The 49,024-nt window shown below is 28.3% G+C and carries 44 protein-coding genes; 38 read left to right on the top strand and 6 right to left on the bottom strand.

The genetic code is table 11. The features are described 5' to 3' along the window. The first annotated feature begins 254 nt into the window (after positions 1-254). The 9 genes from BN350_RS11120 to BN350_RS11080 all read left to right on the top strand — a co-directional run bounded on the left by BN350_RS11120 (position 255) and on the right by BN350_RS11080 (position 11,648). The gene (locus BN350_RS11120) at positions 255-1,367 is read left to right on the top strand and encodes a transglutaminase domain-containing protein (RefSeq protein WP_028043655.1); all 1,113 of its coding nucleotides are present in this window, start codon (positions 255-257) and stop codon (positions 1,365-1,367) included. A gap of 170 nt (positions 1,368-1,537) precedes the next feature. Next, positions 1,538-1,969 carry a division/cell wall cluster transcriptional repressor MraZ gene (gene mraZ, locus BN350_RS11115; RefSeq protein WP_028043654.1) on the top strand — a complete coding sequence of 144 codons (432 nt, stop codon included), beginning with the start codon at positions 1,538-1,540 and terminating at the stop codon, positions 1,967-1,969. 11 nt (positions 1,970-1,980) lie between these two features. Further along, on the top strand, positions 1,981-2,928 hold the full coding sequence (gene rsmH / locus BN350_RS11110; RefSeq protein ID WP_028043653.1) for a 16S rRNA (cytosine(1402)-N(4))-methyltransferase RsmH: 948 nt from the start codon (positions 1,981-1,983) through the stop codon (positions 2,926-2,928). Beyond that, the gene (locus BN350_RS11105) at positions 2,915-3,217 is read left to right on the top strand and encodes a hypothetical protein (protein WP_028043652.1); all 303 of its coding nucleotides are present in this window, start codon (positions 2,915-2,917) and stop codon (positions 3,215-3,217) included. The genes rsmH and BN350_RS11105 overlap by 14 nt, the downstream gene beginning before the upstream one ends. A 5-nt stretch (positions 3,218-3,222) precedes the next feature. Then, positions 3,223-5,376, top strand: a complete 2,154-nt coding sequence (locus tag BN350_RS11100) for a penicillin-binding protein (protein ID WP_231385270.1) — start codon at positions 3,223-3,225, stop codon at positions 5,374-5,376. 63 nt (positions 5,377-5,439) lie between these two features. Next, positions 5,440-7,359, top strand: coding sequence for a penicillin-binding transpeptidase domain-containing protein (locus tag BN350_RS11095; protein ID WP_028043650.1), 1,920 nt, complete (start codon positions 5,440-5,442; stop codon positions 7,357-7,359). A gap of 93 nt (positions 7,360-7,452) precedes the next feature. Continuing rightward, positions 7,453-10,662: a DEAD/DEAH box helicase gene (locus BN350_RS11090; RefSeq protein ID WP_028043649.1), complete on the top strand. Its 3,210-nt coding sequence runs from the start codon at positions 7,453-7,455 to the stop codon at positions 10,660-10,662. 194 nt (positions 10,663-10,856) lie between these two features. Further along, the gene (locus tag BN350_RS11085) at positions 10,857-11,360 is read left to right on the top strand and encodes a LytTR family DNA-binding domain-containing protein (protein ID WP_028043648.1); all 504 of its coding nucleotides are present in this window, start codon (positions 10,857-10,859) and stop codon (positions 11,358-11,360) included. Between the two features lie 78 nt (positions 11,361-11,438). After that, positions 11,439-11,648: a helix-turn-helix domain-containing protein gene (locus BN350_RS11080; protein WP_028043647.1), complete on the top strand. Its 210-nt coding sequence runs from the start codon at positions 11,439-11,441 to the stop codon at positions 11,646-11,648. A 284-nt stretch (positions 11,649-11,932) separates the two neighbouring features. On the opposite strand, the gene BN350_RS11075 is transcribed toward BN350_RS11080, so the two are convergent. The 4 genes from BN350_RS11075 to BN350_RS11060 are packed head-to-tail and all read right to left on the bottom strand — an operon-like array spanning position 11,933 to position 15,129. Next, the gene (locus BN350_RS11075) at positions 11,933-12,931 is read right to left on the bottom strand and encodes a hypothetical protein (RefSeq protein ID WP_147573579.1); all 999 of its coding nucleotides are present in this window, start codon (positions 12,929-12,931) and stop codon (positions 11,933-11,935) included. Between the two features lies 1 nt (position 12,932). Continuing rightward, positions 12,933-13,646: a CpsD/CapB family tyrosine-protein kinase gene (locus BN350_RS11070; protein WP_028043645.1), complete on the bottom strand. Its 714-nt coding sequence runs from the start codon at positions 13,644-13,646 to the stop codon at positions 12,933-12,935. A gap of 3 nt (positions 13,647-13,649) precedes the next feature. Then, on the bottom strand, positions 13,650-14,432 hold the full coding sequence (locus tag BN350_RS11065; protein WP_028043644.1) for a CpsB/CapC family capsule biosynthesis tyrosine phosphatase: 783 nt from the start codon (positions 14,430-14,432) through the stop codon (positions 13,650-13,652). 4 nt (positions 14,433-14,436) lie between these two features. Then, complete coding sequence (locus BN350_RS11060; RefSeq protein ID WP_028043643.1) at positions 14,437-15,129, bottom strand: YveK family protein; 693 nt, start codon at positions 15,127-15,129, stop codon at positions 14,437-14,439. Between the two features lie 249 nt (positions 15,130-15,378). Between BN350_RS11060 and BN350_RS19100 the strand changes: the two genes are divergently transcribed. The 25 genes from BN350_RS19100 (at position 15,379) to BN350_RS10920 (ending at position 43,029) form a co-directional block, all read left to right on the top strand. Further along, positions 15,379-17,289 (top strand): polysaccharide biosynthesis protein, encoded by a 1,911-nt coding sequence (locus BN350_RS19100; RefSeq protein WP_044600290.1) that lies wholly within the window; start codon positions 15,379-15,381, stop codon positions 17,287-17,289. 130 nt (positions 17,290-17,419) lie between these two features. Continuing rightward, positions 17,420-17,944 carry an antiterminator LoaP gene (loaP, locus tag BN350_RS11045; RefSeq protein ID WP_044600273.1) on the top strand — a complete coding sequence of 175 codons (525 nt, stop codon included), beginning with the start codon at positions 17,420-17,422 and terminating at the stop codon, positions 17,942-17,944. A gap of 76 nt (positions 17,945-18,020) precedes the next feature. Then, positions 18,021-19,160: an aminotransferase class V-fold PLP-dependent enzyme gene (locus BN350_RS11040; protein WP_044600272.1), complete on the top strand. Its 1,140-nt coding sequence runs from the start codon at positions 18,021-18,023 to the stop codon at positions 19,158-19,160. Then, positions 19,153-19,746, top strand: coding sequence for a sugar transferase (locus BN350_RS11035; RefSeq protein WP_028043640.1), 594 nt, complete (start codon positions 19,153-19,155; stop codon positions 19,744-19,746). Before BN350_RS11040 ends, BN350_RS11035 begins: the two co-directional genes overlap by 8 nt. Before the next feature lie 12 nt (positions 19,747-19,758). Then, positions 19,759-20,343, top strand: a complete 585-nt coding sequence (locus BN350_RS19095) for a GNAT family N-acetyltransferase (RefSeq protein ID WP_049945564.1) — start codon at positions 19,759-19,761, stop codon at positions 20,341-20,343. Further along, positions 20,340-21,749, top strand: coding sequence for a pyridoxal-phosphate dependent enzyme (locus tag BN350_RS11020; RefSeq protein WP_081652898.1), 1,410 nt, complete (start codon positions 20,340-20,342; stop codon positions 21,747-21,749). Before BN350_RS19095 ends, BN350_RS11020 begins: the two co-directional genes overlap by 4 nt. 1 nt (position 21,750) lies before the next feature. Further along, positions 21,751-22,716: an ATP-grasp domain-containing protein gene (locus BN350_RS11015; RefSeq protein ID WP_028043639.1), complete on the top strand. Its 966-nt coding sequence runs from the start codon at positions 21,751-21,753 to the stop codon at positions 22,714-22,716. 3 nt (positions 22,717-22,719) lie between these two features. Beyond that, the gene (locus BN350_RS11010) at positions 22,720-24,027 is read left to right on the top strand and encodes a phenylacetate--CoA ligase family protein (RefSeq protein ID WP_028043638.1); all 1,308 of its coding nucleotides are present in this window, start codon (positions 22,720-22,722) and stop codon (positions 24,025-24,027) included. After that, complete coding sequence (locus BN350_RS11005; protein ID WP_028043637.1) at positions 24,027-25,505, top strand: DUF362 domain-containing protein; 1,479 nt, start codon at positions 24,027-24,029, stop codon at positions 25,503-25,505. Before BN350_RS11010 ends, BN350_RS11005 begins: the two co-directional genes overlap by 1 nt. Then, positions 25,502-26,587, top strand: a complete 1,086-nt coding sequence (locus BN350_RS11000; RefSeq protein WP_028043636.1) for a glycosyltransferase family 4 protein — start codon at positions 25,502-25,504, stop codon at positions 26,585-26,587. The genes BN350_RS11005 and BN350_RS11000 overlap by 4 nt, the downstream gene beginning before the upstream one ends. Continuing rightward, positions 26,584-27,525: a glycosyltransferase family 2 protein gene (locus tag BN350_RS10995; protein ID WP_028043635.1), complete on the top strand. Its 942-nt coding sequence runs from the start codon at positions 26,584-26,586 to the stop codon at positions 27,523-27,525. The genes BN350_RS11000 and BN350_RS10995 overlap by 4 nt, the downstream gene beginning before the upstream one ends. A 165-nt stretch (positions 27,526-27,690) precedes the next feature. Further along, positions 27,691-28,806 (top strand): glycosyltransferase family 4 protein, encoded by a 1,116-nt coding sequence (locus tag BN350_RS10990; protein ID WP_049945563.1) that lies wholly within the window; start codon positions 27,691-27,693, stop codon positions 28,804-28,806. 139 nt (positions 28,807-28,945) lie between these two features. Further along, complete coding sequence (locus BN350_RS10985; protein WP_028043633.1) at positions 28,946-29,488, top strand: hypothetical protein; 543 nt, start codon at positions 28,946-28,948, stop codon at positions 29,486-29,488. 35 nt (positions 29,489-29,523) lie between these two features. Next, positions 29,524-30,066: an O-antigen ligase family protein gene (locus BN350_RS10980; RefSeq protein ID WP_028043632.1), complete on the top strand. Its 543-nt coding sequence runs from the start codon at positions 29,524-29,526 to the stop codon at positions 30,064-30,066. A 38-nt stretch (positions 30,067-30,104) separates the two neighbouring features. Beyond that, positions 30,105-31,271, top strand: a complete 1,167-nt coding sequence (locus BN350_RS10975) for a nucleotide sugar dehydrogenase (RefSeq protein ID WP_028043631.1) — start codon at positions 30,105-30,107, stop codon at positions 31,269-31,271. Between the two features lie 185 nt (positions 31,272-31,456). Beyond that, on the top strand, positions 31,457-32,548 hold the full coding sequence (gene wecB, locus BN350_RS10970; protein ID WP_028043630.1) for a non-hydrolyzing UDP-N-acetylglucosamine 2-epimerase: 1,092 nt from the start codon (positions 31,457-31,459) through the stop codon (positions 32,546-32,548). 4 nt (positions 32,549-32,552) lie between these two features. Beyond that, a complete protein-coding gene (locus BN350_RS19085; protein WP_044600271.1) occupies positions 32,553-34,016 on the top strand; it encodes an oligosaccharide flippase family protein in 1,464 nt (487 codons plus the stop codon). A gap of 796 nt (positions 34,017-34,812) precedes the next feature. After that, on the top strand, positions 34,813-35,007 hold the full coding sequence (locus BN350_RS10955) for a hypothetical protein (protein WP_028043628.1): 195 nt from the start codon (positions 34,813-34,815) through the stop codon (positions 35,005-35,007). A 162-nt stretch (positions 35,008-35,169) separates the two neighbouring features. Then, complete coding sequence (locus BN350_RS10945; protein WP_028043627.1) at positions 35,170-35,508, top strand: hypothetical protein; 339 nt, start codon at positions 35,170-35,172, stop codon at positions 35,506-35,508. A 21-nt stretch (positions 35,509-35,529) separates the two neighbouring features. Then, positions 35,530-37,845 (top strand): hypothetical protein, encoded by a 2,316-nt coding sequence (locus BN350_RS10940; RefSeq protein ID WP_028043626.1) that lies wholly within the window; start codon positions 35,530-35,532, stop codon positions 37,843-37,845. A gap of 86 nt (positions 37,846-37,931) precedes the next feature. Continuing rightward, entirely contained in the window at positions 37,932-39,356 is a 1,425-nt protein-coding gene (locus tag BN350_RS10935; RefSeq protein ID WP_028043625.1) for an LCP family protein, read from the top strand. Between the two features lie 108 nt (positions 39,357-39,464). Beyond that, a complete protein-coding gene (locus BN350_RS19080; RefSeq protein ID WP_049945562.1) occupies positions 39,465-39,998 on the top strand; it encodes a VanZ family protein in 534 nt (177 codons plus the stop codon). 142 nt (positions 39,999-40,140) lie between these two features. Then, positions 40,141-40,728, top strand: a complete 588-nt coding sequence (locus BN350_RS21365) for an AAA family ATPase (RefSeq protein WP_261797185.1) — start codon at positions 40,141-40,143, stop codon at positions 40,726-40,728. Positions 40,729-40,772: 44 nt separating this feature from the next. Further along, positions 40,773-41,786, top strand: a complete 1,014-nt coding sequence (locus tag BN350_RS21685; RefSeq protein WP_261797184.1) for an ATP-binding protein — start codon at positions 40,773-40,775, stop codon at positions 41,784-41,786. 85 nt (positions 41,787-41,871) lie between these two features. Beyond that, complete coding sequence (locus BN350_RS10920; protein ID WP_028043624.1) at positions 41,872-43,029, top strand: MerR family transcriptional regulator; 1,158 nt, start codon at positions 41,872-41,874, stop codon at positions 43,027-43,029. Between the two features lie 151 nt (positions 43,030-43,180). On the opposite strand, the gene BN350_RS21680 is transcribed toward BN350_RS10920, so the two are convergent. Next, entirely contained in the window at positions 43,181-43,315 is a 135-nt protein-coding gene (locus BN350_RS21680; RefSeq protein ID WP_261797183.1) for a hypothetical protein, read from the bottom strand. Next, positions 43,279-43,809 (bottom strand): accessory gene regulator B family protein, encoded by a 531-nt coding sequence (locus tag BN350_RS21855; protein WP_044600270.1) that lies wholly within the window; start codon positions 43,807-43,809, stop codon positions 43,279-43,281. Before BN350_RS21855 ends, BN350_RS21680 begins: the two co-directional genes overlap by 37 nt. Positions 43,810-43,950: 141 nt before the next feature. Between BN350_RS21855 and BN350_RS10905 the strand changes: the two genes are divergently transcribed. The 4 genes from BN350_RS10905 to BN350_RS19060 all read left to right on the top strand — a co-directional run. Continuing rightward, positions 43,951-45,222 carry a sensor histidine kinase gene (locus BN350_RS10905; protein ID WP_028043623.1) on the top strand — a complete coding sequence of 424 codons (1,272 nt, stop codon included), beginning with the start codon at positions 43,951-43,953 and terminating at the stop codon, positions 45,220-45,222. 13 nt (positions 45,223-45,235) lie between these two features. Beyond that, the gene (locus tag BN350_RS20650) at positions 45,236-45,385 is read left to right on the top strand and encodes a hypothetical protein (RefSeq protein WP_155849103.1); all 150 of its coding nucleotides are present in this window, start codon (positions 45,236-45,238) and stop codon (positions 45,383-45,385) included. 103 nt (positions 45,386-45,488) lie between these two features. Beyond that, positions 45,489-46,094 (top strand): cytidine/deoxycytidylate deaminase family protein, encoded by a 606-nt coding sequence (locus BN350_RS19065; RefSeq protein WP_049945561.1) that lies wholly within the window; start codon positions 45,489-45,491, stop codon positions 46,092-46,094. Positions 46,095-46,365: 271 nt separating this feature from the next. Beyond that, on the top strand, positions 46,366-49,024 hold a 2,659-nt coding region (locus BN350_RS19060), incomplete at its 3' end, for a bacterial Ig-like domain-containing protein (protein ID WP_044600269.1).

The raw sequence follows: 49,024 nt of genomic DNA, 5'->3' as shown, positions 1-49,024 counted from the left end.
GGGTATAAGAAATATCAGCTTGTGAGTATATATTCATCATCATTTTTATTTTTTATAAGATTTGATTGATAAATATGTAAATAATCGGCAATCATCTGTACTTTATCTATTTGTGGATATTTTTGCACTTACCCAATCAGAAACATTGCTTGAGGTAATATGTAAGTCATTAATTATATCTGATTGTGATTTTAATAAAAAATCTTTATTTTTAAGGTATGGTTTGTTATGATATAGAAAAGTGAGGGGAAAGCATGATAAAGAAATTCCTATTAATCATTATTGTCTTTTTTTTAATTGTTTTTTTTGGTTACCGATTTTTAGAGTCCCAGAGTGATAAAGTTGATAGTCAGGAAATTTTAGAAATTTATCAACAAGATAATCATTCACAATATTTCTATTCAAAATTAAATGAAAAAGATCAAGAAACTTATCGTAGAATTTATTATACATTTGTTAATTTTAGCAGATCGATACCATTAGAAGAAAGCAACTCTGATAAAGTATCAAATATCTTTCAAAATGTCTTAGATGACCACCCAGAGATATATTATATTAATTCTGAATTTCAATATACAGATACACACAAATTTATATTTATACCTAAATTTGATCTTACACAAGAACAAGTTGAGAAAACAAATCAGGCTATCCAGCAGAAAACAAGTGGAATTATTCATGAAGCAACACAACAAAAGGATGATATTCAAAAAGCCAAACTTTTATATGATTATATTATCAAAAATGTAGAATATAAAGAACAAGTGGGTGATGATCAGAAGATACCGAGTGCTTTACTTGATCAAAAGAGTGTTTGTGCTGGGTATGCCAGAGCTTATCAATATCTTTTGCATCAAGTGAATATATCATGTGCTTATATAACGGGAGATTCGAAAATTGAAACTGAAAACAGGCCTGGATATGATGGACATGCATGGAATATGGTAAAGATAAATGGTGATTACTATTATTGTGATACAACTTGGGGTGATACAGTCGATGACGATATGGAACATACATGTTATGCTTATTTTTTAATGGATAGTGAAGATATGTTAAAATGTTATCAGCCTGATAGTGCTTATGAAAAGACAAGTGAGTTAGGAAATCCATATTTTCGTAGTGTTGATGGATATATGGGGAGATATGATGAAAATGTTCTGTCTCGAGCTATTCAGCAGGGTTTAAAGAATAAAACACGTATTGCAGAGATTAAATGCGAGAATCAGGCTGTTTATGAAAGGGTTAAGAGAAATTTAAAGTCAGATTATCTTGGATATCGCTTATTAACAAAAAATAAATGCTGGAGTGATCATTCGTTTTATTACTGTATGGATGAATTGAAAGTAATAGAATTATATTATTAAATGGAAAAAATTGAAAAAATATTGAATAGTAGCAGATATCTGCTACTTTTTTTGTACAAAAAATAAAAAAATGAAGTGTGATTTCTCTATACAAGGTGGATGAAATGTTATATAATAGTGGCATGAAGTGTTAAAGAATGTATAGAAATGTTATAAAGTGGGTGATAAAAATGTTCTTTGGTGAATTTAGACACAATATAGATGCAAAAGGACGTTTAAGCATTCCTGCAAAGATGAGAAGTCAATGTGGAGAAAGCGTTTTTGTCACACGTGGAAATGATGGCTGCCTTGCTTTATACACACAAGAAGGCTGGGAAAGTTATTATCAGGAATTGCAGTCTTTACCACAGAAAAAGAAAAGAACACGTGTTTTTATACGTTTGGTGACTTCACGAGCAAGTGAATGTGACTTTGATAAACTTGGGCGCATTAATATTCCTCTTGTTTTAAGACAAGAAGGCCAATTAGAAAAAGAGTGTGTTATTGTTGGAGTTGGAGATCATGTAGAGATATGGAATAGTCAGGCATGGGATGAATTCTATTTAGATAACAAAGATAATTTTGATGATATTGCTGAAGATTTAGATGATTTTGAACTGTAAAGGAGAAAAATATGTTTCATCATATAAGTGTTTTATTAGAAGAAACAATAAATGGTTTAAATATTAAAGAAGATGGTATTTATGTGGATTGTACACTTGGTGGTGGTGGACATAGTCAGGAAATATTGAAAAGATTGACAACTGGACATCTTTATTGTTTTGATCAGGATCAAGTGGCAATCGCAGCAGCAAGAGAACGATTGAGTCAAATTTCAGATCATTTTACAATCATTTATTCAAACTTTCGTTATTTGAAGAGTGAACTTGCTAAGTTAGGAATTCATCATGTTGATGGTATTGTCTTTGATTTGGGTGTGTCTTCACCTCAATTTGATGATGGTGAACGTGGATTTAGTTATAATTATGATGCTAAACTTGATATGCGAATGGATCAGGGACAATCTTTTTCAGCTTATGATTTAGTCAATACATATGACTATAATGATATTGTGAGAATCTTATATAAATATGCAGATGAAAAATTTGCGAAACAGATTGCTCGTGCTATTGAAAGACATCGAACTATAAAACCAATTGAGACAACTTTTGAATTGGTTGATATCATTAAAGAAGCTATTCCTGCACCGGCGAGAAGAAAAGGTGGGCATCCTGCTAAAAGAACATTTCAGGCACTAAGGATTGCTGTGAATGATGAGTTGAATGTATTTGAAAAGGCTTTGGATGATGCTTTGGATATATTGAATGTACATGGACGAATTGCAGTTATTACATTTCATTCACTAGAAGATAAAATTTGTAAGTATACTTTTCAAGAAGTGACAAAGCAACCAGACTTACCAATGGGAATGCCCATTGTTCCAGAGTATTTAAAACCAAAATTTGAAAAAGTTACACGTAAACCAATTATTGCTAGTGAAGATGAATTGGCATCAAATCATCGCTCACATTCAGCAAAATTAAGAATTGTAGAAAGGATATATGAGGATGAAGAAAAGTAAGAAAAAAGAAACAAGATTTGTTAGATTTTCAAGACGTTTATTAATATTTAGTTTTTTTATATTTGTTTTAGGTATTGTTGCATTAAATTCTTATGAATCAACATTAAATATTAATTGTCAAAATCTTGAAAAAGAAATAGCAACAATTGAATCAGACATAGATGGATTAGATATCAAACAATTAGAACTTGCTGCTTTGCCTCGTATTGAATCCATTGCAGAGAAAAAGGGATATACATATAAACCAAATGCATCAACTGCTGCAGTTAAAGGAGTTACAAGAGAATAATGGCTATGAAAAAGAAAAATAATAACCAGAGTGCAAAGATTGTGATTTGTATCATGATGGTTATTGTTGTTTCATTAGTTGTTAATGTTGTTTACTTGGGAGTAACTGGAAAACATCTCGTTAGTGGTAACGATATGAGAACATATGCCGATAAACGTGGTGGTCGACAAAAAGTTGAAACACTTTATGCAAAACGAGGAACAATTTATTCGAGTGATAATGAAGTGATAGCAAGTGATGTCAAAAAATATAAACTATATGCTATTTTATCTAATACACGTCTCACGATTGATAAACAACCTGCTTATGTTGTTGATAAGGCAGATACTGCTAAAAAATTAGCTCCAATTATTGGGATGGATGAAGATCAATTATTAGAACGTCTGAGTAAAGACACATATCAGGTGGAATTTGGAAGTTATGGAAACAATTTGTCATCTTTGGTTAAAGATAAAATTGATGCATTAAAATTACCTGGACTAGAGTTTACAGAACTTACAACTAGGAATTATCGTTATGGTGATTTTGCATCTTATGAGATAGGATATGCTCAAGCATTAACTGAAGAAATTAATGGAAAAACAACAAATGCTATTGTTGGTCAAATGGGTATTGAAAAAGTATTTGATGAAGAATTGAGTGGAACAAATGGTCAAAAAATTTATTTGGCTGATAATAATAATTATATTCTTCCAAATGGAGTCATTAGTGAAACAGCACCAGTATCCGGAAATGATATTTATTTAACAATCGATACTGATATTCAAACAGAATTAGATTTACAAATGAAAAAATTTACTGACGCCCAAGTTTCAGATAAAGCCACTTGTGTTGTTATGGAAGCAAAAACAGGGCGTATCTTAGGAGTCAGTAATTATCCATCTTTTGATCCTAATAAAAGAGATATAGATAATTATGTTGATCTCTTTTTGAATGAACCTGTGGAAGCTGGTTCAGTTTATAAGGCATTTGTTTATGCCAATGCATTAACAGATGAACGATTGAATTTGAATGCGACATATCCTTCAGGACAGTATCATTATAAGGTTAATGGGAAAACTGTAGCAACTCTTAATGACCATAATAGTGGTAAAGGATGGGGAACTATTTCTTATGAAAAAGGGTTCTATTATTCAAGTAATACTGCTATCTGTAATATGATTACAAAAATTTCCAATAAAGAAACGTTAAAACAGGATTATGAAGATTTAGGTTTTTATCAAGAAAGTGAAATTGATGGTTTAAGTAGTGCTGCTGGTTTTGCTGGATATAAGCGCTCAGGAAATCGTGATCTTGAATTTCTAACAACAGGATATGGGCAAGGATCAACAGTTACAGCTTTACAGCTTATCCGTGGTTACAGTGCATTTGCAAATGATGGAAAGACTGTTGAACCATATTTTGTTGATAAAATTGTTAACAGTGAAACGAAACAAACCATTTATGAAGCAAAATCACAATATTCTAAACAGATTTATTCATCAAAAGCTGTGAAACAGATGTTAGATTTATTAAGTGGCGTTATTAATATTAAAGGCAGTACAGGGTATTCTTTCCATATGGATGATATCCGATTAATAGGTAAGACAGGAACAGGGCAGGTAGCCAAGGATGGTAAATACCGCAGTGATGGTTATTATACACATAGTTTTGTAGGTTTAGCTCCTTATGATGATCCAGAAATTGTTATTGCATACTGGTATCAGGGAAAAGTCAGTGGAAATGCGAATTCTTCTGAATTGATTAAATCCGTTGTTCGTGCATCGTTGAATAAGTTGAATGAACAGTCTGTAAAAGAAGTAGAAACTTCAACTTATATCTTAGATTCATATACAAATCAAAGTGTTGATTTTGTGAAAAAATCGTTAACTCAAAATCAGTTAACACCTTTAGTCATTGGTGATGGTGATACTGTTTTAGATCAGTATCCTAAATCTAAAACAGAAGTTTCTTCTAAATCACGTGTATTTCTTCAAACAAATGGAACAAATATCACAATGCCATCAATGGATGGATGGTCACGTAAAGAAGCAGAAGCCTTTGCATCTATGACAAATATTCAAATTGAATTTGATGGTATAGGGACGATTTATAAACAAAGTGTAGCGAAAGGAACAAAATTAAAGACAGGACAGACTGTAAAAGTGAATGCAAAATAGGACCTCATTGAGGTTCTTTTCATATTTTAGAGATATTTATCATAGTATAAAGTGGTGATATAAATGATCTTTACGAAGATGGCTAAAAAAATTAAATGGGTGAATATTGTCATGACTTTGATTGTTGCAGCAATTGTTGTGAGATTAGCTTATAGTCAATTTTATGCATATCAAGAATTATCTTTAAAAGCAACAGAATCATGGCAACGAGGTTTTCCGATCGAAGCAGCGAGGGGTAAAATATATGATAGTCGACAAAAAGTATTGGTTGACAATTTGACAACATCTTCATTAATCATTGTACCGAGCCAAGTGAAGGATGCAGTAGATACTGCATATAAGCTTTCACAGATATTAGGCTGTACACAAGAGAAAATATTAGAGAAGGTAAAGAAAAAGGTTTCAGTGGAAAGAATACAGCCAGAAGGAAGGCAATTGACTGAAGATAAAGCATATCAAATAGATAGATTAAAATTGCCTGGTGTGTATTTGGTGCAGGACACATTGCGTTATTATCCTCATAAGAACTATTTGGCTCAAACTTTAGGATTTGTTGGTATTGATAATCAGGGGTTAATAGGACTTGAATTAAAATATGATGAATATTTATCTGGTGTCAATGGTAGCATCAATTATTATATGAATGCTAAGAGTCAAAATTTGAATATTTACCCAGCTGATTATATTTATCCAACGAATGGAATGGATATTGAGTTAACGATAGATACACGTGTTCAGGATGTTGTGGAGCGAGAATTAAATAATGCTTATAATACTTATGATCCTGATTCTATTCTTTGTTTAGCAATGGACCCACGCAATGGAAAAGTTTTGGCTATGTGTTCTAAACCAGATTATGATCCTAATGATTATAAAAATGCGGATAGTGAAATTTATAATCGTAATTTACCTATTTGGAAATCGTATGAGCCAGGTTCAACTTTTAAAATTTTAACTTTTAGTAGTGCTTTGAATGAAAATCTGTTTGATATGGATAAGGATACTTATTATGATAAAGGGTATGAGATTGTAAAAGGAGCAAGAATTAAATCATGGAAGAAAGGTGGACATGGACTTCAAACATTTCGTGAAGTTTTACAAAACTCATCTAACCCTGGATTTGTAGAAATTGGTAGACGTTTAGGAAAAGAAAAACTATATCAGTATGTTAAAGATTTTGGATTAACTGAAAAAACGGGTATTGATTTAACAGGGGAGTCATCAGGGATTATGTTTTCTTATGAAAACTTTAATGAAGTTGAACAGGCAACCGTTGCTTTTGGACAAGGAATTTCTATTACACCCATTCAGTTAGTAAGAGCAGTTTGTGCATGTGTGAATGGTGGGACATTGTATAAACCATATATTGTTAATAAAATCTATAATGCGAAGACGCATGAAATTGTTGTTGAAAATCAGCCTCAGAAGATTCGCCAGGTTATACGTAGTGAAACATCAGAAAAAGTGAGAGATGCTTTAGAAGGCGTTGTTACTGATGGAGGAGGGAAAAATGCATATATTGATGGTTATCGTATAGGTGGAAAGACTGGAACAGCTCAGCGTGCTATTAATGGAACTTATGCTGGAAATGGATATATTTTATCCTTTTTAGGAGTAGCACCTATTGATAATCCGCAAATTGTTTTGTATATTGCGATGGATAATCCTAAAAAATGTGTACAATATGGTGGAACAACGGCTGCTCCTATAGCAAGAAAGATACTTATGGATGTCTTACCAGCCCTAAATATTAAAAAAGTCTCAGAACAAAGAGAAAAAGCTTATGTCTGGACGGATGTAAAAACTTACGAAGTTGAAAACTATATAGGGATGACGAAAAAAGAAGTCAAGAATGATCAATATGGTTTTGAATTTTTAGGTAGTGGTGATTATGTCATAGACCAATTGCCTCGTGTAGGTGATACAATAGAAGATGGACAAAAAGTGAAGATTATGCTAGGAGATAAAAATAGTATTCGTTAGATGATAAGGGATAAATTCCCTTATCTTTTGTTTTTATCTCAACATACAAGAACTTTTATGATATAATAAAGAAATTGATGGGAGGGAACATGAATGCATATACAAGACCGTGAAATAAGGAGAATTGTAAGTGATGAGAAAGAATATCGATTGGGGAGATTTATTGATATACGAACTCATTTAGAAAGAATGACAATATCATTGGATGAAAGTAGTGGTTGTTATCGTATTAATGCACGACTGACAGAGAACAATAATAGAATGATTGTATCTATAAAAATATCTCAAGATGGTGAAATACTTCAAGCAACATGTTCGTGCCTATTACGTGCATACTGTCATCATATTGCAGCTATTTTATTTTATTTACGCCAGTTAAAAATTACATCTTTTCCTTATTGTTATGAAATGAATAATGAAGAAAGTAAGACAATGAAACTAAAAGAAATAGAGAGACAAAGAAAAGAGCGTATTCTTTCAAAGAAACAACAAGAATCTTTGGATCTTATTTCTTTATATAAAGATCAGTTGATGCGTGAATCAATGATTCCTTTATCTTCAAAGCAATACAGTTTAAAGGTTTTTGTACAGCGTAAAAAAGATAAACTTTTTATGATGTTAAAGGTTTATAATGATGGTCAAAGTTATGTAGTGAAGAATATTGAAACATTTTTAAATGCTATTGTTCATCATGAGAATTTAAAATATGGGAAGAATTTTGAATTTATACATAGTGAAGATGCTTTTGATGATGATTCTATAGAGATACTTTCTTTTGTAAAGAAATGTTTCCTTAAAAATCAACTTTTACAAAAGGGTGTTATGAAATATTTAATCATGAGTGATGAACATATAGATGATTTTTTTGAAATGATGAATGCATTACCATCAGCCTGTTGTGATATTGGATTTGGTTTTAAAGAATATCGGATTCCTTTAGAAGTCACTGAACAAGTTCATAATTATATTTTAGATTTTAAAGATTATCAGGAATTTGAACATGTTATCATAACATCATCATATTTTTATACATTACAGGATGATATATTGTATCGCTATCAGTTTCATGAACCAGCTAAAATGATGGTTTTTATAAGAAAACTATTAGAAATACGTGGAGGAATGTATATTTCCAAAGAATCATTGATGGATTTTTATAAATATATTCTGGTTGATTTGATAGATGATATTGATTTAAAGACATATCTTTTTGATCATTATCGTCAGGAAAATGTCATTAATCTTTATGGGGATATGACAAATGATGATCAGATATGTATACAGTTAGAATATATTTATGATGATGGAATTGCTTATGGATTTGATGAAACGAATATACATAAATCAAAAGAGGCAGATCTCATTGAAGATTATTTGCGACCTTATATAGAAGATATTGATGATCATTTGATTTATTTGCGTTATGACCATGAATTTGCTTATCATTTTATGAAAGAGGGATTACCCTATTTAGCTAATTATTGTCAGATTTATGTAACAGATGCATTGAAAGGATTGTCAAAAATTCAATCTATGAAAATTCAAGTTGGTGTTCATATGAGTCATGGTTTATTATCAATGAATATTGATAGTTTTGATGTTAATAAAGATGAATTAATGGACATTTTAAAAGCTTATAAAAAGAAGAGAAAATTCTATAAGTTAAAGAATGGGAAGATTGTTTCTTTAGAGAATAGAGAATTTAAGGAATTAGATGAATTGACTTCATCTTTACAGTTAAAGACTCAAGATATTGTCAACGGTGAAGTCGAAATACCAGCTTATCGTTTGTTTGAAATTGATCAGATAATGAATAAGGATTCCTTAATTGAGTATTCTCGTAGTGAGGAATTTGAAAAATGGACTAAGGATTTAATAGAAAAGAATCATGATTTTATGGTTCCTAAAAGATATCAGTCTATTTTAAGAGAATACCAAGTTGATGGATATCAATGGTTACGTTTAATGGAGCATTATGGGTTTGGTGGTATTTTAGCTGATGATATGGGACTTGGTAAAACATTACAAATGATTGCTTATTTGGAAAGTGTAAAAAATATGGGAACACATTTAGTTGTTACACCAGCAAGTTTATTGTTAAATTGGCAAGATGAAATCAATAAGTTTTCTTCACATTTGAATGTTTTATGTATCTATGGTACAAAAAATCATCGTGATGAGTTGATTGATGTTATGGATGATTATGATGTTATTATAACTTCTTATGATTATTTAAGAAGGGATATTGAACATTATGAGGATAAGGAGTTTCATACTGTTGTCATAGATGAAGCTCAGTATATTAAGAACCCTAAAACAAGAAATGCGATATGTGTAAAACGTCTTCATTCAAAACAGCGTTTTGCTTTAACAGGGACTCCAATAGAAAACTCATTGGCTGAATTATGGTCTATTTTTGATTTCTTAATGCCTCATTATCTTTATCATTATGCATATTTTCTAGAACATTTTGAAAGACCTATTGTCAAGGATCATAATGAAGATCAACAGGAAAAACTAAAACAAATGATTTCACCATTTGTTTTAAGAAGAAATAAAAAAGATGTTCTGAAAGAACTTCCAGATAAGATTGAACAGACTTTATACCTTAGATTTAACGAGGAAGAAGAAAAACTTTATTTAGGTAATCTAGTTCAAGTCAATAAATCTTTGCAGGAGAAGCTAAATATGAACCAATTAGGACGTATGGATATTTTAGCAATGTTGACGAGATTAAGACAATTATGTCAAGATTCACGTTTATTATATGATACTATTGAAGAACCATCTTCTAAGTTAAAAGGATGTATGGAATTGATACGTTCTTTAGCTGAAAATAATAAAAAAATATTATTGTTTTCATCTTTTACAAGTGTTTTGCATTTAATTGAAGAACAGTGTCATAAAGAACATATCACTTATTATTTATTAGATGGAAGTACACCAAAGGAAAAAAGAAAAGCAATGGTAGATGCTTTTCAAAAAGACCAAACAACATTATTTCTGATTTCATTAAAGGCAGGAGGATCTGGACTTAATCTTACAAGTGCTCAAGCTGTTATCCATTTTGATCCTTGGTGGAATATGTCAGCTAAGAACCAAGCTACAGATAGAGCACATCGTATAGGTCAAAAAGAATCAGTTCAAGTCTTTTCTTTAATTATGAAAAATAGTATAGAGGAAAAAATTATGGAATTACAGAAGCAAAAGAAGAATTTAGCAGATACATTTGTTGAAGGAAACCAGGGAACAATATCTTCAATGAATATTGATGAAATGAAAGCGTTATTTGAGATCTCATAAATTGAGATCTTTTTTTTGTGTAAAAATAACTATAAAATTGGTAAAAATAGTATATTTATAATAAGATATTTGTCGAATAATGTAGAATAAAAGACAAATATTAATTGTTTTCATCCTTTTAGAAGTATTTTACTTCTGTATATTGAAAAATATGAAAAAAAAGGTAAATTTCGTATATCAAAGGAGGAAATAATATGAAAATTACTTATTGTGAAGATCCGAGAGTGAGTCATTATGAAATTAAACTCATTGCTCATCCTAAAAACATGAAACTTGCTAAATTATTGGTTAGTCAGTTTACTGAGAGTTTAGGTGAAATAGAGGTTTATGATGAATATCGAAATAAATATCCGATACCATTGCTAGGTGTTTATTATTTTGAAGTTATTGATCATAAAATATTTGTATATACAGAAACGGATGTTTTTCGATTACGTTGTATACCCATGGCTAAATTAAGAGAGTTATTTCAATCAGCTGGTTTTTATCAGATTAATGTTCGAACTTTAGTTAATACACGTCATGTTGTAAAATATAAAAAACAAAGAGGAAGTCGTCGTAAACTTTTTTTAGATAATGGAGATATGCTGATTTCAAGTCGACATTATAAAGATGGTTTTGAAAAGTTAATTGATGATAAGGACTTTATTGGATATGAAGAAATCAGTCGTACACATAAAAAAGAGCATCAAGACTAAATTATTTAATATTATCTTTATAAAGACAATATGAATATTTTCAATTCCTTTTATAGTAATATAGAGGAGGATGTTTTTATGAAGATAAGTTATGAACCATTTTGGAAAACACTAAAGAAGAAAGGACTTAACCAATATATTCTTATTAATAAAATGGGAGTTCGAAATAGTCTTGTCCATAAGTTTAGACATAATTTAGATGTAAGATTAACAACTTTAGCTGATTTATGTGAAAAATTGGATTGTCGTATAGAAGATATCGTTGAATTTATAGATGAAGACGAGTAAAGATTCACCACGGTGAATCTTTTTCTATTTATAATTAATGTGTGAAAGAAAAATAATGTCATCATCCCATTCATCTATGATTGAATCATGTTGTTTTTTCTACTGATTTATCTATAATTTATATACATTATCTGTAAGTTATCTCAATCATATGGTGTTATGTTCTTTCTGCTGCAATGATTATTTATGATATTTCTTGAATTATGAATATTGTTTTTCAAGTGTATTTGTGATTCTTTTTCGCAAATACTATGAGAAGAAAAAAATCGCTATAGGAATAGCGATTAAGATTGTATATCTTTTTCAGTGATATATTTGAGATCTATCATTTTTTGTATGATTTGTTCAGCAAGTAATTGATTGAATTTTGAATTACCATTGAGTTTATCTTCTTTTAAAAGGCTTGATGGAATGAGTTTATTCTGTAAGTCTTTTTTATCTTGATTAGTTGGTGTTATATTGGCATCTTTTAAGCCATTATTTAATAAATATTTTCTAAAGTCAAGAAAATGTTCTTTGTGTTCTTCTTTAAGAACTGTATTCATTGAATCAACGATATCAAATTTTCTTTTAGATGTTAATGAAACGACAATATATTTCTTAGTTTTCAGTTGGCTAATAATAGAGCGTTGATATGTAATTGTTCTAAAGATGCTATTTTCAGAACTTGGATCATAAGTTCCAGTAAAGATTATAGCAATGCTTTGACTATCAAAGGTTGGAAAATCAGCTTTGATTTGCGTTAATTTTGTGATTTTCTTTTCATTACCTTTTTGTTCTCTTGTAAATGTATGAGTTTTCTTTTCACTATTATATTTCAGTTTACCTGCAATACCATCAATTTCAACAGTTGTAAAATTTGAACCAGTACCTTTTAATGCATCTATTTTGTCTTTATCTTTATCAAAGAGTTGAATCTGAACAGGTGTCGTTTCACTAGGAATTGTTATATTATCAACATAAACCTTTGTTTTACCCATTCTAATAGATATATCAATACTTTGATCTTGTGCACCACCAAATTTATTGACAGAAAAACCAGTTAATGAAGAAAGGGCAGTTGGATAAGATGCGGACTTTTCTCCTAACGTTAAACTATCACCAATGCAATAAATGACAGGTGTATTTGAAGAGACTGATGTGACAGTTTCAGATGAATTGTCTTGTTTTTGTTCTCGATATTTTTGACTTTCTTTTCGCGTTGTGAGTGTATCATAACCAATCAATGTAAAAATGATACAAAGCAGTAGAGCCACAATAAGTGGAAAAGATATTTTTTTCATTTTAATAGTAGTAAGAGTAGATTCCAGATCCACTGTCAGATTTTGTAAGAACACTTCCTAAGACATTAACATTATTACGTTTCAATAAATCTATACAATTGGCAGCATCTTTACGATTTGTATCTTGGGCTGAAATAATGAATAATGTTCCATCTACTGCATTACCTACAGGAATAGCATCTGAGATTGTTCCAACAGGAGCACAGTCAACAATAATAAAGTCAAAGTTTTGTTTTAAAACATTCATATAATCTTTAAAAACATCTGAACCAAGTATTTCTGATGGATTAGGAACATGAACGCCACCAGTTAAAATAGATAAAGTTCCTAAGAATGATGGATCAGTTTTCTTTTGGATATAGTCTGGGTTATAACGATGTGTTTTCCCAAATTCTATTAAAGCATCTGTTAAACCTTGTTGATTGGACATTTTCATGTATTTATGTAACATGGTTTTTCTTAAGTCACAGTCAACTAATAAGACTCTTTGATATTTGGTTGCAAAGATATAAGCGAGATTAATTGATGTTGTTGTTTTTGCTTCTCCTGGTTGAGTCGATGTAATAGAAATAGATTTGATTTCTTTCCCTACAGTTGAAAATTCAATATTTGTACGAATATGTCTGAATATTTCAGTATAGTCAAATTGACTATGTTTTTTTGATTTATCAAGAATATTTAATGTTTTTCTTGATCTATGTTTCTTTTGTACCATTTCTTATCTCCTTGTCAATAATTTTTTTAAAAATGATTTCTTGATTTCGATTTCTTCAACTTCTTCATTATGTAAAATATGTTGAGGATTATCAAACATTAATGTTTTAAGAACCTGATAATGATAACTTTTAGAAAGAATATCAAAGGTTTCTTGCATGCGTGGTATACGATGCCCTTCACAGCGATGAGTATCTGTTGCAATAATATGAGCTAATCCTTTATCAATTAAACGATAAGCGTTATTTTTAACAGTTTTACCATGTACTCCTAATAAACTTGAAGCATTGACTTGAATAACATATCCGCTTTCAACGAAATCTGATATACGTTCTATATCAAGTTCATCTTTAAAATATCTTTCAACATGAGCAATGACTGGCGTATATCCAGCAACTTCAATTTCATAAAGATAATCTTCTACTTCATCTTGACTCCCTAACTCTTTTCTAACATCAAATTCTACAAGTAAATATGATGTGTTTTCGATAGGAATATATAAACCATTTTGTAACGATTGAATACAATCATGATTTAAAAAGAGTTCACATCCTTGATAAACATCAATATGATTATTTTGAGCAAGTTGTTTTAATTCTTGAATTCGTTCTTTAAGATGTTCTATATCTTTCTTTGTATGCGCTCCAGGAATAACATGGGGTGTAGCAACGATAGATGTGATGTTATTGGCCTTTGCAACATTTAAGGCTTTAATAGCATCTTCTTTAGTCTGAATACCATCATCTATATCCCATGCATAATGTCCATGAATATCAATAAATTGCATAGTTTTAATCCTCAAAATATGGAATAGAACCTAAACAAGGAATACCTAAATATTTTTCAGCTTCTTCTTTATTATGAACATGTGTATCTAACATGAATCTTATAAATAAATAACCAACACTAATGAATGCCCCTAATAAAGCACCAATCAATAAGTTCATTTTTAAACTTGGAGAAACTGGTGATTCAGCAAGAACTGCTTGATCAACGGTTGTGATATTGTTGATGTTTAATGTGTCTTTTGCTTCTTTCTTGAATACTGCAACCATTTGATCAACAATCTTTTTACTTAATTCAGGATCATTTGTTTTAGCAGTAATAGAAATGATTTGTGTGTTTGTTTCATTTGCTATTGTCACAGAACCTTTAATTTGAGATTGTTCAATATCTAATTTTTCAGCAACTTGTGTTTGAATGTTATTACCTTTTAGTAATTCAACATAGTTATTAACCATCAAATTATTGGCATTGATTTGAGTATAATCAACAACCCCTTCAGTAACTTCTGGTTTAGGATAAATACGGGCAGTTGACTCATATTTTTTGCTGATAAAGAATATTGTGATAACCCCAGCAATAATGGCACAAACCAAAACAGAAACAACAATCATTTTATATTTTGATTTTAATAATTGAAATAATTCACCTAAATTAATTTCAATCTCTTCTTCGTTTTTTACTATCTCGTTATCAGTCATAAGGACCTCCTTGTCAATTTTATAAAATGTTAGAAATATCATAAATTAGTCATATCGACTTGAATTTTGGATAAAAACAAGTTATGATATGCATGACAAAAATGTATTTCTTAGTGTATTATGCTTTAAAGAGCGAAAAAAATCAAGTTTTATCCGCTATTTTAGCAGAAATATCTCTAAAAAATGTAATGAGTAATCGTGAAAGGGAGTTAACAAAAATGAAAAAAACCGTGGGGGGGGGGTATGAAAATGAATAGTATTAAAGATAGAAAGCAATTATTTATGCGCAGATTAATTTTAATTTTTATTGATGCTATAAGTATTACTGTTGCTTTCTATGGTGCACTAGCCCTCTATTTTAATGGACCTATAGAGTCAAGATTTATTCAGGGATCTTTACCACTAGCAATGGTACTCCTCGCTGTCAGTCTTGGCTTATTTGCTGTCATGAAACTTTATTCGAGTTTATGGCAATTTGCGTCTATCACTGAATTGATGAATATTGTTATTGCAACGGCTGCAAGCACGATTGTGAATGTACTGATTTGTGAATTGAGTGGTTTTAATCCCCCTGAAAGTACATATTTTATTTATTTTATGATTGTGACAATGATTACTGGTGGAACACGATTTGGTTATCGATTATTGAGATTGTATGCGAGTCGTCATCATTTATTTGGCAGAAGTGATACACCAAAATCAAGAGTGATGGTCATTGGTGCAGGATCAGCTGGTGAAAAGATTTTAAGGGAAATATTAGTATCATCAAGATTAAATAGAGAAATTATTTGTTTTATTGATGATGATCCTAATAAAATGGGAAGATCTATTCATGGTGTACCTGTTGTAGGAAACAGAGATGCAATCATTGATTGTGTGCAAAAATATAAAATTGATGAAATATTTGTTGCTTTACCATCTATTGATGATAAGCAAGTTTCTGAAATTTTAAATATTTGTAAAGAAACAAAATGTAAATTAAAGAAATTACCTGGTATGTATCAGTTTATTTCTGGTGAAATCATTCTCAATAAATTAAAGGATGTAGAGATTCAGGATTTATTAGGAAGAGATCCTATTCGTGTGAATCTTGATGAGATTATGTCATATGTGTATGATAGAGTAATTATGGTTACAGGTGGTGGCGGATCAATTGGAAGTGAGTTGTGTAGACAAATTGCTGAAAGAGGTCCAAGACAATTGATTATTGTTGATATTTATGAAAATAATGCCTATGATATTCAATTAGAATTAAAACGTAAGTATCCTAAATTAGATTTAAAGGTTATGATAGCATCAGTGAGAGATGTTAATAAAGTGAATGAATTGTTTGCTGAGTTTCATCCTGATATTGTTTATCATGCTGCTGCACATAAACATGTTCCATTGATGGAAGATGCACCACATGAAGCTATTAAAAATAATGTTTTTGGAACATTAAATGTTGTGAGAGCCTGTGATCGATATGCAGCAAAGAAATTTATTCTTATTTCTACTGATAAGGCAGTCAATCCAACCAATATTATGGGAGCTTCTAAACGTTTATGTGAAATGGTTGTACAAACATATGACAAAATGTCTAAGACTGAATATGTTGCTGTGAGATTTGGGAATGTACTAGGATCAAACGGTTCTGTTATTCCATTGTTCAAAAAGCAAATTCAAAATGGTGGACCAGTGACAGTTACACATCCAGATATTATTCGTTTCTTTATGACGATTCCAGAAGCAGTATCGCTTGTTTTACAGGCTGGTGCTTATGCTAAGGGAGGAGAAATTTTTATCTTAGATATGGGTGAACCTGTGAAGATTGTTGATATGGCAAGAAATCTTATTAAGTTGTCTGGATATGAACCTGATGTTGATATTAAGATTGAGTTTACAGGGTTAAGACCTGGTGAAAAGCTTTATGAAGAAATGTTAATGAAAGAAGAAGGATTAAGAACAACACCTAATAAGTTGATTCATATAGGACAGCCAATAGATATCAATACTGAGAAATTCTTAAAAGAACTTGAAGATTTATATAAAATCGCTTATGATGAAGAAAGTGATATGAGAGTGGCGGTTAAGCATCTTGTGCCAACATATCATTATGATAAAGAAAAACAAGGTGTGAAAAGAAAAGTGAAAGAACAGGTAGAAGAAGTATCTGTTTAGTTAATTGAAAAAGAATTGTCCTTGAGTAATCGTCGCGTGGTCGCGTTACTCAAGCAATTTGTTATAACTAAGCCAAGTCGAAGTATATTTATTTCATATTTCGATGGGCGAAGCATATCCAAATGGAGGAATGAACGTGTATGATAATTGGTATGCTGTACAAGTGAGGTGCGGCAGAGAAGATGAAATCGTAAGAGCATGTGATATGATTATTGATAATCATGCTTTGATTGAATGTTTTATTCCTAGATGTAAGAGGATGAGGAAAATAAGAGGTCAATGGCATAACATTGAGGAAATTTTATTTAGAGGTTATGTCTTTATGATAAGTGATCATATAGATGACTTATTTAATGAGTTAAAGAAGATACCTGATTTAACGAAACTATTAGGGAATGATGGGAAGAATATTTATCCCATATATAAAGATGAGGCTATATTTCTTGCAAGGTTTGGTGGAAGTGAACATGTTGTAGATATTTCTTGTGGATATATTGAAGGTGATAGTATTTGTATTACAAATGGTCCTTTGATGGGACAAGAAGGAAGTATAATGAAAATTGATAGGCATAAGAGAGTGGCTTATGTTGATGTTTCATTGTTTGGTCAAATCACAACTGTTCAAGTTGGACTTGAAGTCATTAGTAAAAGTTAATGAGGGTATATGAAAGTTCATAGTGAATGCTATGGCTTTTTTTGTATACAAAAATATATGTTTGGAGGGATTGATAATGTCACATATCTTTTTAGCTTCACCACATATGAGTGATGAAGGCTATGAAAAAGAATATATACAGGAAGCATTTGATACCAATTGGATTGCTCCTTTAGGTAAGAATGTGAATGAATTTGAAAATGAAATGAAAAGTAAGCTAGGTGCTAAAACTTCAGTTGCCTTGTCTTGTGGTACAGCTGCTATTCATATGGCTCTAAAGAGTGTTGGAATAAAACAGGGAGATTTAGTCTTTTGTCAGAGTCTGACTTTCAGTGCTTCTGCCAATCCAATTACTTATGAAAAGGCTATACCAGTATTCATTGATAGTGATGAATCTTGGAATATGTCACCTAAGGCATTAAGAGAAGCTTTTGAAAAGTATAAGAATAATTTACCTAAGGCAGTTATAGTTGTTCATTTATATGGATTAACGGCAAAGATAGAAGAAATCAAAAGCATATGCAATGAATATGATATTCCTTTAATAGAGGATGCGGCAGAATCATTAGGAACAACAGTCAATGGGAAGTATACAGGAACATTTGGTGATTATGGAATTATTTCATTCAATGGAAATAAGATCATTACATCATCAGGTGGTGGTATGCTTCTTTTTAATACTGATGATGCAAAAGAGAAAGCATCAAAGGTACTATTCTGGTCAACACAGGCAAGAGAGAATGCAAGGCATTATGAACATAAGGAAATAGGATATAACTATCGCATGAGTAATGTTGTCGCAGGAATTGGTAGAGGGCAGCTAAAGGTATTAGATCAAAGAGTATCCAAGAAAAGATACATTTATGAGTATTACCAAAGAGAATTATCAGAACTTAAGGGATTAACACTTATGCCTAGAGATTTATATAATTCCTATTCCAACTGCTGGCTAACAACAATACAGTTAGATGATAACTGTAAGGTAAAGCCATTAGATATCATGATAGCATTAGAAGAGAATGATATAGAATCAAGACCAGTGTGGAAACCAATGCATATGCAGCCAGTCTTTAGTGAATGTGACTATATTGATGATAATCAAACATCACAGAGATTATTTGAACATGGAGTCTGCCTGCCAAGTGACACAAAGATGACTGATGAAGACTTAGAAAGAATCTGTAGTATTATCAAAGGGTTGTGGAATCATGTATAGAAAGTATATAAAAAGAATGCTTGATTTTATATTGTCACTGGTAACTATTATTATTCTAAGTCCATTGTTTATAATTATTTGTATTCTGATTAAATCAACTTCAGAGGGACCAATCTTTTTCTTACAGGAAAGAGTCGGTATTCATCAAAATGTATTTAAAATTATAAAATTTAGAACAATGATTGTTAATGCAGAGCATATTGGAGATGGTTTAAAGGTAAAGGAGGGAAGTGATCCACGAATTACACGAATAGGAAAATTCTTAAGAAAAACCTCCCTAGATGAATTGCCTCAGCTGTTTAATATCTGTAAAGGTGATATGTCAATTATTGGACCAAGACCTCCAGTTACATATCATCCATATCAGATAGGAGAATATGATGACTTTAAAAAAAGGAGATTTGATGCAAGACCAGGATTGACAGGTCTTGCACAATCGGAAGTAAGAAATTCAGCAACATGGGATGAAAGAATCGAATATGATGTAAGATACGTACAAGATATCAGTTTTATAAATGACGTAAAAATCATATTGAAAACAGTGTGGGCAGTATTTAGTTCAAAAAATATTTATGCCAATCAATAGGAGATGATAATCATGACAATAATGAATGGAGATAAAGTAAAGTTACGTCCCATTATTTATGATGATGTATATTTATTAAATAAATGGAAAAATACCGAGTCGGTTTATAAGTATCTAGGAGGAGGATTTCTTCCAACATCTATCGATATTCAAAAAAAATGGATGGAAAATATGATGAATACTACAGGAAGTAATAAAAGATTTATTATTGAATCAGATGATAAGCATGAGGCCATTGGAATGATCGGACTATATGAAATAAACTGGATCAATAGAACTTGTGAGTTAGGAGTTTTTATAGGAGAATGCAAATTACAGGGTTCTGGATATGGAAAGGAAGCATGCAGACTGATTGAGAATTACGCATTTGATTATCTGAATCTAAGAAAAATTAAGTTGTCTGTAGTTGAGGAAAATATCAGAGCAGTTAGGATGTATCAGTCATTAGGATATGTTGAAGCAGGCAGATTGCATGAAGAGAGATTTATAGATGGACATTACTGTTCACTTTTCATTATGGAAAAATTAAGCCCGAAAATCTCGGGGGGGGGGTATGAATTCTATAACATAATTCACTCTCAGGGAGTGTATATATGAAAATACTCCTCAGAAGATTTAATGAAGATGATATAGATAAAAAAATCGAATGGATTAACAACCCTCTCAATAACAAATATCTACATTACAGTTTACCACTAAAAAAAGAGAATACATTAAGATGGTTTGCAAATATAAAAGATAAAAAGGATAGACTTGATTTAGTTATAGAGTGTGATGGTATTGCAGTTGGAATTATAGGATTGCTGAATATTAATCAGTATGGTGCTGAACTGTATATTACAATAGGCGAAAGAAAATATTTGGGAAAAGGAATAGCTAAAAAGGCATTATTAGTATTGAAGGATTATGCTTTCGAAACCTTGAATCTTTCTAAATTAATACTGGTCACAGAAATAGATAACCTATCAGCACAGGCTCTTTTTGATAAAGTGGGATTTATTAGATATGGAATCAAAAAGAAGGATGTATTACGTGATGGTGCTTATAGAGATAGGTATTACTATGAACTACATAATAGGAATTGCATAAAAACACCTATTTATGCTTTAAATGACTGTTCAAATCAGTTATTTGTTAAGAGAGATGATCTTATACCTTTTTCTTTTGGTGGCAACAAGGCAAGAAAAGCTATTTTGTTTTTTGAAGATATTCAAAGCAGAGGGAGTGACTATATAGTTACATATGGAACTTCAAGCTCCAATCATTGCCGAATAGTTGCAAATCTTGCAAAGTCTGTAAATCTAGCATGCTTGATAATTAGTCCGATTGAGCAGGAAAAGGAAACATACAATAAGAAGATCATAAAATTACTGGATGCTGAAGTAGTGGTGGCATCAGTCAGTGATATTAATGACACTATTAATAGAGAAATAGAAAGACTAAAAAACCAAGGATTTAATCCCTATTTTATAGAGGGTGGAGGACATGGAAATCTAGGTACCAAGGCTATGATTGACTGCTATAAGGAAATATATGACTATGAAATGCAGGAAAATATTCATTTTGACTATATCTTTTTTGCGTCTGGAACTGGAACAACACAGGCAGGGCTGGTTCTGGGAAAGATTCTATATAATGATAATGCTCATGTAGTTGGCATTAGCATAGCAAGAAAATATCCCTACGGCAGAGATATAGTAATCAATAGCATGAATACATATCTAAAAGAAAATGGCTTTAATTTGAACTGTAAAGTTATTGAAGAAGAAACAGTATTCGTTGATGATTATACAGGAGATTGTTACGGTTCAGGGAATAGTAAAATAAAAGCAATGATCAATAATGTCTTTTTTAAGTATGGAATCCCATTGGACACAACATATACGGGAAAAGCGTTTTATGGAATGATGGAGTATATAAAGGCAAATCATATTGAAAATAAAAATATTCTGTTTATTCATACAGGAGGGACACCATTGTTTTTTAATGAATTGGAGGGATAGAATGAACATACTTATATTAAGTTCTGGAACGAGAAATAAGATTGTAGAATATTTTAAAAAGGAAATCAATGGAAAAGGAAAGGTTATATGTACAGACTGCAATCCATTGGCACCAACGTTGTATACAGCTGATAGGTATTATATAGTCCCTAGAATTGATGATTCAAAATATCTAGATTGTATATTTGAAATTTGTGATAAGGAACAGATAGAGGGAGTATTTTCTTTGATAGATCCTGAACTGTCGTTAATATCAAAAAACAAAAAAAGATTTATTGAAAAGGGAATTATACCATTTGTATCTGACTATGAAATAGTAGAGGCTTGCTTTGATAAATATAGAATGTATGAAACATGTAAAGAATTAGATGTTCCAACAGTAAAGAGCTATGTCGATTTTAATGAATTTAAAGAAGATTATATGAGTAGAAAGATTGATTTTCCAGTGTTTGTAAAGCCATATAATGGCAGCTGCAGCATGAATATACAACTGATTAATAATATTGATGATTTAGAGTTCAATATGAAAAAATATGATAACCTTATGATTCAGGAATATATGAATGGGTTTGAATACGGTGTGGATGTTTATGTAGATGTTATTTCAAAAGAGATAATATCTATTTTTATTAAGAAAAAATTATTGATGCGTGCAGGAGAAACTGATAAATCTGTTTCTGTAAAGAATGATAAATTATTTAAACTAGTTGAAGAGTTTGTAAAAAAGATGGGATTTATTGGACAGATAGATATAGATGTATTTGAGAAGAATGATGAATTTTACGTATCAGAAGTTAATCCAAGATTTGGCGGAGGATATCCACATGCGTATGAATGTGGGTGTAATTTTCCTAAATATATGATGAATAACATGAACGGTATAATCAATCAATCCCAGATAGGTAAATATGATAAAGATATCTATATGATGAAGTATTTGGATATATCCATAAAGAAAGGAATTTGATATATGTTTAATAAATTAAGAAGAGAAGTTTTCTTTTTATTGGATAAACTGAAAGGCTCGATAATTACAAATAATTTAATGATTTTAAATAAATATGATAAGTTAAGTTATAATGACGAGTGGTTACTAAATGATAGAAAGAAAAACATAGAGAGGTTAATAGAAACTGCAACGAATAAAACAGAATTTTATTCGATAAACAAGGGAATGGATTTTATGGATTTTCCATTAATAAATAAAAATATCATAAAAGATAATCAAGAAAAAATTATGAATTCAGATTACAAACATGAACAATTATTCCAAATGGCTACAAGTGGATCAACTGGAACACCGTTTATATGTTATCAAAATGCATATAAAAAGAAAAAAGTAAGTTCCGAAATAATTTTTTACAGTCAAAAAGTTGGATATAAAATTGGAAATAACCTTATTTATTTAAGATCATTGTCAAATAGAAGTAAAAAGCCATACTATAAGCAATTGATGCAAAATCAGTTTACGCTTGATTGTAACAATTTATCAAATGATAAATTAAAGTTTTTATTAAACAAGATAATAAAGTATAGCCAAAATGGCAAAGCAATGCTATTAGGGTATGGATCAACATATAAGGTTTTGAGTGAATATATTAAGAACAATCATAATCTACCAAATATTAAATTGTCAGGAGTAGTGAGTGGATCTGATATGTTATTTGATGATGTAAGAAAAAATATTGAAGAAACATTTCAGTGTCGTTGTTATTCAAGGTATTCTAATGAAGAGAATGGCGTAATAGGACAGGATGAATTAGAAAATAATGTTTTTTATCTAAATGAGGCAAATTATTATGTTGAGATATTTAAATTGAATGAAGATAAACCAGCAGATGAAGGTGAGATTGGGCGCATTGTTGTTACGGATTTATATAATTATGCAATGCCAATGATTCGCTATGATACAGGTGATATTGGTAGAATAAGTTATCGAAAAGATCATAATGGAATAGCAAAAAGAGTCATTGATCAATTTGGAGGTCGAAAGATTGATATTATTTATAAAACTACAGGGGAAGTTATATCGCCACACAGCATTACGAATATGATGTGGGACTATCCAAACATAAGACAATTTCAATTCATCCAGTCTGATGAAAAAGAATATAAGTTAATTTTAAATATATCCAATAATATTGATGTGGCTTTAATAGAAAGTGAATTAAAGGAAATTGTAGGTCAGGACGCTATAATAGCGGTTGAATTTGTTGATGAAATTCCTGTATTGAGTTCTGGGAAGAGAAGGTATATATCTAATGAGTGGAGGAAATAATGGAAAAGGTTAGTTTTGAAAAAAGGAAAAATGTACATTATCCATCATGTAAGTATGGTTATGCTCCTAGTAAGAAGTATCCAGAATATAAATATAGCGATATTTCAAATGAAGAAAATGAAGTTTATGATATGATAAGAAATTGTTTGTATAATTTTGGATTGGATTCAGAAAATTATGGAAAGAAAGAATGGAATCCTTTTAAATCTTTGATAAAGAAAGGAGATACAGTATTAATAAAACCAAATTGGGTAGAAGAAAAAAATGAAAATAGAAAAGGAGGAATAGATTGCTTAGTAACGCATGCATCAGTAATTCGCTGCATTATCGATTATGTCAATATAGCATTAAATGATAGTGGGAAAATTATTGTTGGTGATAGTCCTATGCCAGATTGCAATTTAAAAGAATTATTCATCAGTGCTCATTATAATGAACTTTTTCAGTCGTGTAAGGAAAGAAATATTGAAATTGAGGTTGTAGATTTAAGAGGAAATATTGTATCAGGATTCGAAAATCAAATTAATGTAGATGAAATTAAATCAGAAGAAATAGAGGTTAATTTAAAGAATAGTTCCTACTTTTATGAAATAAGTAATAAAATTGGTCGATATAGGAATGGAATTGTTGATTTTGATGATATGAATAGAAAGTATCATAATGAAGTTGATAATATCTGTTCAATAAGCAAGCAAGTTCTGGAAGCAGATTGTATAATCAATCTATGTAAGCCAAAGACACATAGGAAAGCAGGATATACAGGAGCATTAAAAAATTTTATAGGTACAAGTTTTCATAAGAATTCTATCCCGCATACAGTTGTTGGAAGCATGAATGATGGTGGAGATGAATTTAACGGTCCTAAAATCATATTTGGTACAGAAACAAAATTAAGAGATCAGGAATTAATGTACTTGAAAAAAGGCAATAATCAGATGGGAAGATTAATTAAGGTAATGAGAATACCTTTTTTTATTTTCAGAAGATTAACTCATAAGAAATATCAAGGAACTGGGAACTGGTACAGAAATGATACAATTTGGAGATCTATATTAGATATTGATCGAGCTGTTATATATGCTGATAAAGAAGGTAATCTAAGCAATGAACCGCAGAGAAATATTTTCACGATTGGAGATATGATCATATCTGGAGAAAAGAATGGGCCATTGGCTCCCACTCCTAAATATGTTGGTGGAATACTATGTTCGGATAATATGATTGCATTTGATTATTTTCTTGTATATTTTATGGGATTAAATATTAAGATGGTTCCTGTTCTTAATTATATCAATACATTGGAAAAATATAAAATTCCATTTATGGGTAATAATGTAGATGATGTAAAAGTGTTTTCAAATGAAGAAAGATATCATTTGAAGTTAATTAAGAATATTTCATTTGATAGAAATAATTACTTTATACCTGCAGAAGGCTGGGATAAAATAAGTTATTTAAATGAGGAGATGTTACTATGAAAAAGATATTATTTATAGCTACAATACCAAGTTTTTTAAATGCCTTTATGGTTAATAAATTTGAAATACTGCATGAGTTAGGATATGAAATACATGCTGCAGTTGGTTCAGTACATGATCTTGAAAATAAAATACCTTCATATGTGAAAATGCATTATTTATCAATCCAAAGAACCCCTTTCTCTTTAAAGAATTACAGTGCATATAAAGAATTGATTCAATTAATTAATTCTAAAAATATAGATATAATTGACTGTCATACACCAGTAGGTGGAGTTCTGGGAAGACTGGTTGCATATAAAACAAGTAAGTTTTGTATTTATACAGCACATGGCTTTCATTTTTATAAAGGTGCACCATTATTGAATTGGTTGATATATTATCCTATTGAAAAATGGCTATCTAAATACACTGATATATTAATTACTATCAATACTGAAGATTATGCAAGAGCTAATAAAAATTTCTATATGAAAAGATTAGAATATGTACCTGGAATTGGAATTAACATTAATGAAATAAATAAAACAGTTTTTAATAAAGAAGAAAAATGCAAAGAGTTAGGTATTAGTTCTACTAAACCAATTGTTGTTTCGGTAGGAGAACTTAATAAGAATAAAAACCATAAAATTGTACTAAAAGCATTGAAGAATATCAAAGTGCCATACACATTTTTAATATGTGGCGAAGGTCCATTAAAAGATGAGTTATATCAGTTAGCAAAGCGTTATCATGTGAACTTAAAACTTATTGGGTTTCGCCATGATGTTATTGAGATTTTAAAATGTTCTGATTTGTTTGTATTTCCTTCATATAGAGAAGGATTACCAGTATCATTAATGGAGGCAATTGCATGTAATAAAACATGTATTGCATCCAATATTAGAGGTTGTAAAGATCTTCTTGAGGAGGAATATCTATTTAAAGTTGATGATATTGAAGTAATAACTAAATTAATTAAAGATAATTTAGAAAGGGTTTCAATAAAAGAAGAATATAAATCAAAAAAAATTGAAAAATTTGATATAAATGTAGTAAATAAAATTATGAATAATATTTATCAAATGGAGGGGAGAATGTGAAAGAAAGCAATAATGAAGTAATTCCACTTGTATCTATCATAATTCCTACTTATGATAGACCAACGATGTTAGATAGAACGATTCAATCTGTATTAACACAAACTTATAAAAATATAGAAATTATTATAGTTGATGATAATAATCCAAATACTGTATCACGTAAAGAAACTGAAATAATTATGAGTAAATATATTGATAATCATAAAATACAATATATTAAACACAAATATAATAGAAATGGGTCGTCAGCACGTAATACAGGATGGAAACATGCAAATGGGAAATATATAACTTTTATAGATGATGATGATGAGATTAAAAACAGTAAAATAGAAAAACAAGTAAATTGTTTAGAAAAAAATGATGAATTTGGTGCTTGTTACACAGGGTATAAATTGATAAAGTCAGAAAATAAGATTCAATTATCATCTGAAAAAAGAAGTGGTAATTTATATTTAAGTGCATTGATGAGGACGTTATATTTAGGATCAGGTTCTAATCTATTTCTATTAAAGAGCATTGTTGATGATATTGGAGGTTATGATGAATCATTTGTCAGAAATCAGGATATAGAATTCTTAGTTAGAGTTTTAGAAAAGACAAAATTAAAATATATTGATTCAATAGAATTGATTATTCATCAAGAAAATAGGAGTAAAGAAAGAACATTTGAAGAACTTGAAGAAATTTCTAAATATTATTTAAAGGTATTTAATGAAAGAATTGATAAATTATCAATTAAGGATAAAAGAAAAGTTATATCAGTTATAAGTTTAGAAAGATTTAGAATTGCTTTATATAAAAGAAAAATAATAAAAGGATTTAAAATTCTTAAAGATAATCATGTTTCTATAAAATATATAATAAGTTATTTTTTTTATCTTTTAAATCGAATAATTACAAAAAAATCATTTGGTTATGAAGGAATTAAAAAGTAATATATTTCATGTGTTTATTCCATATAAATTGTTTATAGATAAATAAACACTTTTTGATATAGTAACTATTAAAATGTTTAAGTGAATAAATTTACTTTAAATAAATTTATAAAGTGTATTCTTGAAAATAAAAGGGAAAAATCAGTAAATATTAGGAGAAAAGTAATGGAATATAAAAATTTAAAAATTGCTGTTTTAGCGCCGTCATATCCATCATATAAAAAGCCAAATATGATGGCATTTATACATAGCAGAGTACGTGCATATCAGAGATTGGGAATTCAAATCGATGTTTATACTATTTCAAATAATAAAAGTAAGTATATTTTTGAGACAGTTAATGTCTATAATGATAATTTAAACAATATAAAGCAAATTTTGACTAATAAAATTTATGATTCTATTTTTATACATTTTTTAAATAAAGAAATTATGGATGTTATTAATGATAAAAATAAATGTTATGTATGGGTTCATGGTTTTGAAGCGTTAAGTTGGAAAAGAAGATTATTTAATTTAAACCTGCATTTTCCCTTATATATATATCAAAACAATAAACAACTGAAATGCTTTAGAAATTATATTAACCATCACTCAGATACTAAATTTATATTTGTTTCTGATTGGATGTATAGAATAACATGTCATGATATAAAATCTAGTATAGATAATTATTGCATAATACCAAATTATATAGATAATTCCATTTTTAATTATAATAATAAGGATATTTCTCAACGTAAAAAAATATTAATAGTTAGAAGCTTTGAAAATAGAAAATATGCAAATGACATTTCAATTAAGTTTATTAAAGAATTAAGTAAAAAAAGTTATTTTAATGAATTAACAATAACTATTTATGGTGTTGGAAAATATTTTGATAAACTAACACAAAAAGTTACTAAATTTAATAATGTAAATGTATGTAATAAATTTATGACACAGGAAGAAGTAGCTAAAATACATAAGGAATATGGTGTATTTTTATGTCCTACTCGACAAGATGCACAAGGTGTTTCAATGTGTGAAGCTATGAGTAGTGGCTTAGTGCCGATAACATCATATAATACAGCTATCCCTGAATTTATAACTAATAAAAAAGATGGATTATTATGTAAAAATAATGATATATCTACTTTTGTAGATGCATATGAATTGATATTGAATGATAGTGATTTTTTTATGAAATTGTCTGAGAGTGCATCTAAAAGAATTCAATATCAATGTTCTTTTAATAATACTATTTTAAAAGAAATTAAATTAATACCTTCTAACTTTTAATACAATTGAAATGAGACTCAACCTTAATTTTAGATTTTTATTTAATTATAAATTTTTTCTTTTTACTAAATTAAATGCAAAACACTAAAATTAATTTATTGAATAATAAACAAATGAATATAGGAGGATTATAAATTGAATGAAATTTAAGATGAATATTTATAAGTTAAGAGTTTTTATAATATATTTAATATCAATTTTATTTTTTTTTGTGGGGATTTTGATATCATTTAATTCTAGAAATTTAGCTATAAAATTTGAAGTAAGAGGATTTTTTCCAGTTATATATATAATAATACTTTTTTTATTAATTAATAAAATATCAAATCACAAAGTAGATAATTTAAATAAACTTATTTTAAATACAATATTAATTTTTCTTGTTTTTATTGTATTTATCTCAATAATCAAGATTGATATAAATTCTTTGTTATCAGCTGTTTTGCTTATAATTAGTATATTTTTACTGTCTAAAATTTCTTTTAAAAATATGGATACTATATACTTATGTATTTGTTATGCATATTTTACAGCTATGATTATAGCTTTCTCTTTATATGGTGTAGTAAGTACTAATTCTCAAGGTGTGCTAATTGCTTTTATGGGAATATTACTGATGAATAGATTGTGTATAAAACAAGATAAAAATTTTTTGTTTTTATTATTTGTAACTTATTTATAATTTTTTTATTGGCTATAACTAGATCGAGAACTTCAATGATGTGTTTCTTGATAGTGTCTGTAATCACTTATGTTCATCTTTTTTTTAATGAGAAGAAATCATTTAAAGAAATTATAATATTAATGATAGTGGTCATTTTTGGTTTAATATTTTTTGATGATATCTCTATGTTTTTTAATAACATATTTTTTCATAAATGGGGAAATGAGGATTTAACTTCTGGTAGAAGCGATATATGGAAATACACTATTAATAATGCTAGTTTGTTTGGTAATGGTATATATTACCTAAAAGATTATGCAGGAATAACAGTGAGTGGATTGCCTTTTGATGCTCATAATGCCTTATTACAAATTTTAGGATGTTTCGGTTTTTTTTCGTTTTTTGTGTTTTGTTTATTAATGTTTTTAATACTAAAGAAGTTATTATATAGGTATAATAAAAAGATTATATTTGTAAATTTTTTTGTTGGATGGCTTTCTATTTCAATGTTTGAGAATTTAGAGTTAATTACTACTAGAATGATACCAATTACATTTCTGTTTATATTTCATTTAGTTATGTATATAAAAAAATAATTATATAGTAAAATTCTATTTAGGAAAGGAATAAAAATGTGAAAATAGCAGTCGCAGGAACAGGGTATGTAGGATTAAGTATTGCTACATTATTGGCACAGCATCATGATGTTGTTGCTTTAGATATTATAAAAGAAAAGGTGAATATGATTAATAATCATATTTCACCTATTCAGGATGAGGAAATTGAAGATTATTTAAAAAATAAAGACTTAAGCATAAAAGCAACTCTTGATAAAGAGGTTGCTTTTAAAAATGCTGAATTTATAGTCATTAGTACACCTACCAACTATGATGAGCAGAAGAATTACTTTGATACATCTAGTGTAGAGGAGACTATTGAATCAGTATTAGAAATTAATCCAAAAGCTATTATGATTATCAAATCAACAATACCTGTTGGATTTACAAAACAGATGAAAGAAAAATATGGAGTAGATAATCTTATCTTTTCACCAGAATTCTTAAGAGAAGGAAAAGCGTTATATGATAACCTTTATCCATCAAGAATAGTTGTTGGTGAAAAGAGTGAACGAGCAAGAGAATTTGCTAATCTGTTAGCAGAAGGAGCAATCAAGGAAGATATACCAATGCTGTTTACAGATAGTACAGAGGCAGAAGCCATTAAGTTGTTTGCAAACACATATCTTGCATTAAGAGTATCATACTTTAATGAATTAGATACCTATGCAGAAATGAAAGGATTAAATACCAAGGATATTATTGAAGGAGTATGTTTAGATCCTAGAATAGGCAGTCATTACAACAATCCATCATTTGGATATGGAGGATACTGTCTACCAAAGGATACAAAACAGTTAAAGGCTAACTATCAGGATGTGCCAGAGAACTTAATCAGTGCCATAGTAGAAAGCAACAGAACAAGAAAAGATCATATAGCACAAGAAATTATTAATAAACAACCTAAAGTAGTAGGAATCTATAGACTAACAATGAAGTCAGGATCAGATAACTTTAGAGCAAGTGCAATACAGGGAATTATGAAGAGAATAAAAGCAAAAGGTATAGAAGTTGTTGTTTATGAACCAACACTAAAAGAAGATGAATTCTATAAGAGCAGAGTTATAAAAGATTTGGAAGAATTTAAAAAGATTAGTGATGTTATTGTTGTGAATAGAGTTACAGACGAATTGAAAGATGTAGAGTGCAAGATATATACGAGAGATTTGTTTGAAAGAGACTAGTCTAATTAAAAAAATAAAAGATTATATTAATATTAGTATTATATTTGTAGAATTTGAAAAGACTCACAATAACAGATTGATTAATATTAAAAGATTAATCTAAGTAAATATTAGATTTTATAAACAAGATATTATCAATTGATATATGTTCTAAAGTCAGAGGATGAAAGGAATGTAAAGTTAATATGAAAAAAATAATGTTAGTATTTGGTACACGTCCCGAAGCAATTAAGATGTGTCCATTAGTAAATGAATTGAAGAAACATGATGAAATAAAAACAATTGTCTGTGTTACAGGACAGCATAGACAAATGTTGGATCAGGTATTACAGGTATTTAATGTAATACCTGATTATGATCTTTCTATTATGAAAGATAAGCAAACTTTATTTGATGTGACAACAAATATATTGAAAAGAATTAAATCTGTTCTTGAAGAAGTCAAGCCAGATGTTGTATTGGTACATGGAGATACTTCCACTACCTTTGTTACAGCTCTTGCTTGTTTTTATTTACAGATTCCTGTAGGACATGTAGAAGCTGGGCTTAGAACTTATGATATCTATTCACCATATCCTGAAGAGTTTAATAGACAGGCAGTAGGTATAATTGCAAAATATAATTTTGCACCTACAGAAATGAGTAAACAAAACCTAATCAATGAAGGAAAAAATGAAGAAACCATATTTGTAACTGGGAACACTGCAATAGATGCATTAAAAACAACAGTAAGGGATGATTATACACATCCAGAACTTGAATGGGCTAGTGATTCTAAATTGATTATGCTGACAGCTCACAGAAGAGAAAATTTAGGAGAACCAATGCATCGTATGTTCAGAGCGATTAGAAGAATTATAGATGAACATAATGATGTAAAAGTTATCTATCCAATACATATGAATCCTGAAGTTAGGAAAGCAGCAAATGAAGAATTGGGTGATTGTGATAGAGTGCATATTATTGAACCGTTAGAAGTGATAGATTTCCATAATTTTTTAGCAAAAAGTTATATGATATTAACAGATAGTGGAGGGATACAAGAAGAAGCACCTTCATTAGGAAAACCAGTATTAGTCATGAGAGATACAACGGAAAGACCAGAAGGAATTAAAGCTGGAACACTAAAACTAGTAGGAACAGATGAGGATAGAATATACAATTCATTTAAAGAACTATTAGAGAATAATGAGGTGTATGAAAAGATGACATATGCATCTAATCCATATGGTGATGGTTTTGCTTGTGAAAAAATAGTTGAAATATTAAGAAATTGAGTAAATGAGAATTAAGTTAAATTTTATAACATCTCTTATTTTGCAGCTTAGTAGTATTGTAGCTGGATTAATTTTACCTAGACTTATTATTTCTTCTTTTGGCTCAGAGGTAAATGGATTAATATCATCAATAACACAACTTTTAAGTTTTATTTCATTGTTGGAAGGTGGGTTAGGAGCAGTGGTTCTTGCTGAACTTTATAAACCTATTGAAAAACGAAATATAAAATTAATAGGTAGTATATTAACAGCATGTGAAAATTTCTTTTATAAAATTGGAATCATATTTTTAATATATACATTTTTATTAATGTTTCTTTATCCATTTTATACTCTCAATCAATTCTCGTATCAATATACTTGTTCGTTAGTTTTAATACTAAGTATAACTACTTTAGTTCAATATTTATTTTCAATAACAAATAAATTATTTTTGCAAGCTGATCAGAAAATATATATATGTAATATTGTTTCGATTTTAATAATTATAATTAATTTGATATTAAGTATATTAATTATTAAATTTTTACCTAATATACATATTGTTAAGCTAGGTTCCAGTATTGTATATTTAATTCAACCGTTTATATTTAATTGGTATGTAAAGAAACACTATACAATTATAAAAGACACAAATATAGATACATCATTATTAAAAAACAGATGGAGTGGTTTTTCACAAAATTTAGCTCATTTTATTAATATGAATACTGATGTAATTTTAATCACTTTTTGTTTGGGACTTAAAGAAGTAAGTGTGTATTCAGTATATATGCTTGCATTAAATGCAATGAGAACTATAATTGCTAGTGTGTCTAATAGTTATCAAAGTGTTCTTGGAAAATATATTGCTTTGGAAAACACAAAATTATTGAGAAAGAAATTCCAAACTTTTGAAATGGGATTATGGGAAGTAAGTTGTGTATTATTTGCAACATGTCTTCTATTAATAAATCCCTTTGTAAAATTATATACATCAGGAATAAATGATGTAAATTATTATAGACCAATTTTTGCGTGGGTTATGGTGTGTGCACAATTTGTATACTGTGGGAGAGAATCATATAGACTATTGGTTCTAGCGGGTGGAAAATTTAAAGAAACAAATTTTGGATCAATAATTGAAGCAATATTGAATATTGTTATTTCTATAATATTATTGTTAAATTTTGGAATAGAAGGTGTAGCAATAGGAACTTTAGTTGCTATTAGTTATAGATTGATATATTTTATAGTTTATTTAAAAAATCATATAATTAAATTAAACGTAAGACATACAATTACTCTATTAATAATATCGATAAATGTGTTTGTTATTAATTTTATAATTTATTTCTATATTCAATTTCCAATTTATTCTTTCATTGATTTTCTTATATATGGAATAATAGTTTTTATTTTTGAAATAGTTTTAATGCTTATATTAAGTAATGTTGTATTAATTTTTAAAAAATATTTATATAAATAATCAAATTATAGAATCTTCTAAAAAAAGTATAACTTGATGCTTTCATTTTTATTACACAAATCTATACTCATGTATCAAATATCAAACAAGAAGAAATATTAATTGCAAAAATCCAAGAAATGATTATATGAAGATTCATATTTGAGTACCAGAGATGGTACTTTCTTTTTATATTTGATAGTTGCTTTATGCAATTATAATTGTCTGAAGTTTTCATAAAAAATTTTGAAAAAAAGCGTATATAAGAAGTAGGAGGTTAATTTATAGAAAAAGAAAAAACAAAATGAGATTATAAAGATGATTTGTTCTTTAAGTTTTACTGTGGAAAGGTAGGTGATGAAAGTTTGAACTTTAGAAGGTCTCTGATAGAAAATATTACCTATCTCATTACTGATGGTATAAGAATAGGTAATGGGGAACCAGTCGTTCTTATATCTACTGATAAGAAGATTATCATTGATACTTTTATTATACATGATAATTATTTTCTAGATCCGGAGATGTACAAAGTACCCTTAATATCTGTCAAAGCAAGATATTTCAGTATTATCTGTGCAAGAATATAGTTTCACAGATGATAGACAATCAAAAGGATTATCAAAAGATTAAAGAATTTCATTTGATACTGTTTATCAATCAGAAAAATAGTGATGAACTTATCAGTCATATATCATTTCGATATGTTAAGGATGAAAAAATTAGCCATTGCATTATGTATCTTCGTCTCGTGAATCTTAAAAAACATCAATAGAATAGCAAAAGAAAGCTCAATGAATTTGAAGGAGTGATTTATTTAATGGCAAACAATAATATAGAAGGTATTGACTATGAAGAAAAAGAAGGAATGGTAACTTATATGAAAGTGAATTATGAAATCTTTGGATCAGATGAAAATGGAAGAAAGCAAAAAAGAAGCAGTATGAAACATGATACAAAAAAGAATCATGAGAAAATATCATGTAGATGCAAGTCATTGGTTAATGAATTTTAATGAAGAAGAAATGTATGAAATAGATGAATTGATTGATGAAAGGGATACATATAAAGATTTAATGAGGTGTTTTGTTTAAAAAATTATTATGATATTGAAATGAGAAAACGTAGAATTAAGGATTGAGTTATGATATTCTGTATATAAGGTAGATGGCTGACATTGAATATAATAGAAAAAGATAATATTCCAGAAGAAATAGTTAATGATGAATCAAGTTTTCTTGAAACAACATATTTTTTATTTGAAGATTTTCAAATAGGTGTAAAGGAACTTGATGATTATTTTGGAAAGTATCATAAAGATATAGATAGTTATGATTTTATGAATAAGAAATTAGAAAGTTATGCAAGATATTTTCATAATTTTGAAGAAAGAGCAAGCAAGGCATTGCGCAGTACATACTTAAGATATTTTATAAAAGATTTAAAGAGAGAAGGTTGTTTTCAGCGTTTTAGTCAGAGTTATACCAATAAAATGATTGGGTTATTTATTGCTTAAATTATTCTGAAAGTTTGTGTTATGTGTCATCAGAATATATTTAAAGAAAAATATATGGATATTTTTGAGGAAAGTGTTGATGAAGAACATTTGGAAAAGGAATTTAAGCAAATGATTATGATTATTCTTCAGCCTTTGTTTGATGGAAAGATAGATGAAATCAATGAAAAAGATTATCGTCGTTTTCAGTTATATCAGAAGATTCATGCGAAGTATATTATTTCATTAGACGATGAAGAGAGATGTTTACAACTTCAAAAAGAGATACAGGATTTATTTTTATTATCAAATGATGAGGTAAATAAACGTTTTGATGAAAACGAAAAAACATTGGATGATAAAATACAAAAAGTTAGCCAAGAATTAGATGATTTAGAAGATGAAGAATATCATAAGGAGTGGTCTGAAGAAAATGAAAAAATAGAAAATTTTCTTTATGAAGCAGCTGCAGAAATGTTCGATAAAGATAGTCAAGATGTTAGTGAACAAGAATTTGCTGATTTTCTTTCTTCAATTAATACAGATGAAGAAATAAATCAAAAAGAAGAAAAAATAATAAATCAATTAAAGCCTATTTACAAGAAGTATTTTATGTATGATGAAAATAAGTTTTATGAATATTATGATAAAATTAAGATGACTTATCATTTTGTAACTGGTATGAAGAAAGTGAAAAAGGTAGATATTGTAGAATATTTAACACTGCGTTTTTTTGAAGCAAGTGATCTAGAAATAGATGGAAGTGTTTTTTCTGGAATGGAAGTTGAAGATGAATATAATGAGGCTTATGATATAGCCATTGAATTTCTTAATTTATTAGCATTCTATTTATGGCATAGAAAAACTCAGATATTGCAATATACAAGGATCAATGATTTTAAGTCTATTATGAAAGAAATTCCAGAGTGTTATCAGCAATTTCTTGAGTTAAGAGAAGATCCAATTAATGAGGATTATTTAGATATGTCATCTGATTTATTTCAATTATCTCCAAAAGATCAGTATTATAATGATATTGTTTTAGCTGTTTTATTAAAGATTGATAATCCAGCTGTTAGTCGAAGAGTAAAAAAAGTGATTTTAGCTGATTATGATCATTTTGATTTCATTCAAATGAATCTGGAAATGACTAAGATGTATGAAACAACAGGAATTACTCTATTTAATATGTATGATATATGTGAATTGGCTGATTTATTTGTGATGAGTTATCTGAAAGATGCGAAGGGTATTGCAGGATATTCTCCATTTATTAGAAATTTTGAAGATATGTATAGGACATATCAGATAGTTTTGACTAATGTTGAGAGTGATGTTATATGTTATTTAAATCATTATGATATTGAAGATGTAGATTATAAATTTAAAAAACAGATTTTTGATATTGAAAAGAAATATAATGATTTAATGGATTACTATAATCAACAAAAAGATCATTTGTTTTTTAAACGTTTTCAGCAGTTAGAAGCATTATTCCTTTTAACTGGGAAGTCACTTCATTTCTTTATGTCACCAAGTGATTTTGATATTCTTTTACATGATAATAGATATAAGTTGATTACATATATGTATATGGTTGGTAAAGAAGATTTCTTTAAACAATCTTTAGAAGATCAGATTGATGAATTAGTCTATGTAAGCTGTATTTTTCATATGATTGAAGATGTTACTTGTTATCAAGAATTTATGCCACTTAGACAACAGATTCAACATGATACTTATGCTGAATCTTTAAATCAAATCATTCAGGAGAAAGATGAAATCATTCAAATAAAGAATCAGCAAATAGAAAGTATTTCTTCAAAGAAACCAAAAAAGAAAGAAAATCATGATAAAGATATAAAACTTCTTGAACAAGAATTAAAATGTTATAAACAAGAGATTTCATCATTAAATAAACAATTAACTCAAAAGAGTCAAGAAATAGAAGAATTGAAAAGAAGCCAAGATGAGTTATTTAAACTCCGAAATTTAATTTTTGAAATGCAGCAAGGAGACGAGATTCAGACTAATGAATCAGTAGATATTAGTACACTTATAAATGATAAAAATATAGTTATTATTGGAGGACATATTCATACAAGAGAGAAATTGAAACAGAAATATCCTTCATTAAAGATTTTATCTCAGTCTTCTCATATTAATAGTGCTGTATTAGTGAATGCTGATCATGTCTTTGTTTATTATAAGTTTATGACACATGATATGTATAATAGAGCAATCAGTGTTTTATCTAAAAATGAGATTCCTTGGGATTATATACCGTATACAAATCTTGAAAAGTCTGAACAAGTTATTGCGCAAATATTAATGGAAAAGTATGAGTCAGAAAAATAATTTTCTGACTTTTCTTTCATTGAGAATGATTTGTATATTTTGTCTAAATATGATAAAGTATGTATGTTTAGAAAGTGAGGGATATCATGAATAAATATTTAGATTATTTAAAGGAATCTATTTGGGCGAAGATTACATTAGCATTATTGGCTATCATTGTTATTCTAGGAATTTACTGTTTATTTCAGTTGTACATTTATATTCCTACAAATATATTAATGATTGGATTGATAGTATTTATTGTTGTATTGGGATTGTTATGGTTAAGTCATTATAAGATTCCAAAAGTAAGTATAGTATTGGAAATGATTGTTTGTGGATGTTTAATCGCAGGAGTTTTTGCAACTCATAAGGTGACAACTTTTACAGATAAAGTAACAGAAACAAATGAAGTAGAAACAGTTCAAATTGTTGCATTAAAAGATTCATCAATTACAAAAGAACAAGATTTTAATAAGTTATCTATTGCTTATTTACAGGAAGATGATACAGCTTATACACGTTCTTCTGAAATATTAAAAGAAAATAATAAAACTGTAAAGAAAGAATATCCATATAAGAATATGGAAAAAGCATATACTGATTTAAAGAATAAAGATATTGATTTATTAGTATTAACAAATTTAAGTAAAAGTGACTTATCATCTGTAGATGAAAATTATAATGACCAAATTAAAGTCATTTTATCTAAGGATTATCCTTTTGATAGTGTCAATGCAAAAAGTGTTAATATTTCATCAGAACCATTTACTATTTACTTTCAGGGAGCAGATTTATCTTCAGGAGATAATATTAACTCTGTAGGTAGAGGTGATGTGAATATTTTATTAACTGTGAATCCTAAGACGAAACAAGTGAATATGCAAGTTGTTCCAAGAGATTTATTTGTTTATATTCCATGTAAAGATGCAAGCAGTAAGTTATCTTATAGTGGATGGTGGGGAGGAATTCAATCCTCTATTGCAAGTATTGAAAAGGCATTGGATGTTGAAATTAATTATTATGCAAAAATTAATTTTACAGGATTAACTGATTTGGTTGATGCATTAGGTGGTGTTAAAGTCTATAGTCATTATACATATAATGCAGGTGGATATAAGTTTGTGAAGGGATATAATGATGTTGATGGTCCTAAAGCTTTAATGTTTGCTAGAGCACGTAAGATGTTACCGTTGAATGAAAGATCTCGAGGTTATCAGCAAATGGAATTAATTAAAGGTATTTTTACAAAATTTGCTCAAGAACCAACTTATGATCATGCAATGAGTGTTATCAATTCATTGGAAAATAATTTTACAACAAATCTTCCTAAAGAAGATTTTGTTAAAGCATATCAGATTGTTTTAGATTTGTTGCCAAAACTTCAAACTATGGAAAATCATTCTATTGAGGGTGAGTATAAATGGCATAATGATGAAGTGAATTCTAATTATTTATATTATTTTTATCCAAATAATGGTGAATTAAAAGCAGTTAAAGAGAGAATTGATAATGTTTTAAATGGAAAATAATATTTAAGGATGCAACCAGCATCCTTTTTCTTAAGAAAATATTAAGAATTTATTTCTTGAGATTATACCACAAGATGTTTATAATGCTATTAAAATAAGGAGGTTTATATGAATCCTAAAATTAAATTTCGTTTAAGAATTATAGCGATACTGACAACACTCATTTGGATGATTGTTATTTTTAGATTTTCTATGGATACAGGAACATCATCCCATGAATTAAGTGATATGTGTGTACAAATATTTAATAAAGCTGTCTATCACTTTACTGGTAAAGATTTAACAATCTCAATTACACCAGAACATTATGCACTTATTGAACTCTTTTTTAGAAAACTAGCACATATGAGTATATATTTTGTATTAAGTATTAATGTTATGATTGTTTTGTTTACATTTAATATAAAAATGTCATTACGTATGTTTATATCTGCTTTATTTTGTTTCTTATATGCATTAAGTGATGAATTTCATCAAATGTTTGTAGATGGCAGAGGAGCAAGTTTTACTGATTGTATGATTGATACATCTGGAGCATTACTAGGAATTATAGCAGCTTTGGTTCTTTATTGTATTCTTTATACAATTATGACAAAATATCAGAAACATAAAGGATTAATTAAAGGTGCTTATGACGGATAGAAATATCTGTCATTTTTTATTCGTTTCATTTTCCATAAGGGAGTGAGTATTGTCAAATATTTTATGAAATATATTTGCTTATAGCATTGATGATGTTTGCTTATTGTGATATAATTTTTCTAAATAGAAAGGAATCTTGTTTATGAAGAAAATACCTATAGGAATTGAAAACTTTAAGGAAATGATAGATAAGAAATATTATTATGTTGATAAGACTCAATTCATTTCTGGTGTTATAAATGAAAAGGTTATCTCATATACAAGACCAAGAAGATTTGGAAAGACATTAAACATGAGTATGCTTTATTATTTCTTTTCCAACAAGGAAAAGGATAATGCTTATTTGTTTAATGGATTAAAGATTACAAAAGATTATAATGCCATGAAACATCAGAATCAATATCCAACAATATTTATTACACTCAAGGATATGAAATCTATGAATTTTTCTGAACAGAAGCAACAATTTGCTTCTCTTATATCAAATATAATTAATGAGTATAGTGAATTGTTTGAAAGTGATATTCTTAATGAATGTGAAATTGACAGACTTATAAAGTATAGAGATGATACAAGTACACTTGTTGAACTTGAAAATAGTCTAAAAATGATATTGGATTGTTTATATAAATATTATCATCAAGAAGTCATTATTCTCATAGATGAATATGATGTGCCATTACAGTCAGCCTATGCGAATAACTACTATGATGTAATGGTTAATTTTTAACAAGCGTCTTTAGTTCAGCATTAAAAACGAATGACTCTCTAGAAATGGGAATCATGACAGGATGTCTGAAAATCTCCAATGAAAGTATCTTTACAGGTTTTAATAACTATATAGTCTATTCTATATTTGACTATGAAAGTAGTGAATGTTTTGGCTTTACAGAAGATGAAGTTAAAACAATGCTAGATGATTATGAGTTATCAGAGTTTTATGATGAAGTGAAGGAATGGTATGATGGATATCTGTTTGGAAATACAGAAATCTATAATCCATGGAGCACATTAAAGTATGTTCATAGAAAACTTCAAAACAGATCATCAGATGCTGAATCGTTCTGGGCCAATATCAGTAGTAATGAAATTATTTATGATTATATCAGTCGATTAGATAGAACATTACGAGATGAGATTGGAATCTTAATGCAGTGTCAAACTATTGATAAACATATTAATCTTGAATTAACATATAGAGAGATGGATGATATAGATAATATTTATAGTTTTTTACTGCTGACAGGATATATGAAAATCAGTGAGAATAAAGGCCATCATATCTATTCACTAATTATACCAAACAAAGAAGTGTATGAGATTTATGAGCAGTCATTTATGAAGTACTTTATACTCTATGCAAAATCAAGAAAAAAAGAGTTATATCAAAAATTAGTAGAAGGAAAGAGTGAAGAGGCAAATATCATTTTAAATGATATCTTAAATCACAGTATCAGTTATTATGATAATCAGGAGAACTTCTATTATGGATTCTTGGTAGGGTTATTTAGTGATTATACAGTAGAGTCAAATCGAGAATTTGGGGATGGGAGATTTGATATATGTATATTGCCACCAACCATGCTTGAAACGGTGATAGTGATTGAATGCAAGCATTCATCAAGCGTGACAGAATTGTTAGAAGATGCTACTAGGGCAGCAGAACAGATTAAGGAAAAGAAGTATATTGATGGTATAAAAAATAAAGGATATTTACATGTTGTAGGATATGGTATATCGTTTTATAAAAAACAATGCTATATAATGAAAGCATCATGCATGGAGTAATACTCAATAACATTATTAAAATAAATAGTAAAAGAACTTGACCATTCCTGTTGGGAATGGTTTAATTTTTTTAGGATGTGATTGTATGAAATATTATAAAACAGGTGAATTTGCAAAAATGTCTAATCTTTCTATAAGGACGATTAGATATTATGATAAGATTGGTTTATTAAAGCCATCACAAATTGCGGATAATGGTTATCGTTTATATAGTGATAAAGATTTTATTAAGTTACAGAAAATTCTTTCATTAAAGTATTTAGGATTTTCTTTAGATGATATTTTTTCTATGACAATTAATGATAGCTATTTGACTCTTCAAGAATCACTTTCTTTGCAAAAGAAAATGATTGATCAGAAGATAGAACATTTACAAAATATTAAAGAGTCATTAGAGAAAACAGAAGAATTAATTACAAGAAGTCAAAATATAGATTGGAAAGCAATATTAGATAATATTAACTTTAATACAATGGAAAAAGATTTAATAGAACAATATAAGAATTCAACAAATATAGATATACGTATCAAACTTCATGAAAAATATTCAATGAATCCTATTCATTGGTTTGAATGGATGTTCTCCCAATATGAAATAAAAGATAAAATGAAAGTATTAGAAATTGGATGTGGTAATGGTGAAATATGGCAAAGAAATACAGTACCAAATATTGATCTTGTTTTATCTGATATCTCGCAAGGAATGTTAGAAGATGCTAAATCTAATTTGAAAGATATAAAAAACATTGATTATCAATGTTTTGATTGCCATCATATTCCTTATGATGATTGTTCTTTTGATATCATTATAGCAAATCATGTTTTATTTTATGTACAAGATATACATCAAGTTCTTAAAGAAATTGATCGTGTTTTAAAACCAAATGGTATTTTTTATTGTAGTACTTATGGTTGTCAACATATGAAAGAGATTACGGATTTAGTTAAAGAATTTGATCCTAAGATTACTTTATCTAATATTAAACTCTATGATATTTTTGGTTTAGAAAATGGTAAGAATATTTTACAAGATTACTTTCATCATATTGAACTTCGTAGACATGATGATTATTTGTTGGTTGATCATGCTGATGATATTATTAATTATATTTTATCTTGTCATGGTAATCAAAGTGATTATATCTTAAAAGATTATCAATCTTTTAAGAATTACATGAATAGAAAGGTGCATAAGGAATTGAGAATTACAAAGGATGCAGGGATGTTTATTTGTCGAAAATAATTCTAAATAATGTGCTAGGTATTCTTACCTGATAATAGAGAAGTTATTGTCATAAAATAAGATAATTAAAAGTGTTAATTATAAAAGGTATATTATCTCTATGCTGAGATGATATACCTTTTTGACATAGTCACACTATTTCTTAATGAATTTATTTATTTTTTAATAATTCAGGTTTTTCTGGTTCATAAATCCAGACCCATGATGGAAGAATATCTATTCCAAATGTCATGTTTGTTAATATTTTAGTTAATGTTTTTTTGATTCCTTTTGTGAATTTATCCATTGTATTTTCCTCCCTATAATTAATAATATGTCTAATAAAACCGATATAAATAATGTGTAAGATATTTCAATGTTGATTTTAAGAAATAGTGTGAAGAGTAGTGTGATTATTAATGAAAGTTGAATGTTTTTTTCGTTTGATACCCAAAAATGAAATATAATTAAAAAGTAGAATAAAATCATTTCAAATAAATTGATAGAATAGTATTTAATAATAATACAAGAAATGAATATCATAATGTTTGAAAAAATATAACAATATATAAATTTTTTAAAGTGAAAACCTTTATGCATCATTCGTATGCTTATAAAACAGATACTAAAAGTTACAAATATTTTCGTATATTGAAATATAAAGGATAGTATTAATGCAGTTAATGTTGTTAATAAAGTTGTAAAGATTGCTTCAAGACTATAACTGATCATTTGTATTGAGTCTTTATTATTAGGATCTTCTGAAATAAAAGATGCTAGTTTAATAGTTAAGTTGTGCATAAAATTCCTCCATTACTAAACTATAGCGTATTCTAACTGAAAATTTAAATTATGTGTAGAAATACTATAAATTTACACATTTTATAGTATCTTTTTGCACATAGATGATATAATATGGTGAAATGGGTGGTGGTTTGTCATATGATTAGGAATTTATTAAATTGCATAGTGTTATTTGAAAATTATTTTTTAGCAGGTATTTTTCAATATTTATGTTTTCATAAAATCAATAGAAATTATTCGGTTATAATGACAATTTTTTTAACTTTAGAGGCATTCGTACTTGCTTGTTTAGAAGTGAATCAAATTATAAGTTTGTTATTTCCTGCTTTAACTTTATTTGTGTTTTCTACATATGTACAAAAATCAAAATGGATTCATAATATGCTCTGTCTAGGATTATGCTTTAGTAATTTAATTCTAATTAAAGGATTAGTTATATTGTTTATAACTTATTTTACACAAATTGATTTGAATAATATTACTATGAATTATACAATTATGTATTTTATGACTTGTTTAAGTATTCTTTTCTTAAGTTTAGAATATTTTGTTTTGGAATATTTTATTGATATTAAAACAACATTATCAAAACAGTCAATGTTAATATTATGTGTATATTTAATTTTAGTATTTATTACAATCGGTTATGTACTTCACGAATTTGTATATGATGTGATATCTTGGGAAATGTGCTGTTATTTAATTATTGCTTCTATCATTGTTTTATACTTAGCGATTTATTTAACTATATCTAATTCAAAATATTATGAAAAAATTCTTGAGCAGTCATTGAAATTGGAAGCTGAGGAATATAAATCAAAATATATAGATTTGATTTATGAAAAAACAAAAGAATATAATAAACTCCAACATGACTATAAACATCATCTTAATGTTTTAAGATACATGGTTAAAGATAATCATAATTTAGAAGCTGAAAGTTATATTGATGATTTAGAAAAGAAAAAAAGTAATGATTTGATTTATATTGATCATATAATATTAAATTATTTATTAAATGATAAGATAACTTTTGCAAAGAGTTTTGGTATTGAAATAGGATGTGTAGTTGTAGGTCAAGTTGTTGATTTTATAAGTGATGTAGATTATAGTATTTTATTAGGGAATTTACTAGACAATGCTATTGAAGAAACAAAATTAGTAGGTGGTCAAGATATTGAATTATACATACGATTTGAAGATGTGAAGGCAATATTTGAGGTTAAAAATAAAACACATTTAAAAAATGGAGAAAAAATATTGAAAACACATAAAACGAACTCCAAAAAGCATGGGTTTGGATTAAAAAATATTAGAGATATTGTTAATCAATATCATGGGCAAGATATAATAGATATTCATGATGGATATTTTATACATATGTGTATCTTATATAAAGATAATGAATAAGTGGAATAATCATATGCAACGTTTAAAATTTATATGTATCGAAGATGATATAGAATTTTCAGAGAAATTAAAACAAATAGTTATTCAGTATTTTCATTATACAAATTTTTTAGTGACTGTTGGTGTCCATCATGATTATAACTCAATCTTTGGATTTAGATAAAGTAAGTGGATGTATTTTTGATATTCAAGTTGGTAATTGTAATATTATAGAATATCTTAAGGATATTAAAAAGACAAAATTATAAAATACCTATTATTTTATTGTGAAATTAAAAACAGGTTTAGAAAATGTTTTTAAGAGTGCAAAGGAATATAATTTTGATAAATTAATTACCTATAGTAAATATGAATTGGAATCAGTAGAGTTTAGATGTGCTATGGAAAAAATATGCATAGAGACAAGGAAGAAGATATCTGATCAATCTTTTCCATACTGTTTTAAAGATGTTTATAATGGAATCAAAGGAGATAAAAATCAAGTTTATACAAGGTCTTTACATGCTGAAGAAAATGCATTTTTACAAATTTCAAAATATGGTGGAAGTAAAGTCCAAGGTGGATATTTATTTGTAACTGCAAGTCCTTGTGAGTTATGTTCTAAAAAGTCATTTCAATTAGGAATTAAAAAAATATATTATATTGACCCATACCCTGGTATTTCTAATAAACATATTATTTCTTATAATATAAAAGATAAACCAGAGATGCATTTATTCTATGGAGCAATTGGCCATGCATATATGGAACTTTATTCTCAAAGAATTGCTTATAAAGATGAACTAGAATTAATAACGAACATAAATATAAAAAAGATAGTTAAGAATAGTAATAAAGAAGATGTAAATGTTTCTTCTGAAGAGAAAATATAATGGTGAATAGAGGAGTATACTTTTAATAAGGTCATAGCTTTATAATGGATAAATAATTAAAATCATAAAAATGAAAGAAGAAATAATATCCCTAAATTTATAGGGAATTTACTTCTTCTTTTTTTATATTTATATTTGTATTCTAAAGTTTTCAAGAATCACTTATAAACGACTCATTCTTGTTTGATTTTAATAATTGTTTTATTGTGTTTAGGTTATGAAAAATATATAATATGAATAGAGAGGGATTTTTGCTTGGGAGGAAGAAGAAATGATAAAGAAAATAGTAATAATAGCTTCTATGATAATTTCATTAATAACGATGAATACATGGAATGTAGAGGCAAAAGCATCAGGTCAGAAAGTAAAAGAATTTGCTAATGTTGTTTTGTTTGCAAAGTTTTCAGATGATAAAGATGATTTCTTTGGTAATGCAAATAATAGACAGACAATATTGGATATTTATAATGGAACAGATGGAAGATCTTTTACAAATTATATGAAAACAATTTCATATAATCAGTTCTCTGTAAAAAATATTTTTCCTCAAGATGATGGAAATAAAATTGGCGCATATACTCTGCCTTATACAAGTAATGAGGCGCAGTCAAGTGATATAGATTATTCAATCATTAATGAAATAATTAAAAATATTCCATCAATTTCTAATCAGGTTATTGATTATGATAATGATGGAATCATTGATAATTTAACAATTGTATTGCGTGGAAATGACGGAGAAAGAAGCAATGTTACACCTACGTTATATCCACATAAGGCTTATTATGCTGGTGATGAAAAATGGTCAAATAAAAAAATTGGGAATTACAATATATTAAATACTGGAAGAATGATGGAAGGAACATTACCAGAAAAATCTGGTTTAGTTGCTCATGAATTTCTCCATAGTTTAGGTTATCCTGATTTATATACAAATGATGGTAAGACTAATCCAGTATTTTGCTGGGATATAATGGCAAGTTCTTCTCAGTATGTGAATTATCCTTTGGCTTATACAAGAATGCGTTTTTCTAATTGGTTATCAATAGATGAAATTACATCATCACAAACCCTTACTTTAGATATGCAAAATAATAAAGATGGAAATCAAGCATACATACTCAAATCGCCACTTAATGAACATGAAGTATTTGTTATTGAATTTAGAAAGAAAACTGATTCAATAAAAGAAGATAAATTAGATTCTAAGATAGGTGACTCTGGAATTATTGTTTACCGTGTGGATACTACAGTCGATGGGTTAAGTGATTATCATGGAAAAACGGGTATTTATGTTTTTAGACCTCAAAAAGGACAGACAGGATATAATGAGAGTGAGAGAATATCTGTAAATAATGCAGCACTTTCTAAGGAAAGTGGTAAAACCACTATAGGGGTTTCTGATCTAAATAAAACATTAGAGGATGGAGCTTTAACTTATTCAGATGGTTCAAATTCTGGTATTGTGATCAGTGATGTTTCGAGTAATGCTGGAAATCAAATGACATGTAAGGTATCTATACCAGAAAATTCTTTATTTGATACTTGGACAAATACACAGTTTGATGATAATAGACAGTCTGATAATAAGGGATGTTATATGATTTCAAATAATAATATCCAATATTTAATCAGTTATTCTAATCAACAATACTCATCATATCAATATGATGGGGAAAAATGGGAAAAATTTGGTAATTCTATAAGTCAAAAAAATAATTTACAAGCACAATTGTTTATAAATAATCAAGAATTATATTTTGCTTATATGAATTATAACAATAATAATGAACAATTAGTCTTGATGAAATATAATAAGGTATCAAATCAATGGGAACAAGAAACTCTCATTAATGATTTTGGTAATTCTTTTCAATGTGAAAGTATTAATGGGGAAATTTATCTTGTATATACAACAAATGAACATGCTATATTGGGTAAGATTGAATCTCATCAGTTAAAAATATTAGGAAATTATTTTGATGGAATGGGTGGTCAGCCTGAAATATGTCAACTAAATAATCAAATATATGTATCTGTAAGAAATGCTTCTGGAAATATTATTGAAGTTAGTCAGTACAAAGGAAATAATGAATTCACCAAAGTATCTGATTCATCTTTGGCAGCAAATACATATGATATGATTTCATTAGGAAATAAAATATATTTGTCTTTGGGTAATACAAGGACAAAAATGGCTATATTTGATGGTCAAACATGGAAAATTGGTAAAGAAAGTTCAATCAATAGTTTTTCACCAGAATTGGCTGTTGCTCAGGGGAATTTATATATGTTAGTGACTCCAAATACTGGTAGTGGGAAAACACAAGTATATTCATATGATATTAAAAATGATACTTATACACAAGAAGGAATTGATGTTGATAATGCAAGTAATTATCTAAATTTATCTTCTTCTGATAATTATTTATATATTGCTTATGTAGAATCTTCACAAAATCAGATTAAAGTAAAATCTAAAAAAGTTTCTAATGAATTGTTATCTTTGTCAATTACACCACCTAAGATAATAAATTACATGCAAGGGCAAAGCGTTAATACAGATGGTTTAAAAGTTGTTGCAAATTATACAAAGGGTTCAAAAGAACTTACAAATAATGATTATAAACTTACAGGATTTGATACTTCAACAGTAGGAACAAAAACCGCGACTATTAGTTATGGAGGAAAATCAAATACCTTTAATTATACAGTAAATGCAAAACCTGTTACTTTAAATTCAATCAAGATTACAAAACAGCCAGCAAAAACAACATATTATGTTGGAGATAAGACTGATTTAGGCGGATTGGAAGTAAAAGGTGTCTATAGTGATGGAAGTGAAAAAAACATTGACTCAAAAGATTATACAGTAACTAATTTCAATACTTCAGCAGCAGGAACAAAAACAGCAACAGTTACATATAATC

The organism is Candidatus Stoquefichus massiliensis AP9 (assembly GCF_000455285.1).
GTDB classification, from domain to species: domain Bacteria; phylum Bacillota_I; class Bacilli_A; order Erysipelotrichales; family Coprobacillaceae; genus Stoquefichus; species Stoquefichus massiliensis.
Note: the sequence above shows the minus strand (reverse complement) of the source record. Positions and strands in the feature narration are given on the sequence as shown.

Coding starts and splice junctions, on each gene's coding strand:
- loaP (WP_044600273.1), top strand. CDS start 17,420: ATGAACGTGTATGATAATTGGTATGCTGTACAAGTGAGGTGCGGCAGA.
- BN350_RS11090 (WP_028043649.1), top strand. CDS start 7,453: ATGCATATACAAGACCGTGAAATAAGGAGAATTGTAAGTGATGAGAAA.
- BN350_RS11080 (WP_028043647.1), top strand. CDS start 11,439: ATGAAGATAAGTTATGAACCATTTTGGAAAACACTAAAGAAGAAAGGA.
- BN350_RS11075 (WP_147573579.1), bottom strand. CDS start 12,931: ATGAAAAAAATATCTTTTCCACTTATTGTGGCTCTACTGCTTTGTATC.
- BN350_RS21365 (WP_261797185.1), top strand. CDS start 40,141: ATGAAGAAAATACCTATAGGAATTGAAAACTTTAAGGAAATGATAGAT.
- BN350_RS11070 (WP_028043645.1), bottom strand. CDS start 13,646: ATGGTACAAAAGAAACATAGATCAAGAAAAACATTAAATATTCTTGAT.
- BN350_RS21855 (WP_044600270.1), bottom strand. CDS start 43,809: ATGCACAACTTAACTATTAAACTAGCATCTTTTATTTCAGAAGATCCT.
- BN350_RS11060 (WP_028043643.1), bottom strand. CDS start 15,129: ATGACTGATAACGAGATAGTAAAAAACGAAGAAGAGATTGAAATTAAT.
- BN350_RS10980 (WP_028043632.1), top strand. CDS start 29,524: ATGATGTGTTTCTTGATAGTGTCTGTAATCACTTATGTTCATCTTTTT.
- BN350_RS10935 (WP_028043625.1), top strand. CDS start 37,932: ATGAATAAATATTTAGATTATTTAAAGGAATCTATTTGGGCGAAGATT.
- BN350_RS20650 (WP_155849103.1), top strand. CDS start 45,236: ATGCAACGTTTAAAATTTATATGTATCGAAGATGATATAGAATTTTCA.
- BN350_RS10985 (WP_028043633.1), top strand. CDS start 28,946: ATGAAATTTAAGATGAATATTTATAAGTTAAGAGTTTTTATAATATAT.
- BN350_RS21685 (WP_261797184.1), top strand. CDS start 40,773: ATGGGAATCATGACAGGATGTCTGAAAATCTCCAATGAAAGTATCTTT.
- BN350_RS19095 (WP_049945564.1), top strand. CDS start 19,759: ATGACAATAATGAATGGAGATAAAGTAAAGTTACGTCCCATTATTTAT.
- BN350_RS10955 (WP_028043628.1), top strand. CDS start 34,813: ATGGCAAACAATAATATAGAAGGTATTGACTATGAAGAAAAAGAAGGA.
- mraZ (WP_028043654.1), top strand. CDS start 1,538: ATGTTCTTTGGTGAATTTAGACACAATATAGATGCAAAAGGACGTTTA.
- BN350_RS11095 (WP_028043650.1), top strand. CDS start 5,440: ATGATCTTTACGAAGATGGCTAAAAAAATTAAATGGGTGAATATTGTC.
- wecB (WP_028043630.1), top strand. CDS start 31,457: ATGAAAAAAATAATGTTAGTATTTGGTACACGTCCCGAAGCAATTAAG.
- BN350_RS11000 (WP_028043636.1), top strand. CDS start 25,502: ATGAAAAAGATATTATTTATAGCTACAATACCAAGTTTTTTAAATGCC.
- BN350_RS11005 (WP_028043637.1), top strand. CDS start 24,027: ATGGAAAAGGTTAGTTTTGAAAAAAGGAAAAATGTACATTATCCATCA.
- BN350_RS10990 (WP_049945563.1), top strand. CDS start 27,691: ATGGAATATAAAAATTTAAAAATTGCTGTTTTAGCGCCGTCATATCCA.
- BN350_RS11100 (WP_231385270.1), top strand. CDS start 3,223: ATGAAAAAGAAAAATAATAACCAGAGTGCAAAGATTGTGATTTGTATC.
- BN350_RS11085 (WP_028043648.1), top strand. CDS start 10,857: ATGAAAATTACTTATTGTGAAGATCCGAGAGTGAGTCATTATGAAATT.
- BN350_RS11065 (WP_028043644.1), bottom strand. CDS start 14,432: ATGCAATTTATTGATATTCATGGACATTATGCATGGGATATAGATGAT.
- rsmH (WP_028043653.1), top strand. CDS start 1,981: ATGTTTCATCATATAAGTGTTTTATTAGAAGAAACAATAAATGGTTTA.
- BN350_RS10920 (WP_028043624.1), top strand. CDS start 41,872: ATGAAATATTATAAAACAGGTGAATTTGCAAAAATGTCTAATCTTTCT.
- BN350_RS11105 (WP_028043652.1), top strand. CDS start 2,915: ATGAAGAAAAGTAAGAAAAAAGAAACAAGATTTGTTAGATTTTCAAGA.
- BN350_RS11035 (WP_028043640.1), top strand. CDS start 19,153: ATGTATAGAAAGTATATAAAAAGAATGCTTGATTTTATATTGTCACTG.
- BN350_RS11015 (WP_028043639.1), top strand. CDS start 21,751: ATGAACATACTTATATTAAGTTCTGGAACGAGAAATAAGATTGTAGAA.
- BN350_RS10905 (WP_028043623.1), top strand. CDS start 43,951: ATGATTAGGAATTTATTAAATTGCATAGTGTTATTTGAAAATTATTTT.
- BN350_RS19080 (WP_049945562.1), top strand. CDS start 39,465: ATGAATCCTAAAATTAAATTTCGTTTAAGAATTATAGCGATACTGACA.
- BN350_RS10940 (WP_028043626.1), top strand. CDS start 35,530: ATGTGTCATCAGAATATATTTAAAGAAAAATATATGGATATTTTTGAG.
- BN350_RS19085 (WP_044600271.1), top strand. CDS start 32,553: ATGAGAATTAAGTTAAATTTTATAACATCTCTTATTTTGCAGCTTAGT.
- BN350_RS19100 (WP_044600290.1), top strand. CDS start 15,379: ATGAATAGTATTAAAGATAGAAAGCAATTATTTATGCGCAGATTAATT.
- BN350_RS11040 (WP_044600272.1), top strand. CDS start 18,021: ATGTCACATATCTTTTTAGCTTCACCACATATGAGTGATGAAGGCTAT.
- BN350_RS21680 (WP_261797183.1), bottom strand. CDS start 43,315: ATGGATAAATTCACAAAAGGAATCAAAAAAACATTAACTAAAATATTA.
- BN350_RS11020 (WP_081652898.1), top strand. CDS start 20,340: ATGAAAATACTCCTCAGAAGATTTAATGAAGATGATATAGATAAAAAA.
- BN350_RS11120 (WP_028043655.1), top strand. CDS start 255: ATGATAAAGAAATTCCTATTAATCATTATTGTCTTTTTTTTAATTGTT.
- BN350_RS11010 (WP_028043638.1), top strand. CDS start 22,720: ATGTTTAATAAATTAAGAAGAGAAGTTTTCTTTTTATTGGATAAACTG.